Origin of the sequence: Allomuricauda sp. d1 (assembly GCF_039592695.1) — a bacterium.
Taxonomy (GTDB): Bacteria; Bacteroidota; Bacteroidia; order Flavobacteriales; family Flavobacteriaceae; genus Flagellimonas_A.
On record NZ_JBBUTK010000002.1, the window covers coordinates 1 to 57,671 of the forward strand.

The 57,671-nt window shown below is 43.4% G+C and carries 42 protein-coding genes and 1 tRNA gene (1 of these 43 running past the window's edge); 26 read left to right on the forward strand and 17 right to left on the reverse strand.

What is annotated here, in order from left to right; translation table 11 throughout:
- Positions 1-201 precede the first annotated feature (201 nt).
- From AAAH86_RS07010 to AAAH86_RS07065, 12 genes are all read left to right on the forward strand, one after another.
- The gene (locus tag AAAH86_RS07010) at positions 202-720 is read left to right on the forward strand and encodes a hypothetical protein (RefSeq protein ID WP_343486850.1); all 519 of its coding nucleotides are present in this window, start codon (positions 202-204) and stop codon (positions 718-720) included.
- Between the two features lie 148 nt (positions 721-868).
- Positions 869-1,438 (forward strand): hypothetical protein, encoded by a 570-nt coding sequence (locus tag AAAH86_RS07015; RefSeq protein ID WP_343486851.1) that lies wholly within the window; start codon positions 869-871, stop codon positions 1,436-1,438.
- A 161-nt stretch (positions 1,439-1,599) separates the two neighbouring features.
- Complete coding sequence (locus tag AAAH86_RS07020; protein ID WP_343486852.1) at positions 1,600-2,499, forward strand: Shedu anti-phage system protein SduA domain-containing protein; 900 nt, start codon at positions 1,600-1,602, stop codon at positions 2,497-2,499.
- A 133-nt stretch (positions 2,500-2,632) separates the two neighbouring features.
- On the forward strand, positions 2,633-3,553 hold the full coding sequence (locus AAAH86_RS07025; RefSeq protein ID WP_343486853.1) for a hypothetical protein: 921 nt from the start codon (positions 2,633-2,635) through the stop codon (positions 3,551-3,553).
- Positions 3,554-4,090: 537 nt separating this feature from the next.
- Complete coding sequence (locus tag AAAH86_RS07030) at positions 4,091-5,581, forward strand: DUF5018 domain-containing protein (protein ID WP_343486854.1); 1,491 nt, start codon at positions 4,091-4,093, stop codon at positions 5,579-5,581.
- A 51-nt stretch (positions 5,582-5,632) separates the two neighbouring features.
- Complete coding sequence (locus AAAH86_RS07035; RefSeq protein WP_343486856.1) at positions 5,633-7,219, forward strand: kelch repeat-containing protein; 1,587 nt, start codon at positions 5,633-5,635, stop codon at positions 7,217-7,219.
- 374 nt (positions 7,220-7,593) lie between these two features.
- A complete protein-coding gene (locus AAAH86_RS07040) occupies positions 7,594-7,989 on the forward strand; it encodes an XRE family transcriptional regulator (RefSeq protein ID WP_343486857.1) in 396 nt (131 codons plus the stop codon).
- 214 nt (positions 7,990-8,203) lie between these two features.
- Positions 8,204-8,443 (forward strand): type II toxin-antitoxin system ParD family antitoxin, encoded by a 240-nt coding sequence (locus AAAH86_RS07045; protein WP_343486858.1) that lies wholly within the window; start codon positions 8,204-8,206, stop codon positions 8,441-8,443.
- The gene (locus AAAH86_RS07050; RefSeq protein ID WP_343486859.1) at positions 8,436-8,723 is read left to right on the forward strand and encodes a type II toxin-antitoxin system RelE/ParE family toxin; all 288 of its coding nucleotides are present in this window, start codon (positions 8,436-8,438) and stop codon (positions 8,721-8,723) included. The genes AAAH86_RS07045 and AAAH86_RS07050 overlap by 8 nt, the downstream gene beginning before the upstream one ends.
- A gap of 114 nt (positions 8,724-8,837) precedes the next feature.
- The gene (gene dcm / locus AAAH86_RS07055) at positions 8,838-10,070 is read left to right on the forward strand and encodes a DNA (cytosine-5-)-methyltransferase (RefSeq protein ID WP_343486860.1); all 1,233 of its coding nucleotides are present in this window, start codon (positions 8,838-8,840) and stop codon (positions 10,068-10,070) included.
- Positions 10,070-10,684: a hypothetical protein gene (locus AAAH86_RS07060; RefSeq protein ID WP_343486861.1), complete on the forward strand. Its 615-nt coding sequence runs from the start codon at positions 10,070-10,072 to the stop codon at positions 10,682-10,684. The genes dcm and AAAH86_RS07060 overlap by 1 nt, the downstream gene beginning before the upstream one ends.
- Positions 10,685-10,754: 70 nt before the next feature.
- On the forward strand, positions 10,755-11,129 hold the full coding sequence (locus AAAH86_RS07065; RefSeq protein ID WP_343486862.1) for a hypothetical protein: 375 nt from the start codon (positions 10,755-10,757) through the stop codon (positions 11,127-11,129).
- On the opposite strand, the gene AAAH86_RS07070 is transcribed toward AAAH86_RS07065, so the two are convergent.
- Genes AAAH86_RS07070 through rpiB form a run of 3 tightly spaced genes read right to left on the reverse strand, consistent with a single transcriptional unit; the run spans position 11,119 to position 12,915 of the window.
- Positions 11,119-11,568: a GNAT family N-acetyltransferase gene (locus AAAH86_RS07070; protein WP_343486863.1), complete on the reverse strand. Its 450-nt coding sequence runs from the start codon at positions 11,566-11,568 to the stop codon at positions 11,119-11,121. The genes AAAH86_RS07065 and AAAH86_RS07070 overlap by 11 nt on opposite strands.
- On the reverse strand, positions 11,568-12,479 hold the full coding sequence (locus AAAH86_RS07075) for a cation diffusion facilitator family transporter (RefSeq protein WP_343486864.1): 912 nt from the start codon (positions 12,477-12,479) through the stop codon (positions 11,568-11,570). Before AAAH86_RS07075 ends, AAAH86_RS07070 begins: the two co-directional genes overlap by 1 nt.
- 4 nt (positions 12,480-12,483) lie before the next feature.
- On the reverse strand, positions 12,484-12,915 hold the full coding sequence (gene rpiB, locus AAAH86_RS07080; RefSeq protein WP_343486865.1) for a ribose 5-phosphate isomerase B: 432 nt from the start codon (positions 12,913-12,915) through the stop codon (positions 12,484-12,486).
- 630 nt (positions 12,916-13,545) lie between these two features.
- On the opposite strand from rpiB, the gene rnr reads away from it, so the two are divergent.
- The 3 genes from rnr to AAAH86_RS07095 are packed head-to-tail and all read left to right on the forward strand — an operon-like array spanning position 13,546 to position 17,133.
- On the forward strand, positions 13,546-15,735 hold the full coding sequence (gene rnr, locus AAAH86_RS07085) for a ribonuclease R (protein WP_343486866.1): 2,190 nt from the start codon (positions 13,546-13,548) through the stop codon (positions 15,733-15,735).
- Positions 15,736-15,784: 49 nt separating this feature from the next.
- Positions 15,785-16,468, forward strand: a complete 684-nt coding sequence (locus AAAH86_RS07090) for a head GIN domain-containing protein (RefSeq protein WP_343486867.1) — start codon at positions 15,785-15,787, stop codon at positions 16,466-16,468.
- A gap of 5 nt (positions 16,469-16,473) precedes the next feature.
- On the forward strand, positions 16,474-17,133 hold the full coding sequence (locus AAAH86_RS07095; RefSeq protein ID WP_343486868.1) for a LysE family transporter: 660 nt from the start codon (positions 16,474-16,476) through the stop codon (positions 17,131-17,133).
- Positions 17,134-17,167: 34 nt separating this feature from the next.
- On the opposite strand, the gene AAAH86_RS07100 is transcribed toward AAAH86_RS07095, so the two are convergent.
- The 6 genes from AAAH86_RS07100 to AAAH86_RS07125 all read right to left on the reverse strand — a co-directional run bounded on the left by AAAH86_RS07100 (position 17,168) and on the right by AAAH86_RS07125 (position 34,026).
- Positions 17,168-17,238 (reverse strand) — tRNA-Cys (locus tag AAAH86_RS07100).
- Between the two features lie 49 nt (positions 17,239-17,287).
- Positions 17,288-17,644, reverse strand: coding sequence for a dihydroneopterin aldolase (gene folB, locus AAAH86_RS07105; protein WP_343486869.1), 357 nt, complete (start codon positions 17,642-17,644; stop codon positions 17,288-17,290).
- A 44-nt stretch (positions 17,645-17,688) separates the two neighbouring features.
- Positions 17,689-18,639 carry a type IX secretion system membrane protein PorP/SprF gene (locus tag AAAH86_RS07110; protein ID WP_343486870.1) on the reverse strand — a complete coding sequence of 317 codons (951 nt, stop codon included), beginning with the start codon at positions 18,637-18,639 and terminating at the stop codon, positions 17,689-17,691.
- Positions 18,640-18,664: 25 nt separating this feature from the next.
- Positions 18,665-29,569 carry a T9SS type B sorting domain-containing protein gene (locus tag AAAH86_RS07115; protein WP_343486871.1) on the reverse strand — a complete coding sequence of 3,635 codons (10,905 nt, stop codon included), beginning with the start codon at positions 29,567-29,569 and terminating at the stop codon, positions 18,665-18,667.
- Positions 29,570-29,591: 22 nt separating this feature from the next.
- Positions 29,592-31,766 carry a PorP/SprF family type IX secretion system membrane protein gene (locus AAAH86_RS07120; RefSeq protein ID WP_343486872.1) on the reverse strand — a complete coding sequence of 725 codons (2,175 nt, stop codon included), beginning with the start codon at positions 31,764-31,766 and terminating at the stop codon, positions 29,592-29,594.
- A 7-nt stretch (positions 31,767-31,773) separates the two neighbouring features.
- The gene (locus AAAH86_RS07125) at positions 31,774-34,026 is read right to left on the reverse strand and encodes a gliding motility-associated C-terminal domain-containing protein (RefSeq protein WP_343486873.1); all 2,253 of its coding nucleotides are present in this window, start codon (positions 34,024-34,026) and stop codon (positions 31,774-31,776) included.
- 363 nt (positions 34,027-34,389) lie between these two features.
- Between AAAH86_RS07125 and AAAH86_RS07130 the strand changes: the two genes are divergently transcribed.
- A complete protein-coding gene (locus AAAH86_RS07130) occupies positions 34,390-36,075 on the forward strand; it encodes a glutamine--tRNA ligase/YqeY domain fusion protein (RefSeq protein WP_343486874.1) in 1,686 nt (561 codons plus the stop codon).
- A gap of 231 nt (positions 36,076-36,306) precedes the next feature.
- Here the strand turns inward: AAAH86_RS07130 and AAAH86_RS07135 are convergent, their stop codons facing one another.
- On the reverse strand, positions 36,307-37,239 hold the full coding sequence (locus tag AAAH86_RS07135; RefSeq protein ID WP_343486875.1) for an SPFH domain-containing protein: 933 nt from the start codon (positions 37,237-37,239) through the stop codon (positions 36,307-36,309).
- A 142-nt stretch (positions 37,240-37,381) separates the two neighbouring features.
- Here AAAH86_RS07135 and AAAH86_RS07140 point away from each other — a divergent pair, with 142 nt between their 5' ends.
- Positions 37,382-37,816: a DUF6326 family protein gene (locus AAAH86_RS07140; protein WP_343486876.1), complete on the forward strand. Its 435-nt coding sequence runs from the start codon at positions 37,382-37,384 to the stop codon at positions 37,814-37,816.
- 11 nt (positions 37,817-37,827) lie between these two features.
- Here AAAH86_RS07140 and gltX read toward each other — a convergent pair whose 3' ends face one another.
- The 3 genes from gltX to AAAH86_RS07155 form a co-directional block, all read right to left on the reverse strand.
- On the reverse strand, positions 37,828-39,333 hold the full coding sequence (gene gltX / locus AAAH86_RS07145) for a glutamate--tRNA ligase (protein WP_343486877.1): 1,506 nt from the start codon (positions 39,331-39,333) through the stop codon (positions 37,828-37,830).
- 72 nt (positions 39,334-39,405) lie between these two features.
- Positions 39,406-39,651 carry a hypothetical protein gene (locus AAAH86_RS07150; protein ID WP_343486878.1) on the reverse strand — a complete coding sequence of 82 codons (246 nt, stop codon included), beginning with the start codon at positions 39,649-39,651 and terminating at the stop codon, positions 39,406-39,408.
- A gap of 9 nt (positions 39,652-39,660) precedes the next feature.
- Entirely contained in the window at positions 39,661-40,734 is a 1,074-nt protein-coding gene (locus AAAH86_RS07155) for an alkane 1-monooxygenase (protein ID WP_343486879.1), read from the reverse strand.
- 65 nt (positions 40,735-40,799) lie between these two features.
- Between AAAH86_RS07155 and AAAH86_RS07160 the strand changes: the two genes are divergently transcribed.
- The 6 genes from AAAH86_RS07160 to AAAH86_RS07185 all read left to right on the forward strand — a co-directional run bounded on the left by AAAH86_RS07160 (position 40,800) and on the right by AAAH86_RS07185 (position 48,852).
- Positions 40,800-44,264: a hypothetical protein gene (locus AAAH86_RS07160; RefSeq protein WP_343486880.1), complete on the forward strand. Its 3,465-nt coding sequence runs from the start codon at positions 40,800-40,802 to the stop codon at positions 44,262-44,264.
- On the forward strand, positions 44,254-44,715 hold the full coding sequence (gene ybeY / locus AAAH86_RS07165; RefSeq protein ID WP_343486881.1) for an rRNA maturation RNase YbeY: 462 nt from the start codon (positions 44,254-44,256) through the stop codon (positions 44,713-44,715). The genes AAAH86_RS07160 and ybeY overlap by 11 nt, the downstream gene beginning before the upstream one ends.
- An 80-nt stretch (positions 44,716-44,795) precedes the next feature.
- Entirely contained in the window at positions 44,796-46,664 is a 1,869-nt protein-coding gene (gene mnmG, locus AAAH86_RS07170) for a tRNA uridine-5-carboxymethylaminomethyl(34) synthesis enzyme MnmG (protein WP_343486882.1), read from the forward strand.
- Positions 46,665-46,742: 78 nt separating this feature from the next.
- Positions 46,743-47,303: a hypothetical protein gene (locus AAAH86_RS07175; RefSeq protein WP_343486883.1), complete on the forward strand. Its 561-nt coding sequence runs from the start codon at positions 46,743-46,745 to the stop codon at positions 47,301-47,303.
- On the forward strand, positions 47,281-48,108 hold the full coding sequence (locus AAAH86_RS07180; RefSeq protein WP_343486884.1) for a class I SAM-dependent methyltransferase: 828 nt from the start codon (positions 47,281-47,283) through the stop codon (positions 48,106-48,108). Before AAAH86_RS07175 ends, AAAH86_RS07180 begins: the two co-directional genes overlap by 23 nt.
- 237 nt (positions 48,109-48,345) lie before the next feature.
- Entirely contained in the window at positions 48,346-48,852 is a 507-nt protein-coding gene (locus AAAH86_RS07185) for an OmpH family outer membrane protein (RefSeq protein WP_343486885.1), read from the forward strand.
- Between the two features lie 47 nt (positions 48,853-48,899).
- On the opposite strand, the gene AAAH86_RS07190 is transcribed toward AAAH86_RS07185, so the two are convergent.
- Both AAAH86_RS07190 and AAAH86_RS07195 read right to left on the reverse strand, forming a co-directional pair.
- Positions 48,900-49,298: a DoxX family protein gene (locus AAAH86_RS07190; RefSeq protein ID WP_343486886.1), complete on the reverse strand. Its 399-nt coding sequence runs from the start codon at positions 49,296-49,298 to the stop codon at positions 48,900-48,902.
- An 11-nt stretch (positions 49,299-49,309) separates the two neighbouring features.
- Entirely contained in the window at positions 49,310-50,458 is a 1,149-nt protein-coding gene (locus AAAH86_RS07195; RefSeq protein WP_343486887.1) for a DNA polymerase III subunit delta', read from the reverse strand.
- 131 nt (positions 50,459-50,589) lie between these two features.
- On the opposite strand from AAAH86_RS07195, the gene AAAH86_RS07200 reads away from it, so the two are divergent.
- The 3 genes from AAAH86_RS07200 (at position 50,590) to AAAH86_RS07210 (ending at position 55,074) form a co-directional block, all read left to right on the forward strand.
- Positions 50,590-51,777 carry a phosphoglycerate kinase gene (locus AAAH86_RS07200; RefSeq protein ID WP_343486888.1) on the forward strand — a complete coding sequence of 396 codons (1,188 nt, stop codon included), beginning with the start codon at positions 50,590-50,592 and terminating at the stop codon, positions 51,775-51,777.
- 576 nt (positions 51,778-52,353) lie between these two features.
- On the forward strand, positions 52,354-53,976 hold the full coding sequence (locus AAAH86_RS07205; protein WP_343486889.1) for a LysM peptidoglycan-binding domain-containing protein: 1,623 nt from the start codon (positions 52,354-52,356) through the stop codon (positions 53,974-53,976).
- 99 nt (positions 53,977-54,075) lie between these two features.
- Positions 54,076-55,074 (forward strand): DUF4837 family protein, encoded by a 999-nt coding sequence (locus tag AAAH86_RS07210; RefSeq protein ID WP_343486890.1) that lies wholly within the window; start codon positions 54,076-54,078, stop codon positions 55,072-55,074.
- 69 nt (positions 55,075-55,143) lie between these two features.
- On the opposite strand, the gene AAAH86_RS07215 is transcribed toward AAAH86_RS07210, so the two are convergent.
- A complete protein-coding gene (locus AAAH86_RS07215) occupies positions 55,144-55,314 on the reverse strand; it encodes a DUF6747 family protein (protein WP_343486891.1) in 171 nt (56 codons plus the stop codon).
- Positions 55,315-55,584: 270 nt separating this feature from the next.
- Positions 55,585-57,671: the 3' portion of an OmpA family protein gene (locus tag AAAH86_RS07220; RefSeq protein WP_343486892.1), read on the reverse strand. Its footprint extends 289 nt past the window's final position; 2,087 of the gene's 2,376 nt are visible here — the last part of the coding sequence; its start codon lies beyond the right edge, outside the window; it ends in the stop codon at positions 55,585-55,587.

A 57,671-nucleotide genomic window follows, 5' to 3' on the forward strand; every position in this document is an offset into this window, starting at 1 on the left:
CCGCTGGTGCGGACTCCTTGGCGAACAATGCCGCAGGGTAAACCCGATGCCCAATCCCAGCGGCATTGTTGAAAGGATTTTGCTATATTTCCATAAAATCCGCCGGACTTCACATAGCGCGGCGTTAGGCAACATATGAATCGAACAGTGGTTTTTTTGGGAATATGTTTTCTTATGTTGACTTCAAAAACAATTTGCCAAGTGACCTCAAATCAGTACGGAGTAGAAATCGACAAATTACTCCAGAATAAAAATCCAGATTACCACAACGGACTAAAAAACATTCTTTCAGACTACCAACAAGAACTAATCTCAAAGGGAATAATTCCAGATGGGACTTACCAAAGCTATGCTGGACTATTAAAACAAATATCCACAGAGGAAAAGCCCGAACTTTCAATTGCCTATGACCTAAAAGAATCTCTTGAAGGACTGGGAAACGGAATCAGTAAAATTATGCCCTCCATCGAAAGTAGTTTGATTGCAAAAAATTACCTGAACCCGGATAATTCAAAGGATTTCATCTTTAATCAAAAGATTTCGGAATTAGTTCAAAATGGACAGGAAATGGACCGCTCTATTTTTGCAAGAACCTTACTCGAAGTATATGACGAGAAGGACTTTGAACTGCCTCTCGTAAAACTAAAATTTTTCCGTTTTCTAGACCCAAAATCGGACTTTATCGTTTACTCGTATATCGGCCGACCAAATCCAAAATAAATACGTTGCCTAACAATGGCTATAATTCATTGCTAGATTCTAGCTAACTTGAAACCTCAAAACAAACAAAACGGCAGGATTTCATACGGACATTTCCCGTTGGGAAAGTCCGCAACGAAATCATAGCCGAGCCCGTTAGCAAATATTAATGAATTATCTTCCTTTCGAGAACATAGAAATCCAAACCAGTAAAACCAAAGAGGAAATACTAAGGCTTTTGGAAAATAATATTGAGCCCAACGAAACACTTGGCTTTATAATTAATAAAAGTTCAAATCAGGATTACGAGGGTATAATTGATAAGAGCTATTCTGAATTCAGAATACGCCGAATTTTAAAAAGTGGACGTAATTCTTTTATTCCAATTGTTTATGGAAAACTAAAAGAAAAGGGGAATGGTTTAACTGTAAGTTTAAAAATCAGATTACAAAAGGTTGTGGCAGGACTTTTTATTTTCATGAGCATTTTTGCACTTGGAATGGTTATAATTTCTTTTAATTCCAAGTCTGAATCCAAGGAAATTATTGAAAAGATTTATCAGGACCCAGATTTGAGACAAGAATTAAAAAACAATAAGGAATTACAACAAATCTACAATTCTGGAGGATTTGACTGGACAGCTCTCATCCTACTATTGTTCTTATACGCCATGACAATGTTTTTCTTTAATCGTGAAGCGGAAAAAGCCAAGGACGATTTGAAAAGAATGATAAATTAAAATAACATTTGCTAACAAGGTGTATAATTAATTGCGGGCGGAATTTCCACATGGAAATTCCTGCAATCAATTATCTTCGGTACGGGCGGACATATTCCGTTGGAAAAGTCCGCAAATAATCATACACAAGACCGTTGTACACAAGCTAAAAACTGAACGAAATGATAGAATATGGAACGCATTTCAAAAATGTAAAAAAGGAATTTAAAGAGCTTATTGAACTTCGAAAAAAATCGTCTAGTAGAGATGAAAAAGCTGTTCAAGAATTTATCGAAAAAAATCCATTTTGTATTTTATCTGCTTTGGGTGGTATTGATGCGAATTATGCATTTTTAGGTAATGTTGTTATTTCTCAACCACAATTAAAAAGTGCTGATGGCGATAGAGCACCAGATTTTTTAATTGTTTCAAGAAACTCTCTAAATCTATACTTTAACTTCATTGAGTTAGAAGACCCTTCAAAAAAAGTTTTTAAAGCTACTGAACAATGTCCTTCTTCTGATTTTATGCAAGCATATAACCAATTAAAGCAGTGGAGTTCTTTTTCAAAAAATGAAGTACAAAATTATTGTGCTGAATTACTTCGAACCCTATTTAAGGACAATTTCAACAATACACCTGAAAAGAAAATTCACTACAATCATATTCTTGTTTATGGATTTTCTGATGAAATAACGAAATTAGGAGAAAGGTATAATAATCTTTTGCAAGAGTACTTTAATGAATCTAATCTCAAACATTGTACATATAGCAGAATGATTAATGAACTACGATTTAACCAACCATTCTTTACTGTAAAAAAAGATGTGAAATCAAATAAATTTAAGGCTATTGGATGTACACCTTTCAGAAGTTACAAAATTGATGAATGGTCCGAATTTCATAATATAATTGACAAGGAAGTCGTAATAAATGAATCTGAATATTTTACAGAGGATGAAAAAAAGAAATTAATAAATGAAATCAGTGAACTCGACAACAAAACAGTTAAAGAAATAATTGATATAAATATTAATAGTCCAGGTATTACAATTACTAATTTTGGAGATTTGGACATTTAAAAGCCAGTGTACAACAATGGCTATAAGTAATTGCTGGTTCTCGCCTACTTCTGAAAATACTCACGGATATTCAGCGTAGTGTGTAATTGTAAAGTTAAGTGCGAACCTACGCAACTACTCATAGCCGGAGACGATGATGTCGAATACGCCTGCGGCGTACTTTTGCTGCACTGCTGGCGCAGTCACCGCACCAAAAGCGAGTCGACATCATCGCCGCGCTATGCCAGATTGCAAAGACCGCAGGATAAGGGACATTCTTGACAATATCGCCGCAACGGCTCAACTACTCGACATATCGGGACGCTATATGCAATCTGGTCGACTGATTTTATTCCCAATACCGCAAAATCCACAAGGAAACGTCCGCTGGTGCGGACTCCTTGGCGAACAATGCCGCAGGGTAAACCCGATGCCCAATCCCAGCGGCATTGTTGAAAGGATTTTGCTATATTTCCATAAAATCCGCCGGACTTCACATAGCGCGGCGTTACCTGCAAGCTATAAAATCGAAATGCACAAAATTCTATACGAAATTTTTGAACTGGAAAGTGCCGAAAAGTACAATCAGGCATTTTCTGAATATCAAAAACTGATTTCGGAAAACAAAGCGGATTTTGAAACTTGGAAATTTTATTTTTTCTTTTTGTGGTCAATGCTAGAAGATGTAAATGGAAAATTTACAAAGGATATTGACTTACGGACTGAATTAGAAACGGAATTGAATAGTGGACTGAAAAAATATTCGGACTTGGCTGAATTTAACTTTATTACAGGTTATGCAGTTTCAATATTTCCTTATGAATTTGGTGACTATGAGGAATTGGATAAAAAAGGACGTGAAATGCTTAAAAAAGCGTCGGAATTAGAACCAAATAATCCGATTTACAAAATGGTATATTTAGGTTCACAAGAACCAACTGAAATAAATCAAACGGAATATCAAAATGCTTGTGAAGAATCTGAATCCAAAGTTCGGGAGATATATAATGGAAATGGACTTTTGAATGAATATTTTAAACAAGTATTGGTAAGAAGAAAAAAAGCCAGCAGGTAACAATGGCTATAATTCAGCTTTCCCTTTGCACAAAACGAAAACCATAACTTTAAAAAACGGCTGGATTCCGAACTTGGAAAATCCTGACGGATTTGCCAAGCCGAAATCATAGCCGAGACCGATGATGTCGAATACGCCTGCGGCGTACTTTTGCTGCACTGCTGGCGCAGTCACCGCACCAAAAGCGAGTCGACATCATCGCCGCGCTATGCCAGATTGCAAAGACCGCAGGATAAGGGACATTCTTGACAATATCGCCGCAACGGCTCAACTACTCGACATATCGGGACGCTATATGCAATCTGGTCGACTGATTTTATTCCCAATACCGCAAAATCCACAAGGAAACGTCCGCTGGTGCGGACTCCTTGGCGAACAATGCCGCAGGGTAAACCCGATGCCCAATCCCAGCGGCATTGTTGAAAGGATTTTGCTATATTTCCATAAAATCCGCCGGACTTCACATAGCGCGGCGTTGTAAACAATTTTCAAAAAGTAACGAAACATAAAAATCAAACTATAACCACAAATCTATTTATGAAAAAAATTGTACTATTCTTTTTGTCTGTCTTTTTGATAGCTTGTTCCTCTTCATCAGATCAACCGTTGCGTACAGGAAATTCTATTACTCTTTTCCAACTTACCATTAATGGAGAATTGGTAAATGGCCAGATAAATCAGTCAAATAATTCTATCGTATTTAATGTGATTGATGCTAATCTGACATCTTTGACACCAACCATAACCATCTCAGAAGGAGCTACAATTAATCCCTCTCTCAATTCTTCCAGAAACTTCAATGAATCAGTTAGATATACGGTAACTGCAGAAAATGGAATAGAAAGGGAATATGTTGTCATTGTGAATAATACTATTCGTAGTAGTGAAAATTTTATTACCCTTTTTCAATTTAACGTAAATGGAGAAACGGTTAATGGGGAAATCGATCAAGAAAACAATACGGTTAGATTTGATTTAGTCGGGGCAGATGTATCTACTCTTGCTCCGACTGTAGAAATCTCCGAAGGCGCAAGCATAGCGCCGAACTCTGGAATTTCACAGGACTTTAGTGAAAGTGTTTTTTATACAGTTACAGCTGAGAACGGTGAAGAAAGAAGATATGAAATTAATGTAAGCAACAGACCCTTTAGTACTGGTAATGAAATTATTAGTTTTATAGTTACCATAAACGGCGAACCTATTGAGGCTCGAATAGATCAAGACATAAACGAAATTGCATTTGAAACTGGGTCTTTTAACATTTCTGCATTAGTTCCAGAAATTGAAATTTCTGAAAATGCAACGATAGCCCCAGCCTCAGGGGAAACAGTTGATTTTTCTGTTCCAGTGACTTACACAGTGACCGCCGAAAATGGAGTCAGTACGCAATACACTGTTGCAATCAACCAAGCATATAAGATAAATGCATTCACTTTGGTCGGTCCAAGGTTTGGAGCCCAACTGTTATTTACCAGAGCGGAAATGTTCATTGATTTAGACTTTCTAGATCCATTGGAACCTGAAGTGGAATTATTTCTCGATGACGGTTCTATGAGAGTAGACTTGCCAATTCTTGAAACCGCTTCTTTTGAAAATCAGAGGATTATTACAAACCGAGTCACAACCAAAATACCTAAAAGCGCAAGTACGAGCACAAATTATAGGATAGTGTATAAAAACAGTGATATATTAATAGAATCCGATTTTTTCATTGATGTTTTGGCAGAAAATTCGCCTGAAATTATTTCAGTCAACCAAGATTCCTACCGTGAAGGGGATACCCTTATCGTCACCGGTGAAAATTTGACCGATTTTATTGGGGTTCCTTCAAATGGCTCATTCTTCTTATTCAATCCCCAAGGAAATATTGATGTAGAACTTAATCCGGAGAGGACAGAATACCGCTTACTGATGGAAGGTTCTTTCTCGCGTTCTGCGTTTTTCCCTTTCGATGCAGTCACCAGAGACGTAATTTTTATGACTCCAGAAAGGAGATTGGGAGATCAAATTACAATCAATATTGATTAAAATTCTTATGTTCAGCATCTTAGTATAAACCTCACAAACCGACCAGAACGAATGACATTTTCTAAGAATGCAATCAGAATAAAATCCTTGTGTATTTTTCTTCTTATCATTTCTTGCTCTCGAAGTGATGATTCATCAAACAATGGTTCTTCAAATAACCCTCCAGATAATTTTGTGTTATTAGAAATAAGAAACAACGCATTAGATGTTTCACTTAACCCACAATTTTCTTGGGGGAGAGCAACAGATCCCGAGGGGGATTCTGTCACATATAGCTTTTTATTAGAGGTTGGTAATGGAACTCCAAACAATGTCTTGGCTTCCAGCTTACAAACCACGGATTTCACTGTTAATAACAGTTTAGAAATTAATACAACGTATTCGTGGCAAGTGATTGCATCAGACGGAAATGGGGGTACTACGAACAGCGAAGTGTTTTCATTTACTACAAGAGAAAATCAACCACCTGAGGATTTCAATTTACTAGAAGTCCCTAATAGTGAAATGAATGTTGTCTTAAATCCAACATTAATCTGGGACAATGCGATTGATCCAGATGGAGATACGATTACTTACGATTTATTATTGGATGTGGGCAATGAAAATCCCTCAACAATAATCGCGAATGACATACAACAAACAACATTCGAAATATCTGAAAATCTAGACCATAGTACTACGTATTTTTGGCAGGTAATTGCGCTAGACAATCAGGGCAATAGTACTTCAAGTGAAGTATTTTCTTTTACAACAAGATTGTTTCGTGAAACATTAGTGACAAGGGAGGCCCAATTTTCCACTCGCACGGAACATGGTTTAATTGAATTCAATGGGAAGCTATGGGTCATAGGTGGTTTTCATGCATCAAATGGAGCCGTAAACGGTGGGTTGTTGAATGACGTTTGGTCGAGTACCGATGGTGTAACTTGGACTGAAGAAGTGCCAAATAATTCAGCAGAGTCCTTTACCCCGAGAGCCGACCATACCACTATTGTCTTTGATAACAAAATTTGGGTAATAGGAGGTGGCGGAATAAATTCAAGGTTAAATGATGTATGGTCTTCTCCTGATGGTAAGAACTGGACTCAAAATATTGAAAACGCAGCATTTTCTGAGCGAATTGGGCATACCAGTGTGATTTTTAACAATAGAATATGGATAATTGGAGGAAGGGATGTATCATCGAATTATTTGAATGATATATGGTCTAGTTCGGACGGAATAACTTGGAATTTAGAGACCGGTGATGCAGCCTTCGCACCAAGAGGTTTCCATACAAATGTTGTATTTCATGACAAAATGTGGGTAATTGGAGGTTTTGATATAGTTAATGGCGATTTAAATGATGTTTGGTCTAGTTCTGATGGAGCGAATTGGTCATTGGAGACCATAAATGCAGATTTTCAACCAAGACGCGGACATTCTTCGGTTGTGTACAAAAATAGGATGTGGGTTATTGCTGGGGTCATAGGTAACGATATATGGTCCAGCAAAGATGGTATTATTTGGAAGCAGGAAACGGAAATAGTAGAATTTAGCCGTAGGGCAGAACAAGCCAATTCAGTGTTTGACGATAAACTATGGATAGTGGGCGGTTGGATGGGCAGTCTTGTAAACGACGTTTGGTTTTTCGATTAAAAAACTGTTTACAACACGGTGTATAATTAATTGCGGGCGGACATTTTCCGTTGGAAAAGTCCGCAACCAATCATACACATGACCGATGTCTCCGGCCCGAAAAACCAACTTTCGGAACATTTTTTGCTTTCCTAAAAGTAAATTATTGTTTACCTTTGGTTTTGGATTGAAAACAAAACTGAATGAAATGTTCCCAACTTTATCGAATTCTGACAAAAGACGGTTGGTATCCTGTTTCACAAAAAGGCTCGCACGTAAAAATGCGACACGAAACTAAAAAGGGAACTATCATCTTCCCGAACCACGGGAGTCAGGAAATGGGTAGAGGGTTGGAAAAGAAAATACTCAAGGACGCTGGAATTAAAAGATAAGTTATGGCAAGAAAGAAAAAAATAAATTTGACCGTTGAGAAAACCGATACTGGATTTTCCGCATTTTCGGAAGACTATCCAATCTTTACAACTGGAAAGTCCATTCCCGAATTGATAAACAATGCGTATGAGGCGACCGAATTTTACTTTGAGGAAGAAAAGGTAAAAGTCGAGCCGAACGACATAAAATTTGAAATTGATTTTAAGCAGTTCTTCAAATATTACAAAGTTCTAAACGCAAAGTTTCTTGCCGAAAAAATTGGGATGAACGCAACATTGCTGTCCCAATATGTGCAAGGACACAAAAAACCGTCTGCGAAACAGACCGAAAAAATTCTGAGCGGAATTCACCAAATCGGACAGGAATTGAGTGGAATAAATTTATTGCAAACCGCCTAGCCAAATGTAAAAAGCACTTGCTACAACAATGGCTATAAGTAATCGCTTGTTCTCGCCTACTTCTGAAAATCCTCGCGGATTTTCAGTTTGGTGTGTACTTGCAAAGTTAAGTGCTAACCCACGCAACGAAATCATAGCCGAGACCAATATGGCACAATATTGAAATTTGGAATTGATTCTGTTTTGGTGTATTTTTACACCAAAACATTGTACAATGGCCAGACAGAGCATTTCTTTCACGAAACCCAATGATGAGTGGTTGAAATCCCAAGTGGACAATCAAGAGTATTCCAGTAAAAGTGAATTGGTCAATGACCTTGTGCGACAGGCAAGAAAACAGCAAGCGAAAATTGACTGGATCAGGGCAAAATTGGAAAAAGCCGAAAAGAGTGGATTTACCAACGACGGAAAGGACGATGTTTTAAAACAGTCCAAAGCACTGCTCAATGGCTGATTACAGACTGAGCAACGAAGCTAAAAAAGACTTGATTCGGATTCACCAATACGGAATAGCAAAATTCGGACTTACCCAAGCGGACAAATATTTTGAAACCTTTTTTGAACATTTCGACATGATAGCCCAACGCCCATATTCATTTGAATCTGTTGATTATATAAAAAATGACTACAGACGCTGTGTTTGTGGAGTGGACAGCATCTTCTACAGAATAAATGGGGAATTTGTTGAGATTATGGCCATAATCGGGAGACAGGACTTGGACAATGTTCTCTAATCTTAACGGAAATAAAAATACTGTTGCCAACACGGTGTATAATTAATTGCGGGTGTATATAAGCCGCCCACAAGATCGTTACCGCCAATTTTATTTTCTCCCTATTTTTGCCCCATGTCAAAACTAAACGTCTGCGAGCTTTTTGCCGGGGTCGGCGGGTTTCGTCTCGGCCTTGAAAACACAGACCATTATCAAGTGGTTTGGAGCAACCAGTGGGAGCCCTCGACCAGGGCCCAGCATGCCTCATGGGTGTACGAAGCGCGCTTCGGGGGTCAAAATCATAGCAATCTTGACATCGAAACCATTGCTACAAACGAGATTCCTGATCACGACATTTTAGTGGGAGGCTTTCCCTGCCAAGACTATTCGGTTGCCACCACCCTAAAAAACTCAAAAGGGCTTATCGGCAAGAAAGGCGTGCTGTGGTGGAGCATCCACCGAATTCTGGAAGAAAAAAAGAACAAGCCCAAATATCTGTTTTTTGAGAACGTCGACCGGCTTTTAAAATCCCCCGCAACGCAAAGAGGGCGCGATTTTGCTGTGATGCTGAAAAGTCTTTCCGATTTGGGCTATGCCGTTGAATGGCGGGTCATCAATGCGGCCGATTACGGTATGCCGCAACGCCGAAGACGGGTTTTCTTTTTGGGCTATCACAAATCTACGGCCCTTTACGAATCGCTAAAAACCACCTCAGAAAGCGATTGGTTGATGGACAAGGGCTGTATTGCAAAAGCTTTTCCTGTGGAAACCCCATCAGAATCACCTGAACTTTTTGAATTGAAGCACGATTTGGTCTCCCTTTCAAAAAAATTCAACCTTGGCATGCCCTCTTCTCCTTTTTTGAACACTGGGCTTTGTGTTGATGGCAAAGTGTTCACAATGAAAACCACACCCGATTTCAGCGGTACAACAACATCTCTTGCCGATATTTTGCAAAATGGCGAGGTCACCGAAGATTTTTTTATCCCAAAAGAGGAACTCTCGAAATGGGCATATCTCAAAGGCGCCAAAAAAGAGCTGCGCACCAGCAAAACTGGATATTCCTATAATTATTCTGAGGGCAGCATGGTGTTTCCCGATGCCCTGAACAAACCTTCACGCACCATTATTACCGGTGAAGGGGGTAAATCGCCCTCTCGATTTAAGCATGTGGTACAAACCGAAAAAGGCTTGAGAAGACTGACCCCTGTTGAGTTGGAACGCTTGAACATGTTTCCTGACGACCATACCAAATTGGACGGCATCACCAACACTAAAAGGGCTTTTTTTATGGGCAATGCACTGGTGGTGGGCGTGGTCGAGAAAATCGGTGCGGCTTTGGCAGAGAAAATACACACGGTCGACTGATGGGGTTAAAAAGCTCGTTCCGTTCAGATTTGAAAAAAGAACAGCGCCTTTCTTTGCTTTTGGATGGATATTACGCCGCTCATTTGAAACATTACACCTTTGAGAGGGTCGTCGACAAAAAATCACAATTACAGGGCATTGATGTTCGGTTTACAGATAGGGAAACGAAAAAGGTTTTTAACATTGACGAGAAAGCCCAATTGGATTATCTGAATGAAGATTTGCCCACTTTTGCCTTCGAAATCTCGTATAAAAAAGAGGGTCGGCTAAAGGAAGGATGGCTTTTTGATACGACCAAAGAGACGGATTTCTATGCTTTGATAACGGGCATATTCACTGACGAACCACATCATCATGCCTATTGTAAGATTACCTTTGTCAATCGAGAAAAATTGATTGATTTTCTAAATGATAGGGGTCTAACCCACAACCTGCTTTTAAATCAGCTGACAACCCTCAATGAAAGCCACGGTAAGATTGCCATTGAACAACTCGATGAAAAGAGGGAAGGCTATCTGTTCCATTCCAAATCAAATAAAGCGGAGCAACCTTTGAACCTTGTTCTAAAACTCGATTGGCTCATTGAAAACCAAATTGCCAAACGTTTTGTCTGATTTCTGTTAAGTCGTTGTTAATCAGTTTTGCAGATTTTGATTTCTTCCATTTTTTCTTATTTTATAGGTTATGGTAAAAAAGGACAAAGAAGAAAACACAGCATTTTTAGAGAAATCGATCAACCATCTTGAGGCCATCGGATTTGAAAATATCAAAGCCGATCTAGATGGCTATGAAACCCCAAAATCGTATGTGCGAAAAGGAAGTGATTCTAAAATCACGCCCGATATCGTTGCAGTAAAAAACGGCCGAAAATACTTTTTTGATATCAGCTTAAAGTCAGAAAAACCAAGGTTATTGAAAACAAAGTGGTTGTTTTTGGATACCCTGAGCCGTATGAACTCAAACCGGTTTAGAATTATCACCACAAGGGGCCATTACCGCTTTACAGACACCATGCTTGAGGATATCAATCTGAGCAACAAAGAGCCCATCAAGATTTAGTTCGGTACACCATTTTAATGTGTGGTATTCCATCTTCTAAATATTCTGCACCCTTACTGACAAAGCCCAAATCATTATAAAATTTGGTCAGGTAGCATTGTGCGGAAAGCGCAATCGTGTCTTCCTGCATTTCGGTCGTGATGTAGCTTATCGCACTTTTCATCAAAGCCGATGCCAAGGCTTTTCCGCGATACTCTTTTTTTACCAAAACCCTGCCAATACTGGCATTTTCAAAATAGTCACCTTTTTTGAACACCCTGGCATAGGCAACCAATCTGTTCTTTTCTTTACCAAAAACATGATACGCCCTCATATCTTTTCTATCCACATCTTGATACGCACATTCTTGTTCAACAATAAAGACTTCGTTGCGCAACGCCAGGGCCCGGTAGAGCTCTTCTTTGGTAAGTTCGTCAAAGGTTTTGATCGTTATTTCCATTAATCTTGAACAATGATGTTTTTATCATCACATTTGCCAAACTCTGGCTGAATGTTGACGTGGTTGATGCCAAAGTCATGATACGCTTTTTCTTCGATAATGCTTAAAATTCTGTCAAACTCTGAAAGTTTGATGTCTTCTGTAAAATCGATATGGGCCTCAAGATGTGTTTCTTCTTCATTCAATTGCCAAATATGTACGTGGTGTACGTTTTTTACTTCCTCTATTTTGCAAATTTCAGTGACGATGTCTTTAACGATAATAGATTTTGGTGCAAAAAGCATAAGCACCTTTGTCGATTCTTTCAACAAATCATAGCCCATATAAATAAGGTACAGTGCAATGAGCAGGGTCAGCAACGAATCAATCCAGAAAATTTGAAAATACTTCATGAGCAGCCCCCCTACAAAAACAGCAATAGAGGCCATCATGTCGGTCAACAAGTGTAGGTACGCTGATTTCATGTTCATGTTGGTGTGTGCCTCTTTTTGAATCAAAAAGACACTGAAACCGTTTGCCATGATGGCCAAAACAGAAAGCCAAATCACCAAATTCGAATCAATTGTCTGAGGGTCAAAAAAGCGTTTAATAGCCTCAACGATTAAAAACACGGCAACAACAATCAAGGTCGCAGAGTTTATAAATGCAGCCATTATTTCCGACCTCTTATATCCAAATGTCTTATTGGCTGTAGCTTTTTTTTTGGTAAGTCGACTGGCAAGGTAGCTGATAATCAACGATATGACATCACTAAAGTTGTGAAGTGCATCTGAAAGCAGGGAAAGACTTCCTGATATGAATCCACCAATCACCTGGGCAACGGTAATCAATACATTTAAGAGTATTGCTATACCTAATTTCTTGCCTTTTGTGACACCATGGTAATGGTGATGATTATGGTGGTGCCCCATGGTATCAAACACATGGTATTTTCTCTACCCTTCGTTCATGCCTGCCGCCCTCAAATTTGGTGTTCAAGAATGTTTCTACCATATCGAGTGCCTGGGGCAGAGCAATGAACCTGGCCGGAAGGCTCAGAATATTGGCGTCATTGTGTTCTCGTGCCAATGCTGTGATTTCTTTGTTCCAACAAAGTGCGCCTCTTACTCCTTGGTGTTTGTTGATGGTCATTGACGCTCCGTTGCCGCTTCCACATACAACAATGCCAAAATCTACGGCACCTGACTCCAAATCATTGGCTACCGGATGCACAAAATCAGGATAGTCGACACTATCGGTGCCATCGGTGCCATGGTTGATGACTTCAATACCCTTGGATTTCAATAAACCCACAATGGCTAACTTATATTCTGTTCCTGCGTGATCGTTTCCAATGGATATTTTCATCTTTTTAAAATTTTACAGTTTGCTGAAACTGAAGAAACTAAAAATTTCCGCACATTTCAGGCCCTTGATTTTGTGTACTGCAAAGGTACAACACTTTTAAAAGTGTGCTGTTGAAAAATAAAACATTAAAATGTTCAATAATCTAAAAGTCAATCTTTTATGCGCCACTTCCTTTTGTTAAAAGCTTCTTGAAAATTCATAATGGTTTGATTTCTTTGTCTGGTTTTATTTGTGCAATACAAATTAATTATTCCGTTTTCTAAAAAATCCTTTAGAAAATACTATCAAATTATCCACTTTAAATTACAATAAATTAACATTGTACAACCATAAAATTTTCAATAGAATAATGTTGACATTACTTTTACATAATGGTTGATAAACATATCAAGAGTTTGATTTATAGCTTTTTTGTATTTTAAAAAATGTCAACAAATTTTTGAAGTTGTTCATGTCAAGAATAACATGAAAAAATTGTTCAACAAATTCACAAACCATAATCATCACCATTTTTAATATTTATAAAAAGAAAAAAGAATAACAAATAAATAGTTTGTGAATAAAAACTAGCTGCTTCTTTGATCACCCCAAATGTTTATTCTTTGTAATTTGCCGCAAATATTCCTTTGAATGTCGAAAAAGAAAAAGAGAGCACGAAGCCAGAAAAAAAATGAAATAACCAAAGGCATCTTCACCGTTTTAGAAAGCGACCCATCTAAAACATACAATTACAGGCAAATAGCGGCCAAACTCAATATAAACGATACTGCAGGTAGAAATCTTCTCATAAAAAGGTTGGGGCAACTCAAAGAGAAGAAGCGCATCATTGAGGTTTCTAAAGGAAGTTACCAAATCAAGCCCACAGAAAATAAGAGCTTGACTGGGCAGGTAGATTTGACCACAAGTGGCAATGCCTATATTTTGGTCAACAATAGGGAAGATGACATCTTCATACCAGAAAGAAGATTGAACGGTGCGTTTCACGGTGATATGGTCGAAATCTATGTTAGACCCAACCGAAACGGCAGACGTGCAGAAGGAGAAGTGGCCAAGGTGTTGGAGCGAAAGAAATCGGCTTACGTTGGCATATTTGAAAAACACAAAACCTTTGCTTTTGTTAGGCCAACAGACCCAAGGATGTACACCGATATTTTCATCCCTCTTGAAAAAACAGGAAAAGCCACGGACGGAGACAAGGTCTTGGTTGAATTGGGCGAATGGCCGAAAGATGCGGAGTCACCCTACGGAAAAGTGGTGAAAGTCTTGGGCAAGCCAGGCGAGCACAACACAGAGATACACTCCATTTTAGCAGAATATGGTTTGCCTTACGAGTTTCCTTATGAAGTCGAGCAATATGCGAACCAACTTGATACCTCTATCAAAGAAGAAGAAATCAAGAAACGGAGGGATATGCGTGACATACTCACGTTCACCATTGATCCAAAAGACGCCAAAGATTTTGATGATGCACTATCGTTTCAAAAATTGGAGAATGGCAATTACGAGATAGGGGTACATATCGCAGATGTTTCCCATTATGTTCAGCCCAGAACCATTTTGGAAGAAGAAGCATACCAAAGGGCCACATCTGTTTATTTGGTTGACAGGGTGGTTCCGATGCTGCCAGAGGTACTTTCAAATAATGCCTGTTCATTGCGGCCCAATGAAGAGAAATATACCTTTTCTGCCATCTTTGAAATGGATGATAATGCAAACCTTAAGAAACAATGGTTTGGCCGTACCGCAATCAACTCGAACGAACGTTTTGCCTATGAGGAAGCGCAACATATCATAGAAACGGAACAGCATACGATTCCGAAGGAAATATCCATCCGAAAAGGGGCGTATGAAGTCTCTGAAGCTGTAGTAGAGGCGATATTGACCTTTGACAAATTGGCAAAAATCATGCGTTCACGACGTATGGGCTCAGGCGCAATTTCTTTTGATAAAATAGAGGTAAAATTCAATTTAGATGAAGAAAACAACCCAACTGGTGTCTATTTTAAAGAAGCAAAAGCTGCCAACAAGTTAATTGAAGAGTTCATGTTGCTGGCCAACAAAAAAGTGGCGGAATATATAGGTCGGCAAAAACCCAAAAAGACATTTGTATATCGGGTCCATGATGAGCCCAATGAAGAAAAGTTAATGGCATTGAACGGGGTCATATCAAGGTTTGGCCATAGTGTCAATTTAAAGGATAGAAAAACGATCAGTACTTCATTAAACAAACTTTTGGAAGATGTCAAGGGGAAAAAAGAACAAAATTTAGTGGATACCCTGGCCATACGCACCATGAGCAAAGCGGCGTATACCACGGACAATATAGGACACTACGGGCTTGCCTTTGATTATTACACCCATTTTACCTCACCCATTCGAAGATATCCTGATGTCATGGTGCACCGATTGTTGCAACATTATCTTGATGGAGGAAAATCACAGAACGAAGCCGAATATGATGAAAAATGCAAACACGCATCAAATATGGAACTGCTTGCCGCCAGTGCTGAGCGCGATTCTGTAAAGTACATGCAAATCAAGTTCATGCAAGATCATAAAGATGAAGAATTCTTGGGCGTAATCTCCGGAGTGACAGAATGGGGCATCTATGTAGAGATTGTTGAAAACAAATGCGAGGGCATGGTACGCATTCGTGATATCAAAGACGACTATTATACGTTTGACGAAAGACAATACGCAATTGTAGGTGAAAGAACTGGCAATGTCTACCAATTGGGCGACGAAGTTGTTGTGATGGTCAAAGACACAGACCTGGTAAAGCGCCATTTAGATTTTTCGCTGATAGGCAAAAAAGCATAACATCGTATTGAAAATGCCTACCTTATATTTGTCAAATAGAGACGATGGCATGAGACACCTTCTTTCTTTTGGTATTTTTTGTTTGATTTTTTGTGCTGTTGGGGCACAAGAGGAAAGAATAACCCAAAACTTGGCCGATTTCAATGAAATAAAAGCATTTGATGGGCTTTCAATCAACCTTATCAAGTCTGATGAGAACAAAGCAGTGATCACTGGAGCAAACACTCGAAAGGTCGCCATAGTCAACAATTCTGGAGTATTAAAACTTCGGATGGAAATTGATAAGATTTTCAGCGGATACCGCACTTTTATTGATGTGCACTACACTGAAAAAATCAATGTTGTAGACGTGAATGAAGATGCCCGCATCACGTCAGAAAAGCCTTTTGTTCAAGATGTGTTGGAATTGAAGGCCCAAGAGGGGGGCGAGATACAGTTGAGTTGCCAAACGGAACAATTGTTGATTAAAGCTGTTTCAGGTGGCGAGATAGCCACAACAGGCTCTTCTGACAACCAAGATGTCATTATCAACACCGGCGGAAGCTATGACGGCAAACTGTTGAAAACAGAATTTACAACGGTTACCGTAAACGCGGGCGGTGAGGCCAGTATTTATGCCACTGATTATGTAAAAGCCAACGTGAAGGCGGGCGGAAAGGTTTTTGTCTATGGAAATCCAAAAAAAATGGATGAAAAAACGGTCTTTGGAGGAAAAATCGAACGAATTGAATAAATGTGATGATTGATGATGTTCAGGCGGCCATTCCACTAGGATTTGTACTCAGCATGATGATTGGCCCAGTTTTCTTCGTGCTGTTGGAAACAAGTGCGACCAAAGGTTTCAGGGCAGGTGTCTGTCTGAACATTGGCGTTATCTTGGCCGACATCCTTTTTTTGCTTATCGCATATTTCACCAGCTTTCAATTGCTTGAAAACCTGAGTAACCAACCTGGTCTGTATGTTTTTGGCGGAATGATTTTGCTGGTCTACGGTATTGTCATCTTTGTCAAAAAAGATGTCAAAAAGCCTGGGGTAAAGCCTTCAAAGGGCACCTTTCTCAATCTTATCGTAAAAGGGTTTTTATTGAATTTTATCAATGTCGGGGTGCTGGTGTTCTGGCTTGGTGTTTTGATTGTTGTTGGCCCCAGCTTGAACAACAATCCCAATCGCATCTTGACCTTTTTCACCACGGTGCTTTCCACATATTTTATTGTTGATCTTTTTAAAATTCTACTGGCCAAACAGCTGAAGAAAAAATTGACCAAAGAAAAGATACGGTTGGTAAAAAAAATACTCGGGCTAGTGCTTTTGGTCTGTGGTCTGGTTCTGATTATCAAGGGTTTTTTGCCCAGTGACAGGTTCAACATACAAGACGGCATAGAACGGATAAGCCACTAAAAAACCCTGACATTTTCGTCAGGGTTGTTCTTTGAGGCATCGAGCGGATTCGAACCGCTGTACAAGCTTTTGCAGAGCTGTGCCTAGCCACTCGGCCACGATGCCATCTGCGCTTACAAATGTACCACACTTTTTTAGCTTGCCAAAGAATGGTTCAGCGTTTTGCCTCTAAGATTACCGACACGCTTTCTACATCGCCCATAATAGGTGGATTCAATTTTGAAACGGAAACCTCTGCGCTGTCCACATCGTTGATTTCATCAAAAATTCTGTTCAAAACACGCTTTGCAACATGTTCCAAAAGGTTTGATTTTATCGACATTTCTTCTTTGACAATCCTGTTTAGATGAACGTAATCGACCGTTTCAGAAAGGCGGTCAGATTCGGCAGGCCCCGAAAGGTTGGCACTCACTTCGAGGTCTACCCGATAGTCACTACCGATGATGGCTTCTTCTTTTAAACACCCATGGTTGGCGTGCACACGAATGTTGTTCAGTCTTATTTTTCCCATTGGTCTTAAAACATGGGCAAAATTACGTCAAAGAAAGCAGAATTCTAGTAGGTACAACGGCAGTTGCTGATGCCCTGGAATAAATCCATTCCAACAGTGACCACATGGGTGCCCGTACTGTAACCCAAAATTTCATTCGTGATGACCTGATACGAATAGCCAAAATAGAAATTGCTCTTTTTAAGACCCGCAATCGGAGCTATGTACAAAGGCTCGCCCAATTGATCGTTCAAGAAACGGTAGGTCAGGCCCACATAATAGTAATCTTCAAAATCATGAAAACGAAACTTGGCATTCAAATCGGTTACCGAACGGCCGTCGCTCTCAAACCACTGGAAAAAAACAGATGGCTCAAGCTCTAGTTTGCTGTTCCTTTTCTTCATAAAGCTGTACCCCGTATAGAGATAGTAATTTCTCAAAGTGTTGGGCTCGAACACCGGATTGAACGTAGAAAGGTCTTTGTTCAAAATATTCGATGCATTGGCGCTGAAATAAAACTTTCCATAACGGTATAGGGCACCAAGATCAAAATTATGGTTCGTCGTGGCCCTGTCGTCCGTTACGTTGGGGTCGTTATTGTCCCTGAAATTCTCGATATCGATTCGAAACTGGTTGAAATTATACGAAATTCCGAAGGAAAGAAACTCATCCTCATAGCGATTCAAGGTCAGGTGATGGGCAAAAGAAACCCTTGCCCCCCGTTGTTTGGTCTCTCCATTACTATCATTGTAGAGTAGCATTCCCAGCCCCGAACGGTTACCAATCCTGGCATCGGCAGCCAGTGTTTGGGTGTCGGGCGCATCTTCGATGCCCACCCATTGGGTAAGGCCATTCAAACGCACTTTGATATGGTCACCGATACCCGCATAGGTCGGCGACATCAAAAAGGGATTATCGGCAATGTACTGCGACAATTGGGGTATCGTCAGCTCTTGCGCATTGGCACCGGTGTAGGCGAACAGGGCCAATAAAAAGATTTGGGCTTTTTTGAACATGTCGTTTAGGTTACGTTTTTGTTGATCATCTGTACAGGGTAAAATGTCCTACAAACTCCCGGTCATCTTGCTCTCCCTGCAATTTGATGACATACCAGTAATCACCGGTCGGAAGGTTGCTATTTTGATATATTCCATTCCATCCAGCGTCCCCGTAACGCATCCTATAGAGCTCTCTACCATAACGATCAAAAATGATCATTAGTACATTCGGGAATGCTTCTAAATTATCGGGAAGCCAGCGGTCATTCATGCCATCACCATCCGGAGTAAAGAAATTCGGAATCTCTATATCAATGAATTCCATAAATATTTCAGCTGACACTTCACATCCATTTTGGTCTATAACGGTCACGGTGTAGGTGTCTGTTCTATTGATGAAGAAGGTGTTGTCGGCACCATTGTCGACATCGCCAAAAATGAACGTGTATTCTTCAAGACCACCAGCGGCCACAGCGGTGATTTCATTGATGTTGTTCTGCTCCAGTATCAATGTCAAGGGTTCAAAGCCGGTGATTTCAAAATCAACGGTATTGATACAGCCGTTGGAATGTGCGATGGTCAAAAAGTGGCTTCCCGGCACCATGTTGGTGAAATCGGGCGTCAACTGCATATCGGCAGGATTCGTGGAATCCAATGCGTACATCACATCGGCCGACGCGGTATCATCTTCCAAAATAACCTCTATCCTATTTTCGGGAATATTGCCGTCACACTCATAGATTGGCGTGACCGTGGCATTCAAATTTACACCAGGCTCAACATCAACAATGATGTTGGTCTCACAATCATTGGCATCCCTCACAAAAATCACATACGTACCCGCTGCCAAATTGTCAAATTGTACTTGACCATTTACAAAATCGGCATCGGCATTTGAATTCAAGCTTGTTCGGTATGGCGCAACACCACCTGTTATGCCCAATGTTATGGAACCGTCGGCATCACCCGCACAGATTTCATGGGTCACGGTATCGGCAGTGACCGTTATGGGCGTCGCTGAACCAATGGTGTAATCCAACACTTCAAAACAACCATTTTGGTCTTGGGCGATTACGGTATAATTACCTGGGGACAAGTCAGTAAAGGTGTTTTCATCACTGAACTGGTCAAGGTTGGGCGATATGGCATATTGATAACCGCCTGCCCCACCGCTCAGCGTCACGGTGATATAACCATCTTCAGCACCCACACAGGTTTCATCTGCAAAGCCTTCCGAATAGGTCAACGGAGCAGGGTCGGCAATGACCACTTGCTGCGGAGGTGCGGTACAGTCACCGCTAAAAACGTTGATATAATACGTGCCTGCTGGGAGGTCGGCAAAAGTTCCGTTTGCCGAAGGCCCCGCGATACGGTCAGCGACATTCAACAAGGCCGGATCCAAATTATTGAGGTCTGCCAACGAGCCAGAATAATTTGTATAAAGTTCGAACATATAGTTGCCAAGACCACCATCGGCATCAGCGACGATCCGCGCCGTGCTTTCTCCATCACAATTGATTATTGCCGCTGTCGTATCCAGTGTCAACGACAATGGTATGATAGGATCTTCATCAATAATGTTGGAGGCTACTGCCACGCAGCCATTCACAGCATCCCTCACAAAATATTGATAGGTGCCCGCACCCAAAGTGCCACTGACAGGTAAATTCACACTATTACCGGCCATTGGGATAAATGTGATGTTGTCATCACTGTACTCGTACGTTCCACTACCGCCAGTTGCCGAAAGTTCAAATTCAACACCGTCTTCACAGGTCAAAGGATTGGTACGCACCAAAAAGGCTTCTACTTCTGTAGGATTAATGATTTCAACGATAGCGGTCTCATCGGCACAGCTGACATCATCAGATACCGTAATGCTGTAGAAACCAGTATTCAATCCGTTAAAAGTTGCGGCAGACTGCGGTGCCGAGGTCGACAACAGAGTTGTACCCGCCAAATCATCATAGCGGTTCAGACGATATTCATAAACAGGTGCCACAGGGTTTGTTCTTGGGGCAATCGAAGCGGTCACGCTGGCATCATTGCCGTTGTAGCAACTTAAAGCCGTGCTTGTAATCGAAGCAACGATATCGTCAGGCTGTATCAAAGTGATATTGTCTGTATGAACACACCCATACGCATCTGTAATGGTAATATCAAAAGTGCCCGCTGAAAGGCCATTGAACATAAACGCTTCAACATTGGTTTCCGTGTAGCTTTGTGCGGTGGTCGTATTGTCGAGTACGATGGTATAGGGTCCTTGACCTCCTTCTGGGTCGACCAAAATGACACCCTGGTCGTTCGAACAGGTCACATTCGCCTCCTCGCTCACCGCTGCTGTTATCGGTGCGTCGGGAGCGATGATAGTGATATTGTTCGAATCTTCTACACAGAAAGGCGCATCGGTCTGTGTAATTCTAATGTAATATACTCCCCCAGACAAATTGGTGATTGGCGGCAATACCGTACCTGTGTTTCCGGTGCCACTGAATCCTGCACCAGGCAAGGGATTGTCACTGCTATCGTAGACCTGATAGGAATAGTCACCCACATAATCGCTAATGGTGATAGAGAAACTTCCATCGTCTACCCCATTGTTCAAACATTCCTCATCGGTCAATTTGGTGGCCACCACATCCATTTCTTCAGGTTCGTCAACGGTATGCACCGTGTTGGTGACACAGCCCGTATCCAAGTTCGTGATGGAGATGCTGTAATTGCCCGCACTCAGACCGGTAAAGGTTTCCAAGTGGTTGGTCGAAGTTATGGTTTGAGGGCCATAAACCACATTGATTCCTGTGACCACATATTCGAGGTTTGGAGTGGCCGTACCGGGATTGACGGTAACACCCACTTCAATCTGTGCATCACTTCCTGGGTTACAGGTCACATCAACCGTGGTATTGATAACAGGGTCGCTGATTTCCACAAATGGGAGCACAGTAGCCGTTGTACTACCGACACAGCCATTGTCATCATACACATTGATCACATAGCTTCCGCCTGCTAAGTCCGTTTCGGTATAGGTTTGGTTGGGCCCGTCTTGAACAGGGCTTCCATCTCGAATAAATTCAAAACGAACAAAATTGTTTGAACCCCCCACAGCGCCCGCAAAGGTCAGTGTGGCATTATCCGGGTTATTCCCGACAGAACACCCATATTCAACAGGCGTAATAGTATTCACTACAATGGCATCAGGTTCGGTGATGATCTGGTCTTGAGTCGTTGTACAATGGTTAGCGGCAGTTGCCGTAATGGTATAATTGTTTCCTGCTGCCGAACCTTGTAACCCTGTGAATATTGCAGTCACATTCGTGCTTGAGGTAGGATTGATGGGCGTACCCAACGGAGCGCCATTCAAATGCGTAATTTGAAATGTGAACGGCCCTGTGCCATTATCCACGGCACTTATTGAAATAGAACCGTCATCAGATGTAATACAGGTTTCATTTGAAAAAGCATCAATGTTCAATGAGGGATATACCTCAGGCTCCACATTGACCGTAAAACTTCTTGGTGGGCATGAAGGCACATTGTTGTCGTAGACCAAAACTGTATAGCCGCCTACTTCACTGGCACCGTTCCACACAAACGGATTAAGCGTAAGATTGGTGCGTGCTTGGCTTGAACCCGCTGTTGGCCCGGTCACTTCAAAATCATAGTTGAAGGCACCCACCGCTGTCCCACCAGAACCATCAAAAACCTCGATGGTGATTTCAGCATTGCCCGCCACACCCGACTCACAGTCTTTAGCTGTCGTCAGCGCAGCATTCGCTTGTAGGGTAGGGTACACCTCAGTGGCCACAGGGTTTGTGTCCGTACAACCATTACTATCGATGATGGCGATGTTATAGCTGCCCACGGCCACATTGTTGAATACACCACCATTGTCAACATAGGTCGCGCCACCATCAATAGAGTACAGATAGGTGCCCGAACCACCACTGGCAATGACCGTGATGGAAAATGGCGTTGTACAGTTCGCTACGGTTATGCTATCAATGTTCGGATTTTGTGCGACAGTAATGGAAACAGTGCCCAAAGGATTGGTACAGCCATATTGGTCGGCCACGCTTACATCAACATTGAAGGGCGTTATAGTGGCATCTACTAGATTGGCGATCGGTATTTCAACAGGATTGTCCGTAGTGACGATAGGAGCTACAAAATTCGTACTGGTCAGTGTGTAGGTATACGTACCTCCACCGCCAAATACGGATTGTATTTCTACAAGTCCTGGGTTGTCACAGGTGATGTTTTGAAGAACATTTGGTGTGCCAGTGATAGGATTCAATTCTTCTACTCGAGCATTTTCGCTTCCTATGACACAGTTGTTTGGCGCTGCTCCTCGAATTTCAACAAAATAATCGCCCACGCCCAAACTTGCTGGAGTTGGCACAGTGAAAGAATCTCCAGAAGTGAAACCAGCTTCTGTGCCTGAGTCTACAAGCACAGGAGGTCCAAACGGAGCCACATCGTCTATTCTGAAGAAATCCCAATCAAATGTTCCGCCCAACTCCCCTGGAGTATCTTCTGTAACGGTATATGTAATTTGACCGTTGGTCTGTCCTGCACAAGTTGGTGTTACATCGGCCATGATCTGTACAGGTGGTGGCGCGAGGTCGTTCACGTTTTGTGAGCTCTGGCGCACACAGGGGCTTGAATCACGCACATAGAACACATAGGTTCTGCCTGGTACAAGGCCTGTAAAGATATGCCTGCCGTGACCAGCCGGCACCGTGTTTCCACCTGAATCGATGGTGGAACCCGCAAACCATGTTGCAGTAGCAGGATTAAAATTCACAGGGTCATCTGAGTATGCGTATTCATAGGGAGCAAGGCCTTCCGTACCTTGAACAGTGACTTGAAGATCATTACAGTCTACGATGATGGCTGAAATGCTGATATCCAAATCATCCAAAGGATAGGGTGTGGTGTATCTTGGCAAATCGGTTCTACACAATTGTGTCGCTCCAGAAACAGTTCTGATAGCCGGCTCAACCTCGGTGCCCGAAGCATAAGCTGCACCCACAAACGTGTCACTAGATTGCCATGTAGCACCTCCATCAGCACTGAACTCAAGAGTTCCAATGGTCAATGGATAATTGATGAATCTGAAACCGTATAAATTGGGGTTTGGATCACAATTCACAGGCGCAATCCCTTCGATATCTGCAGTCAGCTCATCTGGATTGCTAATAAAAGGACTATCCGTAACTGTACAGCCATCTGCGTCAGTAACGTTGACAGTGTAGTTGCCCGGCATCAAGTTGAAATAGGTTCGGTTGGTCACGGTGACATTCGTATCGGTTTGGTCGGAAGCACCACCATTGTCCAAATCAATGATTTGTATGGTATAAGGAGCTTCGCCAGAAGTGAGATCGACCTGTATGCTTCCCGTACCGTCGTGGCACTGGGGGTCAGTTGGTGTTGCCGTTATCGTAAGAGGAGTCGCAGGATTTACAGTGACGGTCTCCGTATATTCACAGAAAGGCGAGGCACCATTGTTGTCACGTACGTAGACGTCGTAATCACCATCGTTTCCGGTGGTCACAGCAAATGTGTTGGCAGCACCAAAATCTGCGGGTGTTACCGCTGTGCCGTTCGTGACAAAGGCATAAACAAGGGTTCCACTGCCACCTGTGGCGTTCACTGTTATAGAGCCATCGCCACAATTACTGATATCGACCACATCAACCGTTGCGGTTAATGCTGGATCCAGAATGATTGGCAATGAAGTTTCATCGCAGCCCAGCCCATCTCTTACCTCAATAGTGTAGCTGCCATTGGTCAGGTTTTGAAAGGTATAAGTGGTCGCCGTAGCTGGGGTCGGGGTAATCCATGCACCGCCGTTGATGCGGAATTGGTAATCACCGTTGCCGTCTGTGACGTTTACTTGAATGCTTCCATCGTTGTTACCGGAATAACAGGCTGTCTCAACCGTATTGAAAACAATGGTATTGTAATCTGCCACGGTCAAAGCAGTATCAATAGCATCCTCACAGGTATTGGCATCCCTTGTAATCACAAAATAGTCGCCTGCGGCAAGGCCAGTAAATACTGTATTGTTTCCGTTGGTGGCGAAATCATAAGCGCCGATGACATTGCCCAAGTTATCCTCCAACTGGTACACATAAGTGGGTGTGCCGCCCGAGGCACTTGCAGTAATGGTCGCCCCGCCATTGGTACAGGTCAAAGGAGTCGTGATGGCCGCACTGGCCACTACCGGCGTAGGCGCCGTTAAGGTTTCTTCCACAAAAGTGGTACAGCTAATATCATCTGCTTTTCTGATATCAATGCGATGTGTACCCGCACCAAAAATTGCTGTTGTCGTAAGAGGAGACATAGTCGAGTTTGTCCAGTTTGTGCCGCCATCGGTAGAGTAGTCGAACCCGGCCGCGGCATCGAAATTTTCGACCTCAAAAGTGATGGTGCCGTCAGAAAGCCCATTACAACTTGCATTGGTAAAATTAGTGACAGATGCTGAAAAAGTATTGCCCGCTACCACTGTAACCGGCGTTTCTACAAACTGTGAACAGACTTCGGGCTCTTGAAGTACCACAATATCATCAATGGCCACATCATTTCCATTATCATCACTTTCGTTGGTCACGATGACCAATTCTAGGCTGGTGTTTGGCCCTGGGTTCAATAATATTGGATAATTGTTCCAAAGATCGTTTCGTGGTATGGCATTGGTGTTGTCAGAAGCGACCAAAGCACCTGTGCCTGTATCGCGCAATTCAATTGTCAAATCAGGATCTACTTGCCCTGTATGGGTGCTGCGCAATAAGTTGATGGCCCAAAGTGAAACTTCAATGGGTCGATTGGGCACAATGTCATTGATGACTTGTCTGTAGATGGCTTGACCAGGCCCAGGAGATCCGATATTGATGACCAAATATCTGCCGTTGACAAGCCCTGTATGGTCTGTAGGGTTGACCCACGCACCGAAAGGCGCAACAATACTGCTAGTAACGGCATATTCTCCATCATTGATTTGTGGTGCGGGATTCAAACAAGTGTTGGTGCCATCTTGTGGTTCAAAACAATACCCTGTGGTGTTTGGGCTTGCAATTGTGGCCCCAGCTCCAAAATCTTCATTGAGCAATATGCTCGGGGTAGGCGGTGTGGTTGAAGTATAATAGGTTCTCACCGTATAGGTTCCTGGTGAAACATTGTTCCACACATTACTGGTTGGCGGGGCGTTCGGCACACCATCCAACTCATACGTATAATCATAGGTTGCTATATCAGGAGTGGCCGTAATGGTTCCTGTGCCGTCACAGTTATAGCTTACTTCAGGAGTAAGGGTTACCGTGGGTGGCATGGGGTCGTCATCAACGCTCACATCCATTGAAAAAGTACAGTCGTTATCGTCGCGAACAATCACGGTATAATCTCCTGGAGGAAGCACAGCAATACTGGAACCTCCATAGGTCGCTCCGCCATCAAAGCTATATTCGTAGGGAGCGGTTCCACCAGTTACATTGGTAACACGTACTTCTGCGCCGTTGGGGTCACAGGTGGCATCCCTGGAGATACCTGCTGAAGCGGTCAAGGGGAAAGGTTCGTTGACCGTATACAAAAACGAAACTTCGCAGCCTGAACTGTCTCGTACAACCACATTATAGTTGCCTGCGGTGCGGTTTACAAAAGAAGCGGTACCCACAAAAGTGGCTCCTCCATCAATACTATACGTATACGGCGCAATGCCACCAACCGCAACAATGTTGATTTCACCATCACTGCCGCCACTACAAGAAACGTCTACAGGGGTGGGTACGGATGCGGTCATTTGACCCAAATCGTTTATTGTTACTTCATTTGAAAGGGCATAGCAGTTGTTCGCATCGACAACGATAAAGACATAGTCACCGTCTTCATTGGGAATGTATTCATCACTGCCATCGCCATCATCATCCCTCCAGCCAAACAGGAAAAAGGGGTCTACTTGATAGGCATCTGCCGGAATGTTGTTTACAATGTCTTGCTCAGTCGGACTACCTCCGGGATGGTGCAAAATGACCCCATCCTTACTCCAAATGGCGAAAAGAAAATCAGGATTGCCCTGTCCGCCAGTACGTGTTAAATCGATTCTGCCCGCAGTACAACCAATGTCATCTATCGTAACAGCCGAAAGGTCAGGGTCGGGAATTCTTCCCACGGTAATATCCTGTGAGTCTGTGCAGCCATCTTGGGTGGTCACCTCTATGGTATAGTCTCCCGGATTTACCGTGAATGTGTGCGTGTTGTCGGGCTGCGCGGTCTCATCATCAATTAGTACGCCATCGCTTTGTCTACGCAGATAGTAGTTGTAATTCGGGTTGACATTGAGTACGTCGATTTCTATGGCGCCCAACGCATTACAGTTGGCCGGTGTGATATCAATATCCACCTGAAAATCACGGTCAAGAACACCAATGTTCTCAATCATAAACGTACAGCCATCAGTCACGCCCTGCTGGCGCATCTCAACACGATACGCCCCATTATTGGTAATGGTAAAGCTTGGCCCGTTATTGGCACTGTACGGCACTTCAATGGCACCAGTAGTTTCGTTGACCAACTGATACTCATAATTGGCCGGCATATTTGTCACCGTGATATTGCCTGGTGTCGTACAGAAAATATCTTCTGACGTATAGTTTGGGTCGAGGTTGTTCTTGAACACATTAAAATAAAACCTACTGAAACAGCCGTTGGCATAGTTGATGCTCAAACGGTACTGCCCAGCATCATCGGCCATAAAATCACTTCCGGTGGCGACGGTGTTCCAAGCACAGCCATTGTCGCGATTGGGGCAATTGGGTGTGGCCGCAGCACAGCTTGCCTCATCCAGTTGTTCCCAGACGATGCTATCTGCATCGGGAATATTGATCTGTACCAATTCGGTATCGTTCAAACCGCAGAGAAATATCTCGGGTAATTCTTCACCATCGTTTGGGCACACCAAAATTTGGCCATCGACGGTATTTGAGGTATCGTTGATCAATGTCGTTATGGGGTTGGTTTGGGTTGACCCGAACAAATCAACAATGATAACTTCTTGAAAGCCCTTACATGGGTCGGCCACATCTTTATCTACGATAAATGTGCCAGCTCTGTCAGCAACAAAAGTACTGGGATCACTGTCTGGATCGCCATCGGTTATCACGGTGTCACCCGCATCTATCAGCTGGTCTCCATTATTGTCAAAGTACCAAGTATACGAATCAAAACCATCTCCGGCATCCAATTCTACAGTGCTTCCGCACAGCAGTACGGTTCGGGTATAACTACAGTTTTCAAGGTCATCCAATAAAAAATTGGTTGCACCGGGAGTCACAAAGCCGCAATTATCAAAATCAGACACACTGGGGTCGTCAGTGATCACCGCAGAATTTAAAGCGCCTTGATAGGTCGAATAGGCAAGGTTTTCAATCAAATCACTACAAGCATCGACGAAATCAAAACAGTTTTCGGCAACCCTGACCCGCATTCGAATAGATGCGATAGGATCACCAATCTCAACAAGGTTGTCAGGAATGCTAAAAACTATTTCATTGGTTGCGCTGTCAAACGTATAAGTTACTCCGGGAGGCATGGTGATGTTGGTCTCGTCTAATGTGGTATTCACAGGCAACACATCGCGAATGGTATAATTGGTGGCATCGTCATTGCCCAAATTTGTAAACGAAAGCACATAGTCTAAAAGCTGGCCAAGGTTTACGCCTTGTCCGGTAATGTCGGTTCCCCCGATGTCTTCGACCCTTTTCTCAAGAACAATGTTTGGCTCGATGATTTCTACGGAGAATGCGGCAAGAAAAGCCCCATAACCGTCTCCTGTTGACGTAAATCGAAGTGTTGCGCCCGTCTCATCGTTGGGCAGCACCGTTTCGTTGGGATTGTTTAGGTTGAAAATATCCAAATCGGTGCCAAGAGTGTTTGTTCCATAAGGAGTACGGGTCGGTACTTGGTTGCCATTGTTGGTGATAGTGGAATTGAAAAAGTTATTGGCCGGATTGTTTCCCGTGGATAAATTGGTGAACGGATTCCCTGCATTTAAATCAGCACGGATAAAAAAGCGGTCATTTCTAATACCGCGGTCTCCTTCCAAAGCACCCACACCGATTCGTGCCCGTACGGGGAATGGCGCAGGTAATGTTCTAAATCCATCAACATCTACCTCAACATTTCCAACGGCCCCTGACATCCCCGCATAACCATCAAAAGTGGAAATAAACTTACCAGACTCATTGGGATTTTCATAGATAATGACCATGACCCAGCCCGCTGAGCTTGATCCGTTTCTACGGCCTTTTGTGGCGCGCACATTGGCCACGGTATATTCACCATTTGGGTTGGCATTGGAACGCACCAAATCGGTCACATTTTTGTAACAGATGTATGGTGAATCTTTAAAAGAGTTGTTGATGTTGCTGTAATCGTAGCCATCAAAAATAATATCGTCTTCTTGCCCAACGGGATCCGCCGCAGTATCTGCTGTTAAATCAACATAAGCTCCGCCAGGAACCATGAATTTGATGTTGAACCAGTCTTCAATTCTCGGCGTTCCGTCAAATGGCGCACCGCCATTGGTACTGCGCTCGTTTGGGTAGGTGGCGGCCCAATAAAGACCGGCATATCGCACCTGAGAACAAGAAGGGTCAGTAATGTTCAGCTCGGCACTACTGGAACTAAACGTAGTTGGGTCGCTATCGATGTCGATATACTCCATCCACAGTGAGTTGTTGTTCTGACTGCCGTTATAGGGCGTGTTGGCCTGCGCTGGATTTGTTTCTGTGGCTCGGTTAAGAATATTATTACCTACAAAAATGATGTCTCCCCTAATTTTGATGTTGTCACCATCAAGCCTTGGCACAAAGGGCACTGCCTCTTGACCATGGGCAATCAAGGTGAATAAGCAAGCAATGGCAAACGGCCACAAGTTCTTTATGGCCATCGTTTTAAAGCGGTTTTTCATTTTAGCTTATCTGGTTGGGTTTCACACGCATGATCCACATGGGGTCATCGTAGCTGTTGTTTAGTTTGGAGTAGTATGATACCAAAGCATTCGTCCAAGTGCCGTGCTTTTTGATATAAACATACCGGTAGTTATTTTCTGGATTGATGAAGTAACTGGCACTCAGGCCCTTTGCGTTCAATTCGCGTACAAAGCGGTTGGCGTTTTGTGGTTTTTCAAACACGTTGGCGATAATGTAGAAACCAGACCCAACACCGTCTATGTCAATCGTTTTAAAGGTTGGGCCGCCTTGGTTTTGTTGCTGGCCGCTTGTTTGGTTGGCGACTACGTTCTGCTGCAGTGTATCACCATATTTTGAATCTTGGACATCATTGCTGGCATATTGGGTACCATCATAATCACCGGTCACTTTCATGACCCAGGTGTCTCCTTGGTAAGCGCCACCCAACTTTGTTCTGTAAGCCGAAACAGCATCTTGTTTATTGTCAAAACTTTTGAGGTATACATAATTCAGCCCATTTCTGGGGTTGTGAAAATAGTCTGCCTCGATACCCTGTGCATCAAGACTTTCTATGAACTTGTTCATGTATTTAGTGCCCTTATATACATTGGCAATCAAATAGTGACCACTTTGAACATCAGGAATGGTGAATGTCTTGAAGTTTCTGACCGTCTTTTTATACCGAACGTTATCATTCTTTTCAGAGGTGGTTTTGGATGCCTCCTCCATAGCGACTTTAGAATTGGATACAGGTTCGTCAAGATTCTTTATAGCTGCCAATTTCTTGGTCGATTCAATATCTGTAGCCCCAAAAGAGGAGTTTTCAGCCACAGAGTTTTCCACATTATCAAGCCTGATGACTTTTTTGGAAGCCGTTGTGTTGGTCAAACCATGGTTTGATAGCGGGTCGGTTGTTCTATTCTTAATGATGTCGGCACTATCAACATTGGCGAAATACAATTGTCTTGCCTTTTCTTCCAATTCAGGTTGTTCACCTTGGGTCTCACGGCGCACCATGCGCATGACATTTTCAAACCTGCGCTCTAAATCGCTTTGACGGGTGCGTTCGATAGAGTCTTGGCGGAACAACAGCTCATCCAATATGGCATCATTTTCGGCCAATTTCTTTTCTAAATCAGCAATCCGCTGGTCTTTTTCAGTCAGTGAGAGTTCTTCAACAGGCACATCTTCATCCTCATTGTTGACCAATGCATCCTCAAAATCTTTTTCAAGCATGACGCGGTCTTCGGTCAGTGTTGGAGTAAATGAATAGGCCAACGATATTTCATGGGTCAGGCCCAGATTATCCAAATTATTGTCCAATCCCTTTTCAACCGTATATCCAAGGGATATTCGCTTGTTGAGGTTAAAACCAAGCCCCGCGGATGCTCCGAACAAATCATCATAACCCGCTTGCAGCCATCCCAGACGGGGCAAGTCCATAATGACACCGCCACCATAAGAGATATCCTCTTCTCCCACTTTTCTGACACGTGCCAAGGGCAACAACCGGCCCTGCTCAAAAATGCCGGAAGCGTTTTCAAACTGATGGGTATATTGTAAATGTGCCGAATAGGTCTTTTCGCTGAATTCAGTATTTGATTCACTCGATTTTAGGTTGTAATCAAAGAGGTTTTCTGCAAAACCGCCGAAATCAAACCTTCCAAAAGAAATGTTGAATCCTGGCTGGAACAAGATGAGGGTACTGTCATCCCTTCCCAGCAACGGATCGTTGGGATCCAAAAGATTGGCCCTGCCTTGGTCCAATCCACTGTTGTAATACGAAAAATTGGCACCGAAGGTAAAGTTGCTTTTTTCACCCAAGCGCACTCCATAGGCATAATTGGCGAGCACCCCAAAGTTGTTGAAGATGCCTTCACGTTGGGTATAGAGGCTGACCCCAACACCGCTTCTGTCCCCTATTCGACCACTATAGCTCAAAAAGTACGTCTGAAAGTTGTCGTCAAAAGATACCGATTGGTTTCTATGAAATAGATTGATATAAGACTTATCCTCCCGTACCGTTGAAAACGTTGGGTTGATCAAAAACCTGTTGAACTTCAACAGGTTCTGTGATGGAGCCCTATAGGTGATGGCAGGACTTTCTTCTTGGGCAACGGATTGCCCTAAAAAGAAAAGTGAGATAAGCAGTAATGGAAATACCTTTTTGTACATGGTTTGGTTATCGTATTACCGTGATGGTTCCTTGTTTGATGGTTTTATTTTCTTTTCTGATTTTATAGTAGAAAATCATATTCTGTTGTGCGAAAGCCGTTGATGACTGGGGCCAGTTATTTTGATAATTGGCCTGGTTGAGAATTTCCTGCCCTTTTTCATTGAAGACGGTTACCGTAACATCAGCCCTTCTCGAATAGGTGTTGGGCAATACCCACAGGTCATTGATGCCATCACCGTTGGCCGTAATCACATTGGGCACTTGAAAGTTATCGCGATATTCAACGGTCAAGGCGCGGCTAACTTGGCAATTGCCAATTGTGGCAATCAATAAATAGTTGCCTTCTTCGGTAAATGTTGCACTGTCTGTGCTGCTGATCAGGGCGTTGTTGGCATCATACCATTCGTAGTTTGCGGCACCACTGGCGGTTACCGTTTGTGATTCTCCCTCAGGGAAAATGATGGTCGTCTCACTATCCAACACCAATTGAGAAGCATCAAAATCGGTAATTTCAATAGTGTTCGAGGGTACAGGACAGCCGTCAACGGTAACCACAAGCTGGTATGAACCCGACTCGGTTACGGCTAGATCAGCGGTGGCAGCTCCAGTATTCTGGCCGTTACGCTGCCATTCAAATGTTTCACCCGATAAATCTCGAGCTGTGCTTATGGTCACGTTGTTGGTGCCCACGCACAGTACGGTTTCAGTGCTCGTTATAGCGACAGTTTCTGAAGTTCTGAGACGAACTTCCAATGTGTTGGATGTAGCATTAAAGCTATCCACAGTACCTTGTAGGGCAAAGCTTCCGTTGTCGGCATTGTCGGTAATGACCAATGTACTGCTGGTCTCCCCAGAAATATCTGAACCCCCTCTTGTCCATTGGTAAGAGAAAGCACCCAACATATCGCTGGTCACATCGGTCTTTGAACCATCAGAAGCAACGGCGTTGATGACAGACATCCCTAAAGTGACATCAGTAGAGGAACATGCAGTGTACGACGAGCTGTAATCGACCACCAGTTCAAAGGAAGCTGGAGCGACCACCGACGTAGTTTCTGAATCTTTGGGCGTTGCGGCACATGCGCCACCGCTTTCGGTGACACGGGCAAAGTAGGTGCCAATATCGTTCACCGTGATTGTGCTGTTGGTTTCCCCCGAAATTGGACTTCCATCTTTGTACCATTGATAGGTAGGTGTGGTTGCCGTTGTGGATACTGACAAATTTGTTGTTTGCGAAGGCAAGAGAACAATGGTGGCCGCATTGTCTCGGGTTACCGTAAAGTCACCAGCGTTGGTCATGGTCACGGCCGAAGAACGTTCTTGGCAAACTCCGGTTCCCGAAATTTCTACTTCGTAATCCCCTTCAAAGCCAGCAATTGAGGCGTCTACTACATAAGAGTCTCCTTCGAGGGTCGGGCCTGTTACTGGGTTTCCATCTTTGTACCAAGTATAATCCAAGCCCTGTCCGGTCACATTGGCCTGAAGGGTTACGGTCTCACCTGGACACAGATTTGTTTTTGCTGGGGGGTTGATGGCCACGCCTTGGCTTGACCCCGTGGTGATGTCAATGACATTTGAGAGCGTATTGGCAGAACCCGAACATGTTCCGTAGTCGATTTCTACAGAATACATGCCCGCCGTAGAAACCGTAAGACTTTCACTTTTTTCACTCAATATGGTGCCGCTTCGATACCAAATATACTGATAGGTATTTGCATTAGGTACGTTGTGTGGCTGCAAAACGATACTGTTCCCATCACAAAGGCTGATTTCGCCCCCAGGTGGAATGGTGCCGTTACCATCCTGGCTTATCAAGATGGGCAGTTTGTAATCAATGTAGTACATGCTGTAGGCATCTGAAGCAGGGCTTGTCACGGCCGGACTGGTGCTTCTGACCCGCATTCGGTAGCCACTGCCCCGAACATCAGTGGGTAGGGCAAAATTGAAATCAAAATCAAAAGTGGCGTTCATGTCAGAACGACGATCAAGCTCGACAGGGCTTGAAAAGTCTCCTGAAGCATCTGACAGCTCTAAAATGAATTCATTATCGCTGTTCACGATAGGGTTGGGGCTCCAAGTAAAGTTGACAAAATATTCGTTGAAAGTGTCTGAAGCACAGGCTTTGTCCCATGGATCGGAAGCTCCGATATTAGGGTTAGGGGCGGGTGTAGGTTTGTTCAAGTCTTGAGCGCTCACTTGGGCACCAAATAGGGCACAAGCAGCGACCAATAGAATACGTGTTAGCAAAATAGGTCTCATGGTTATAGCAGCTTTAGGCTCTGGGTGACTTTGGGGAATCATCCCAGACATTTTTCTTCGTTAGCTTTTTTCACTGCCCGTCTCGCGAGCTTTTTCCATACAGTATTCCAATAACAAATATGCTGTTATTGTCGCCGATACCGAATTTATTGTTGTGCGGCCCGATAAATCTGTTGTGAAACGCGCTTATTTGTATGAAGAAGCACTTCAAAACCCCTTAAAACCACCCTTTTTTGCTACTTTTGTGGCTTATTCGTGAGGCCCAAATTTCAAAATCTGTTGAAGCAGAACATTGAAATTTGACGGCCGAACGAACCCCGACTTATCGTCGGGGTCTTTGGTTAATATGATTCGTTTTAATGCATGGACACAGCTGAAAAATCATTGAATTTCATAGAGCACATCATTGAAGATGACCTTAGGGAGGGCTATTCCGAAGACGATTTACGTTTTCGGTTTCCACCCGAACCGAACGGATATCTGCATGTGGGGCATGCAAGCTCTATTTGCCTGAATTTCGGCCTTGGACTACGTTATGGAGCGCCCGTAAACCTTCGGTTTGATGATACGAATCCCACCAAGGAAGAACAAGAATATGTAGATGCCATCAAACGGGATGTCGAATGGCTTGGCTTCCGTTGGGAAAACGAATGTTACGCCTCTGATTACTTTCAGCAGCTCTATGATTGGGCCGTGCAGTTGATCAAGGATGGAAAAGCCTATGTCGATAGCCAAACCTCAGAGGAAATGGCCGAACAAAAGGGCACACCCACAGAACCTGGGGTGGCCAGCCCCTATCGAGACCGTTCAGTTGAGGAGAATTTGAGATTGTTTGAAGACATGAAAAACGGTGATTTTGGGGAAGGCGAGCACGTCTTGCGTGCCAAAATCGATATGGCCTCGCCAAACATGTTGATGCGCGATCCTATTTTGTATAGGGTATTGCATAAAGCGCACCATCGGACAAATACCGATTGGTGTATTTACCCGATGTACGATTGGGCGCACGGTCAGGGGGATTACATTGAACAGGTTTCACATTCACTCTGTACGTTGGAATTTTTGCCTCACCGTGAACTGTACGATTGGTGTTTAGACCAGTTGGTATCAGAAGATAAACTACGGCCAAAACAGCGCGAATTTGCCCGTAGAAACCTTAGCCACACCGTGGTGAGTAAGCGGAAACTATTGAAATTGGTTGAGGAGGGAGTGGTTTCAGGTTGGGATGATCCCCGCATGCCCACCATCTCTGGAATGCGCCGAAGGGGGTATACCCCAGAAGCCATCCGCAACTTTGCAGATACTATTGGCATTGCCAAGCGAGAGAATGTGGTGGATGTCTCGTTGTTGGAATTTCACGTCCGCGACCATTTGAACAAAATTGCACCCAGGGTAATGGCTGTGTTGGATCCGTTGAAAGTGGTCATTACCAATTATCCAGAAGGCGAGGAAGAATGGCTGGAGGCAGAGAACAACCCTGAAGATGAATCAGCAGGCTTCAGAAAAGTGCCATTTTCCCGTGAAATCTACATTGAAAAAGATGATTTTCGCGAAGAGGCCAACCGTAAGTTTTTCCGTTTGAAATTGGGTGGGGAAGTGCGATTAAAGAACGGATACATCATCAAAGCAGAAAGCTGTACCAAAGATGAAGAAGGAAACATCATTGAGGTTCAATGCACCTATGACCCCATGAGTAAAAGCGGCAGCGGTACCGAAGAAAGCCTTCGCAAGGTAAAGGGCACACTGCACTGGGTTTCTGTAAAGCACGCGATTGCCACTGAGGTACGCATGTATGACCGTTTGTTCAATGACCCGACACCAGATGCGCATAAAGACAAGGATTTTATGGAGTTTGTGAACCCTGATTCGCTGAACAAGGTCACGGGATATTTAGAACCCAGTCTAAAAGACGCTGTAATCGGTGATCGGGTTCAGTTTCAGCGACTGGGGTATTTCAATGTGGACACCGATTCAACTTCTGACAATTTGGTATTCAATCGTACCGTTCCCCTTCGGGATACTTGGGCCAAGTTGGAGCAAAAAAATTAGTTTGTCATCCTGAGCGCAGCCGAAGGGTTGTATTGTAAGATGCTTAAACAAGCTCAACATGGCCAGAAAGACTCAAAATATATTAATCGGTATTTTTTTAAGCCCTTAATTTAAACCCAATAGTTAAGCAATACTGCATCAAGAGAGATGTTGAAAACAGTTTTTAGAACGCTTCAAAACAAAAATCCCCCCATTAGTTGGGGGATTTTGCGTTAAAGTTGAAATGATTTCTCAGCTTTCATTGCCTTTCTTCGGGTTGGTCTTTTTCATCTGCTCGCCAATCATGTTGCTTGCCGTGAACGAAGCGACCATATCGTTGAGCATGTCACTACCTGCCTGTGGCGAGTTGGGCAACAGAATCAGATTGGTATTGGTTTCCTCCCCAATGGATTGCAATGTGTCATAATGCTGGGTAACAACAATCAGTGCAGAAGCCTCTTGTGAATTGATGCCCACTTTGTTCAGCACCTCTACGGACTCTTCCAATCCGCGGGCGATTTCACGTCGCTGGTCGGCAATACCCTGGCCCTGCAACCGCTTGCTTTCAGCTTCGGCCTTGGCTTTTTCTACAATGAGTATGCGGGCGGCATCCCCTTCAAATTGGGCAGCAATCTTTTCACGCTCCGAGGCGTTGATACGGTTCATGGCCGCCTTTACCTGTGCATCAGGGTCAATGTCGGTGACGAGCGTTTTGATGATGTCGTATCCGTAATCGGACATATATTCTTGCAGTTCGCGTTTTACAGCAATGGCGATATCATCCTTTTTGACAAACACATCGTCCAATTTCATTTTGGGCACTTCGGCACGAACGACATCAAAGACGAAAGATGTGATTTGGTCATGCGGATACTCCAATTTATAAAAGGCATCGTACACTTTTTCTCGAATCACCACAAATTGTACAGATACTTTGAGCTTTACAAAGACATCGTCCAACGTTTTGGTCTCGATGATGACATCCAATTGCTGAATTTTTAGTGTCAGCCTGCCTGCAATACGGTCTACCAACGGGATTTTCATCTGCAGTCCCGAATTACGAATGCTCTGAAAACGACCAAATCGTTCAACAACAACGGCAGTTTGTTGTTTGACAATAAAAAAGGAGGCGAACAGAATGATCAGCCCAAAAAAGAGTACTGGAATCAACAAAAAATTGCCCATAGCGATAGTGTTTTAGATGGAAACAGGAAAATACAAAAGTCTTGGATAAGATTAGTGCAGAAAACGAGAGATTTGTTACAAAACCTTAATTATTGTAACAAAAAAAGTTTCTTATAGTCTTATCTACAAACCAAATAATAATATGTCATCTAAATTCAACCAACTGAACAATCCCCAAGTAAATATCAAAACAAAGCTTGCCATGTATTGGACCTCACGGATGTTTCTCTATATCTACGCTGACTACTTTGGTCTGATGGTCCCCGGACATCTTGAGCGCATGATAGCGGTTGAAACTCCCGTGGGGCCAACCACACCGGGATTGCTCATTGTGTTTTCGGTATTGCTCATCATTCCAGCTTTGATGATTCTGGGTTCGGTAGTGTTGAAGCCGTCCATCAACAAATGGCTGAATATTGTGGTCGGTATATTTTATGCGATTATTTCCATTTTGATGATTGTTGGCGACATCAACAATGAATGGATGGCTTACTTTGTGTTGTACCAATTTGTTGAATTGGGGGTTTTTGCTTTGATTGTGGTGACCGCATGGAAGTGGCCAAAGGAGGTTCGCTGATTTTTGATAAATCAAGATAGTTTGTCCAAGGCGGTATCAATCCGCTGTAAATACTCCTCTTTGCCTAACAGTGCCATAATATCAAACAGATGCGGGCCTTTCATATCACCCACGATGACCAAGCGGAGTGGCGGCATGATTTTGCCGAAAGAAAGTTCCTTTTCGGCAATCCATTCCTTGACTTTGGCCTCAAGAGTAGTCGATGAAAATTCATCAATACCGTTCAGTACATCTGCTACTTGCTGCATGATGATAGGAGTGTCTTCCTTCCACTGTTTTTTGACCGCTTTTTCATTGTATTCGGTGGGGGCTACGAAGAAGTAATCGCCCAGCTCCCAAAAGTCATGTACAAAATCCGCTCGTTCTTTAACCAAGGAAACAACTTTTTCAACATAATCGTTTTCAAAAGAGGTTTCGACTGCGCTCAACCTGACATCCTCTTTAAACAAATTAGTCAACTCCCGATCAGATTTGCGCTGCAGCCACTGATGGTTATACCATTTGGTCTTTTCAGGGTCAAATCGGGCACCTGATTTGTTGACGCGCTCCAATGAAAACGTTTCTACCAGCTCTTCCAAAGAGAAAATTTCCTGTTCCGTACCGGGATTCCACCCCAAAAAGGCCAAAAAGTTAACCACAGCCTCTGGAAAATAACCTGCTTCCCGATACCCGATGGATTCCTCCCAATTCAGAGGAAATATGGGAAAACCACCCTTTTCGCCATCCCGCTTGCTCAATTTTCCTTTTCCTGTCGGTTTGAGAATCAAAGGCAAATGCGCAAAAACGGGTTTCTCCCACCCAAAGGCTTCGTACAACAAATTGTGGAGGGCTAAAGAAGGCAACCATTCTTCCCCGCGGATGACGTGGGTGATCTCCATCAAATGGTCATCCACGATATTGGCCAAATGGTAGGTGGGCATCCCATCACTTTTGAACAAAATTTTATCATCCAAAATGTTGGTGTCGATTTTAATTTCACGGCGTACGACATCATGAAGCATTAATTCTCGGTCTTGTGGTGACTTAAATCGAATGACGTAGTCTTCGCCTGCATCCATTTTGGCTTTTACTTCTTCCTTTGAAAGCGATAGTGAATTGGTCAATTTCAATCGATTGTGCCAATTGTAGATAAACGTCTTGCCCCTGGCTTCATGGTCCTTTCGGTGATGTTCCAAGGCTTCAGGGGCATCAAAGGCGTAGTAGGCATGTCCAGAGATGATCAATTCTTGGGCATATTGATGATAGAGATGTTTGCGCTCGCTTTGGCGGTAGGGGCCAAAGTCACCTTCTGCGTCTGGCCCTTCATCATAAGGGATGTTACACCACTCCAATGCTTCTTTGATATAGGCTTCGGCACCTTCTACATAGCGGTTTTGGTCGGTATCTTCAATGCGCAGCACAAAAGTACCACCATGCTTTTTGGCAAAAAGGTAATTGAAAAGCGCAGTGCGTACACCGCCGATATGCAATGGCCCGGTCGGACTGGGGGCAAAGCGAACCCTGACGTTTTTACTCATGGTTAAAATTTGAAAGGCAAAGATACAACACCCCCCTTACTCCCCCTCAAGGGGGAATGGCTTCTGAGGATTTTAATTAAATATCGCAACTATAAGCCTTCTGAAAAACTCTATAAATCCATAGAGAAAGATTAGGGCAAAAACGATAGTTCTCATATTATCTCTTAAATTTTCAACGAGAGAACCACTCAACCAAGGTTTCTTTCTCTCTTGTTTATGATTCCAATATCCTAACCAGACACCAAACGCACCCCATATCATAAAAATGACAAGCCATTTCGGATCATCCCAAGACCATTCGGTCAAAAATTCAATCATAAAGAGAAATTAAGCTCCAATAAGATTTGGCAAAATCGGCTTCATATCATCGGGCACCCTTGGGTTCATAATCGCAAACCATAATGGAGGAACCAAAGAAAGTATCATACTCGTCGGATAACCATAGGGCATTTGGGGCGAGATATCGTGATAGTCCAACACCTGATATTTTTTAGCGGATTTGTAGTGATGATCGCTGTGACGGGTGAGTTCATAAAGCACAATGCGACCGATAACATGGTTGCTGTTCCACGAATGGCACTCGCGAACACGTTCGTAACGCCCCGAAGGCAGCTTTTTGCGCATGAGCCCGTAATGTTCGATATAGTTGACGGTTTCCAGCAAGAGAAAGCCGACCACCCCAGCACCAAGGGCAAACCATAAGGCGGTCAATCCAAAAACAGAAAAGACTAGCGCCAAATAGCCAAATTGAAAGATGAGGTACCAGAACATATCGTTGTTTACCGAGAAAAAACCTTGATTCTCCTTTGCCAAGAGCTTTTTCTGAATGGCCCAAGCGTTGCGGTACTGTCGCATCACCGAAGTGAACCAAAACGAATATACCGATTGGTTGTATTTGGCGGTGGCTGGGTCTTCGGCGGTGGCGGCATGGGCATGGTGCCCAAAATTGTGTTCGATATAGAAGTGCATATAGAAAGAGGGCAGCAGCAACGCCTTGCCCAAAAAGCGCTCTAAAGTTTGTTGACGATGGCCGAGTTCATGCCCGACATTGATTCCATTAACGCCCAATACGATTCCCAGTGATAGGCAGAGTCCGATAAGTTCATACGTTTCGTAGCTGTGCGCAGTGACATCCCAAAGCAGATACCCAATACATCCGTAGACAATGGGAAGATTAAGATAGAGCATCCAATCAAAAAAGCGGCTCCGTTGTTTTTGCTCCCGTTCCCCAGCTTCGAGATTGCTCGAATCCTGCGGAAGCAATACTTCCAGCAAAGGAATCATTCCGAAGGCATAGATAACGGTGAAATAACTCCATCCCCCCTTGAAATAGATGCTGACCAACGCTGAAAGGGGTATGGTCAGCGCGGCGAGATATTTTAAATCTTTGAAATGACTCATTTTAACACAACTTTTTCAGGGGAACCCCCATTGATAGGGTATATTGGTACTAAAGATAACCGATTTTGGGCAGTTACGACAAGATTCTCGATAAGCTGAACCAGTTCATCAGCAAGTATTACCGCAAGTTGTTGGTAAAGGGACTGCTATTGTTCTTCGCGTTCGGGCTGCTGTTTTTCATGGCGGCACTGGCATTGGAATATTTTCTGTGGATGGGCTCCACGGCCCGTTTGCTCTTGTTGGTTTTGGTCATCGCTTTTGAGGGATGGTTGTTGTATCGTTTTATCCTCACGCCACTGTTTTACCTGTTTCGCATCAAAAGAGGCTTGACGAACAAGCAGGCGTCATTGCTCATCGGGAAGCATTTCTCGACAGTGGATGACAAACTATACAATCTGTTGGACTTGGCCGAGGATGATGCAAAATCCGAATTATTGCTGGCCAGCATCGAACAACGTTCCCAGCAATTGGATGACGTTCCCTTTGTGCAAGCGGTTGATTTTAAGGAGAATTTGAAATACGCCAAATATGCGGTGGTTCCCTTTGTGGTGATTGCCCTGATTGCCCTTTCCGGGAATTTGCAGACCTTTTTCGGTTCTGCGGAACGGGTCGTCAACTATGATTTGGCCTACGAGCCGCCAGCCCCGTTTACCTTTCAGCTGTTGACGGAAGATTTGACAGTGTTGGACAATCAGGCGTTGACACTTCGGGTCAATACACAGGGTAGGGTGCGCCCCGAAACTATTTCGGTGGTCATCAATGGCGAGCCCTTGTTGATGCAGGCAACGGCAAATGCTTTTGAGTACACTTTTGAGCCACCTGTCGACAATGCAGAATTTTATTTCACTGCCAATGGGTACGACTCCCGCATCTACAGTATGGGCAGCTTGGCAACACCGTCACTTGAGGATTTTATCATGACATTGGATTATCCCAATTACACGGAACGAAACACGGAAAACTTTAAGGGCACGGGCAATGCCGTGGTTCCCGAAGGCACACGGATCACTTGGAGCATCAAGGGAGATCACATCGGTCAAATCGATTTTCAGGGAAAAGACACTGTGCTTTCTTTCAAAAAGATGGAAGATAATTTTGAATTGAAGCAACGTCTTTTCAGAACCATGGAGTATGCCATTACAACCTCCAATCAAAATATAAAAGACCATGAGCAGCTGAGTTATTCGATTGCCGTGGTTCGCGATGCGCACCCGTCCATAAAGGCCAATCAGGTGTTGGATTCGCTGAACCCAAACCTGAGTTACTACACAGGGCAGGTGGCCGATGATTATCGAGTGAGCCAAGTTCGGTTGGTGTGGTATACGAAGGCCAATCCCAAGAACGAACAACGCCTTATACTTGAACGTCCGAACAGTAACGTGGCGCAGTTTTATTATACGTTCCCTTCGGGATTGGAATTAGAGGAAGGGCAAGATTATGAAATTTATTTTGAAGTGGTTGACAATGACGCGATCAGGGGCGGCAAGGTGACGAAAAGCCAAGTATTTGCTTCCCGAATTATGGATGATAGTGAACTGAAAGACAGGGAGTTGGATTTTCAACAATCTGTTTTGGACAAGTTTGGTAAATCTGTGGAAAAGCAAAAGGAGCAAGGCGAACAGTTGGAAAAAATCAACCAATTGCAGAAGCAGCAGAACAGCCTTGATTTTCAGGATAAGGCCCAAATCAAGGATTTCATCCAAAAGCAACAACAGCAAGAAAATTTGATGCAAAAATTCACCCAAGAGCTGAAAGAAAGTTTGAAAGGCGAGCTGGATGATGAGCAGAAAAAGCTGTTGCAAGAACGATTGGAGCGGCAAGAATTGGAGGCTAAAAAGAACGCAAAGTTGTTGGAAGAGCTGAACAAAATCGCGGACAAGATTGATAAGGAGGAGCTTAAGAAAAAATTGGAAGAGCTGGGCAAGAGCCAAAGCAGCAGTGAACGGAATCTGGAACAACTGTTGGAGCTGACGAAACGGTACTACGTGACGGAGAAGGCATCCCAACTTGCAAAAAAATTGGAAGAGTTGGCCAATGACCAAGAGGTACTTTCCGAAATCAAATTGGGGCAAAACTATTCCGACAAGGAGCAGAAGAAGTTGAATGAAAAGTACGAAGGCATCGATTCAGAATTGGAAGAGCTCAAAAATGATAATGCAGGGCTAAAAAAACCGCTTGAATTGGACATTGATAAACAAAAGCAGGAAGGGGTCAAACAAGACCAAAAAGACGCCTTGGAAGAAATCAACAAACAGCAGGGTGAGGAGCAATCCTCCGAGTCAGATGGACAGGAGCAGAGCGTCAACAAAGCACAACAGAAACAGAAGTCCGCCGCACAAAAGATGCGTGAGATGAGCAATAGCTTACAGCAAAGCTCCATGGGTGGCGGCGGTTCGACCATCACCGAAGACGCTGAGATGCTGCGCCAGATTTTGGATAATCTGGTGACCTTTTCCTTTAAGCAAGAAGCGTTGTTTGATAAGCTGCAAAGCTCGGACATCGACATCTCACAGTTTTCAAATACGGTTCGCAAGCAGAAAGAATTACGCGGACTTTTTGAGCATGTCGACGATAGTTTGTTCGCCTTGTCGTTGCGACAGGTAGAGATTGGTGAGTTTGTCAATGAACAGATTACAGAGGTCTATTACAACATCGACAAGTCATTGGAGAGTATCGCGGAGAACCAAATATACCAAGGCGCGTCTTACCAGCAATACGTGCTCAATGCCAGCAACAGCTTGGCCGACTTTCTGGCCAAGCTGTTGGATAATATGCAACAGAGCATGCAGCCTGGTCAGGGCCAAGGTCAGGGCAATTCCGATTTTCAATTACCCGATATTATACAGGGTCAGGGCGAGCTGCAACAGAAAATGAACCAAATGGGCCAAAAAGGGGAAAAAGGCCAGCAGGGTAAAGAAGGCCAACAAGGCGAAAAAGGTCAGGATGGAAAACAGGGCCAAGAGGGCCAAGAGGGTCAAGAAGGGCAAGATGGGAAGTCCGAAGGTGAAAATGGAAAAGGTGGTGAAGAAGGAAAGGATGGAGAAAGCGGAAAAGGAAAAGATGGCCAACAAGATGGCGAAGGAGGTTCCAGCAGTGGCGGTATGAGTGAGGCCGAATTGCAAGAAATCTATGAAATCTACAAACAACAGCAGCAAATCCGTGCCCAGTTGGAAAAGCAGTTAGAGGACATGATTCAAAACAGCGATAGGGAGTTGGCCAAAAAATTAGTCCGTCAGATGGAGAATTTCGAGAACGACCTGATTGAGAACGGCATCACCAAGCGTACACAGAACAAAATGAATGCCATTCAGCATCAACTGCTGAAACTGGAAAATGCCGCCATGGAGCAGGGGCAGAAACAAGAGCGTGAAAGTGAAACCAACAAAAAGAATTATAATGCACCCATAACCACAAAGCCTGAACTGCTTAAAAATCAGGCCTCTGAAATTGAGATTTTAAACAGGCAAGCCTTACCTTTGCGGCAAAATTACCAGGAGAAGGTAAAGCAGTATTTTAAGGATGGCAATTGATTTCAATTATGAGGTTGATTTTAGGCTCAATGACGAAAAAAAGTTTTCCGATTGGATAAGTAGGATTTTCAAAAAGGAGAACTCTAGTTTCGAAACCTTGGCCTACATTTTCTGTGATGATGAGTACCTCGCCGACATCAATTACCAATACCTGAACCACAACACTTTCACCGACATCATCACATTTGATTATTCGAAAGAGGGAATGATTTCTGGGGATATTTTTATCTCTGTGGATAGGGTTAGAGAGAATGCAAATTCTTATGAGGTTCTTTTCGAGAATGAACTTCAACGAGTGATGAGCCATGGGGTTTTACATCTTTTGGGATACAAGGATAAAACCGAAGCGGATAGGATAATCATGCGCAAGAAGGAAGACGAAATGATGACATTGTTCCACGTGGAACAATCAAATTCCCCCCTTGAGGGGGGCAAGGGGGGTGTTAAATAACACTTCGGTGTCATGCTGAGTTGTCACCCTGAGCGCAGTCGAAGCATAGGTATTACAGAGGAATTAGTTGATTAAAGAAAATGTTCGAAAAAGAATACGATATAATAGTTGTAGGAGGAGGCCACGCAGGTGCGGAGGCAACAGCAGCGGCAGCCAACATGGGCTCAAAAACCCTGTTGGTGACCATGAACTTGCAGACGATTGGGCAGATGTCTTGCAATCCTGCTATGGGCGGTATTGCGAAAGGGCAGATTGTGCGTGAGATTGATGCTTTAGGGGGCTACAGCGGAATCGTGACTGACAAGTCCGCCATTCAATTTAAGATGCTGAACAAGTCCAAAGGTCCTGCCATGTGGAGTCCACGTGCACAGAACGATCGCATGCGTTTTGCTGAAGAGTGGCGCTTGATGCTCGAGCAAACGCCGAACGCGGATTTTTACCAAGAGATGGTTTCAGGCTTGCTTGTAAAAGGTGACAAAGTAGTAGGTGTACGTACGTCATTGGGATTGGATATTCGCGCTAAAGCTGTTGTCTTGACCAATGGTACATTTCTGAATGGATTGATTCATATTGGCGAAAAACAATTTGGTGGGGGTCGTGCCGGCGAGCGGGCAGCAACGGGAATTACCGAACAATTGGTGGACTTTGGTTTTGATAGTGGTCGTATGAAAACAGGCACACCGCCACGAGTAGATGGCCGCTCATTGGATTATGAAAAAATGATTCCCCAGCCAGGGGATGAACATCCTGAGAAGTTTTCCTATCTCGATACGCCAATTTTAAAAACACAGCGTGATTGCCACATGACACATACCAGTGCCGAGGTGCATGATTTGCTTCGAGAAGGTTTTGACCGATCACCCATGTTCAATGGACGAATCAAAAGTATAGGCCCACGTTATTGCCCCTCGATAGAGGATAAAATCCATCGCTTCGCAGATAAGGATGCCCATCAAATTTTTGTGGAGCCCGAAGGATGGAATACGGTTGAGGTCTATGTCAATGGCTTCTCGACTTCGCTTCCCGAAGATGTACAATACAAAGCCTTGAAATCCGTAAAGGGATTTGAGAGCGTCAAATTCTTCAGGCCTGGTTACGCCATAGAATACGACTATTTTCCTCCTACACAATTAAAGCACACGCTGGAGACCAAGTTGGTCGATAATCTATATTTTGCCGGGCAGATCAACGGAACAACGGGGTACGAAGAAGCCGCTTCACAGGGATTGATGGCGGGCATCAACGCCCATTTGAAAATTAATGAAAAAGAACCTTTTATTTTGCAGCGGGATGAAGCATATATCGGTGTTTTGATTGATGATTTGATTACAAAGGGTACGGAAGAGCCGTATCGCATGTTTACATCCCGTGCAGAATACCGAACGTTATTACGGCAGGACAACGCAGATTTGCGATTGACGCCCAAAAGCCATGAATTGGGGTTGGCCTCAGACGAGCGGCTTCAGAAAATGAAAGAAAAGGCAAAAAAATCAGAGGAATTTGTTGATTTTTTTCGAAAAACAAGTTACAAAGCTGAAGAAATCAATCCCATCCTGGAAGAAGTAGGCTCAGCCAAGGTATTACAATCCGATAAAATGTTCAAGGTGTTCTCCCGCCCAAAAGTAACTATGGACCACATGCTACAATTGGATTCGGTTTCTGAGTATGTTTCTGAGCACAATTTAGGGACTGAGGTTTTGGAGCAAGCTGAGATTCAAGTAAAATATTCTGGCTATATCGAAAAGGAAAAAGCCAATGCTGATAAATTGCATCGGCTGGAAGATGTCAAAATCCCTCAAAACTTTGACTATTCCAAACTGAAATCCTTGTCGTATGAGGCAAGGGAAAAATTGCAGGAAATTCAACCTGTAACCATCGCACAGGCGTCCCGAATCAGTGGTGTTTCTCCCTCAGATATCAGTGTTTTGTTGGTTTTTTTAGGCAGGTAAATCACTAAATGTTCCACGTGGAACACAATTTGTTTTGGCTTGGTTTTTGAGAAGTTTTTTTGACGAAACCAAACCAAAATGAAAAGAGTTTTATTACTGTTTTTTGTAGGCACAACACTTTATTCCTGTATTCCGCTTAGCATAGCGCCCAACATCAAAGACTACAAAATCACCAAGGGGAAACGCTTTAAACGAGGGCTTCCAAAGAAAACGGTTTTCGTTTTTGAAGATCCCAAAGACGCTGAACATTTTTACAATTACGTCAATACCAAGTTCAACCTTCAAGATTATTATGTGGATGTTGAGGTGCCCTTTCAATTGGATGGTCACAACTATTTTTTCTCCTACTATGAAGTGGAGAAGAAGGACAAAACCCTAAACCTTTTTCCATTAATGGTTGACGCCACCGTCAATGCGGCACTGAACAATGAGGATTTTGAAACCTATCTCGCTTCCGAAGAAAACAGTATCCAAAGAGAGCACAGTTGGTATATTGCCATTGAGGTGTTTTCAGATGTGGAAAAGGATTGTCTTCATGAAAACTACGCCAATAGGGCGGCTATTTTAACGTATCTTCGAGACCTCAAAAAAGAGTACTTGTCCACCCACAATTACAATGAAGTCGTATTTAAAAACTAAGGATTTTTCGGTTAGCCAAGAGGTGTTCGAGCTGTTGTACGACGAAGAAAAAGAGTTGATGGTTACCCATCCGAAACCTAAAAATCTGGAAGCCTATTACGAAAGCGAAGCCTATATCTCGCACACAGACTCAAAACAAACGTTTCTTGAAAGTCTTTATCAAACCGTCAAAAAGGTCAACCTAAATCGAAAGGTAAAACTAGCAGAAGGCTATTGTAACGGAAACCGAAAGTTGTTGGATATCGGTTCGGGAACGGGAGATTTTTTAGCAGTTGCCAATAGGAAAGGATGGAATGTAGCTGGAGTGGAACCGAACCAAAAAGCAAGACAAAAATCCTCATCAAAGGGCATCGATGCCAGAAGCACATTGGATGAAATCGGAGACCAAAAATTTCAGGTCATCACACTTTGGCATGTGTTGGAACATCTGCCTGATTTGGAAACATCGATTACCCAAATAAATAAATTGCTGCATGACAACGGCACATTGATTGTTGCCGTGCCCAATTACAAATCGTGGGATGCCAACTACTACAAAGAGCATTGGGCCGCCTATGATGTTCCGAGACATCTTTGGCATTTTTCGAAAACAGCCATCGAAACCATTTTTTCGATGCAGGGCTTCAGATTGGTTAAAACGAAACCCATGTGGTTTGATGCGTTTTATGTTTCCATCTTATCTGAGAAATATCGGGAATCCAACTTTGTATTTGTCAAGGGGATTTTGTTCGGCCTATGGTCAAATATGAGGGCAATGGTTACTAAAGAGTGCTCTTCCCAAATTTACATCCTCCAAAAAGCGTAAAATCCATTTTAAAGACCGCTGTTGCAATTTTGTGATATGGGCCATGCCGTAGCACGGAAATGTGTCAGAAAAGCTGAAATTGACCCTTAGAAAACAACAAAAATCAATAGAACATAATTATTGCAACAATATTTTATCATAGTTTTTAGCTATTGGCAAAAATATTAGGATAATGTATACCAATAGTGGCTATTCAAATGCTTTGTCTATTTTTGCGCTGCAAAAAAAATGGATAAAATGAAAAAAATGATTTTTGGCGTGTTTACATTTCTCGCCATGGCATGCCAGCAAGACAAGATAGGATTTGTAGATAACGTCAAATTGATGGATGGCTACCAAGAAAAGATTGATGTTGAAGGCAAGTACAAATCCAAAGCGGATGTGTTGGGCAAAAAGCGAGACAGTATCTCACAGGCCTTTCAAATGGAAGTACAACAATTTCAAACCAAGGCCCAAACCATGTCGCAAAAAAAAGCACAAGAAGAATATGGCATGATTCAGCAAAGGGGCCAGTTCATGGGCCAACAACTGCAACAAGAAGAACAGCAACTACAGACCGAAGGACAAACCGAGATGGACAGTGTGGTGAGCAAGGTCAAAAAAGAAATTGAAGCGTATGGCAAAGCCAACGGCTACACCTATATTTTAGGTGGAGGTGAAGGTGGCAGTGTATTGTACGGCGCAGAGGCCAAAGACCTTACGGAAGAAATTCTAAATGTCTTGAACGACAAATACAAAAAATAACATACTGACTTACAATAATTTAGACCCTGGCCTAGTGCTAGGGTTTTTTATTGTAGCAAATACAAAAGAAACACGGCGGGCATTAAATAAATCACAATCGTCTTTGCCCCTTCATAGTCTTTGGCGACCCGTTGGCCCAACAACAGCATCAGTAGTGCGGCACATGAAATGAGCGCCCCATAAAAGGCAAAGGTTTTGTCGTCATGCAGCAATAGATGTATCAGACCGGCCACAGAGAATAACCCAGCAGCAAGCTCCATCAAAGTAATTGTGCCCAAAAGTAGGGTCACTTGATTTTTAAAGGGCGATTTTGAAAAATGGGTTGATAGCCATGAACGATTGCCCCTCCAATCCGTTACCTTATCAATACCGCTTTGAAGAAAAACGATGATCAAAAAAAGCAACAGAATCGTTTCGGCGGCATTGTCTTGAAAATGTAAGTGCATGGTCGTCAGTTTTAAGCAGCTTTGGCATGTAAGAGCCGTGTCAATTTTATAGAAAGGTCGGTGAAAATGATTTTTGAGTTTCCGTTACGTTCCACATGAAGCATGGCGGTTTCGATTTCATCCACAATGCGAAGAATATTGTTTTCGTGCACAAAGGGTGCAAACTTTTTTAGGTCAAATCCGTCAGAGTGCATTCGAAGAAAAACCAAATCTTCGGCGCCATAATTGAGCAACAAGGCCTGCCGCATGGCGGTCAAACAATAGTTGAGAAATTTCTTTTGGGCCTCACGCCCAGTTCGGGCGACTTCTTCGCTCCACAGCACCAATTCATGCACTGCCGCTTTATTTCCTTTGGCCTTAAAGGCACTGCGCACCCATTGCACGAACCATTTTTCAAAGATCAAATCTTCAGAATCTTGATTGAGCAGGTCGATAGCCTTGTTGAAATTACCATGTGCTTCGTGCGATATTTTGTATGCTTCCTCATACGCTACCCCCTTTTTTTGAAGGGCCTGCGCAATGATGTCATTGGGCAACGGATTGAAATGCAGTACCTGACAGCGAGAGCGTATGGTCTGTATGATTTGCTCCTCATCTTCGGCAATCAAGAGCAGCACGGTTTTTTCGGGTGGCTCCTCAATCAATTTCAACAATTTGTTCGAAGCACTGATGTTCATCTTTTCGGCCATCCAAAGAATCAGCACTTTGTAGCCACCTTCAAATGATTTTAAGGATAGTTTTTTGACAATATCATGCGCCTCATCGACCCCAATTTGCCCCTGTTTTTTTTCGATGCCCATCAAGCGGTACCAGTCGAACAAATTTCCATAGGGTTGCTCTTTCACAAATTGTCGCCAATCCCCCAAATAATGGTCGCTGACCGCATGCGATTTCACCTTGTCGGAATTCGCCACCGGAAAAGCGAAATGTAGGTCGGGATGGCTCAGCGAATTGCACTTCAGGGTACAATTTTGAAAAGCGGTCGCAACCTCCTTAACATCTTTGCAAAGCACGTACTGCGCATAGGCAATGGCCATGGGCAATGTTCCTGAGCCTTCTGGACCCACAAACAGTTGGGCATGCGCAATGCGCCCCGTATCTGCCGTGGTTTGTAGATGATTTTTGATATGGATGTGCCCCAAGACGGCATCAAAATGCATGGTTCAAAGATACATTTTTTAAGATGTGATGTACTTTACGGAGAAATAGGGGTTCAGCTACAAATTTGATTCGATGTAGTTTTTGACAAGACCTTGAATTGGTTACTTTTGAACACCTAACACGAGAATACATGAAGACCATAGATGATTTTAATTTTGAGGGAAAGAAAGCACTGATCCGTGTGGATTTCAATGTGCCGCTGGATGCTGATTTCAACGTAACCGATACCAGTCGAATCGATGCGGCAAAGCCGACCATTTTAAAAATTTTGGAAGATGGCGGAAGCTGTGTTTTGATGAGCCACTTGGGCAGACCAAAAGGAAAGGCAAACCCAGACATGTCACTCTCACATATCGTTGAAAAGGTATCAGAAATTATCGGGGTCGAAGTACATTTTGTAGAAGACTGTGTTGGAGAAAAAGTCGATGAAGCGGTGTCAGGCTTGCAAGAAGGCGAAGTGTTGTTGTTGGAGAATCTTCGTTTTCATGCCGAAGAAGAAGCAGGTGACAAAGCTTTTGCCGAAGCGCTTTCAAAAAATGGGGATATCTACGTGAACGATGCCTTTGGTACGGCCCACCGTGCCCACGCCTCTACAACGATTGTGGCAGATTTTTTTCCTGAAAAGAAATGCTTTGGCTATCTGTTGGCCAATGAAATCAAGGCCATCGAAAAAGTGATGCAAACAGGTGAGAAGCCCGTTACGGCCATTTTGGGGGGAGCCAAGGTATCCTCAAAAATCACCATTATCGAAAATATTTTGGATAAAATTGACCATCTTATCATCGGTGGCGGAATGACTTACACCTTTGTCAAGGCACAAGACGGTAAAGTAGGCGATTCTATCTGTGAGGATGATAAAATGGATTTGGCCTTGGAGATCCTCAAAAAAGCCGAAGCAAAAGGCGTTTCGGTACATCTTCCCGTAGATGTTATTGCTGCGGATGATTTTAGCAATGATGCCAATACCCAAATGGTTGCTGTCGATGAAATTCCCGATGGGTGGCAAGGATTGGATGCTGGCCCCCAGACCTTGGAAAACTTCAAAAAGGTCATCCTTGAATCAAAAACCATTCTATGGAACGGTCCTGTTGGGGTTTTCGAGATGGAAAACTTCTCAAAAGGCACCATTGCCATCGGCAATTTTGTGACCGAAGCTACTGAAAATGGTGCATTTTCATTGGTCGGTGGGGGTGACTCCGTAGCGGCGGTCAAACAATTCGGCTTTGAGGACAAGGTGAGTTATGTGTCCACAGGGGGCGGTGCCATGTTGGAAAGTTTGGAAGGAAAAACATTGCCAGGTATCGCTGCGATTATGTAGTTACTATTCTTTTACAAGAAAGTTTAGGGGGTTGTAACCAATATACCATTGGTTTTAACCCTTTTTTATTTTCCAGAAGTGAAAAAATTTTGGGTTTCATGTGACGAATGCAAATGTTAGGTGTCCTACACATAAAGCCCGTTATACCGTAGCCCCATAATCAGAAATGCATTCATTCAGGAACAAGGGATTGTTATTGGTAGGCGGGCTTTTTTCTATCAAGCCATAAACACAAAAAGGTATCGAAATCTTCTATCTTTTCCTCTAGTCTGCCTATGGCGGATGGATAGAAGATTTTTTTGATTATCCCTGCTTGCATCCGACGAGCGATTATAGAGCGAGAGGAATGCATTGGGAAAGAATCCAGAGAAATCCTGATAAAAATATCAAAAAGTAAAACGGGTTGTGTTGAATTGTTGCAATAATGCAGTCATTTCAACGTTATAAATTGGTAAAGGGGTTTTAACCGATAACATATTGGTTTTAACCCTTTTATTTTGTAAAAAATAATGAATGGGGTATTTTTTTATTCAGAAAAAAACAGCATCTTAGTTGGCCCCATTCCAAACAAACAAAATGAACACACTTCGTATCACCATTTCGATGCTATTCAGTATTGCCCTGTGCAGTCTTTATGGGCAAAAAGATTCCGTTCAAAATGCGGCCACCACAGCGATCAAGGTCTTGGACTCCCTTCCAAAAACGGAAACATCAATCCCGATAGCTACCAATAAAATTGATGGACAACAGGCGGCAAATCTCACCGATTCCATTACTGCGGGGGCATTCACGTTGATGGATAACGCAGCGGCACAGCGGTACGATAGCCTATGGTTGCAAGAGCTCCATAAAAACGCAGCCCTGTTCAACGCTATGTACACCGAAGTGCAAAATCCGGACCCAAACGCAGTGCTTCCAGAATTATCGACAGATACCTTAAAAGCACGTTTGCAACGCCTGAATAAAAAAACTCCCTTTAATATTGCCTACAATCCGTCATTGGAAAGTGTGATCAAATCCTTCCTGACCAGAAAAAGGGATTTGATGGAACGTATGTTGACCGCCAGCCAATTTTATTTTCCGCTCTTTGAACAAGAATTGGACAACCATGACATTCCTCTGGAAATGAAATATTTGGCCATCGTCGAATCTGCCTTGAACCCACGGGCTAGATCTAGGGTTGGTGCGAAGGGATTGTGGCAGTTCATGTATGCCACAGGAAAAATGTATGATTTGGATGTGAGCAGCTATGTCGACGAGCGCAGTGACCCCATTGCCTCGACCACGGCAGCCTGCAAGTATTTATCAAAGCTGTATTCCATTTTTGGGGACTGGGATCTGGCCCTCGCCGCGTATAATTCTGGCCCCGGAAATGTAAATAAGGCCATCAGAAGGTCAGGCGGGCAAACAAACTATTGGAACATCAGATCTTTTCTTCCACGTGAAACAGCAGGTTATGTGCCGGCATTTCAAGCCACCATGTATATTTTTGAGTATGCCCAAGAGCACGGTTTGAAAAGGGTTGTGGCCGAACGCCCCTACTTTGACACCGATACGGTGCATGTCAAAAACCTGATCACGTTTGACCAGATTGCTGAAGTCACCGGAATCAAGAAAGAAGAGCTTGAGGTTTTGAATCCATCCTACAAATTGGGTATCATCCCGAAAATTGAGGGCAAAACCTATATACTGCGACTGCCAAGATCGATGATGGGCAAGTTTGTAAACAATGAAGAACAGATTTATGCCTATGCTAAAAAGCAAATGGATGCCCAAGAGAAACCATTGCCTGAACTGGTCAAGGCCGAGAATAAAATCCGATATCGGGTGAGAAGCGGCGACTATCTGGGCAAGATTGCAGAGCGCTATGGTGTAGGGGTGAGCCAGATTAAACGTTGGAATGGATTGCGAAGCAACAATCTGCGCATCGGGCAACGGTTGACCATTTTCCCCAGAAAACCGTATGTGGCATCCTCGACCGCAAAACAAAAAGCGGCCAGCAAAACTTCGGCGGCGACCTCTGTGGCCTCAAATGCCAATGGCTCAAAGTACCATACCGTTCGTGAAGGGGATTCGCTTTGGACGATTTCAAGAAAATATCCAGGGGTATCCATCGAAAACCTTCGGGAATGGAACGGTCTCAGCAGTAACAATCTAAAACCGGGCACAAAGCTGAAATTGTGCAATTGTTCTTCTTAAACGGCAGCGTTTTCAAAAAAGGTTTCGCATATACTAAGTGAAAAGGGCATGACGCTCATTCATGTTCATTGGTTTTGATAATTTGATTATTTTAACCGTATGCAAAAACTTAGAACACTTTTTCTGGCCTGCCTTCTCGCGGGGGCCCTATCGTGCAAAGATTCAAAATCAGAAAAAAGCTATCTGCCCCCCTCGACGGGCGGTATAAACTCGTTGATGGTGGTCATGGACACCGAGCTATGGAACAGCAACGTCGGTGACAAGGTACGCGAACATTTCGCACAGCCCGCACTGGGCCTTTCACCAGAACAGGCCATATTCAATATCACACAAGTGCCGCCCCAAATTTTTCGGGGCTCCATGAGCCATTCAAGGTCGGTTCTTTTTGTTGAGGAAGACAGTATTTCAAGGGCGCATATTAAGCGCGATGTGTACGCCGAACCCCAACGCGTGGCCGTGGTCAAGGGCACAAGCCATGAAGAACTTATCTCAAATGTTGATTCATTGGCCCCTAAAGCCATAACAGCATTCAGGAAACTTGAAATTGAGGAGGCACAAAAACGATTTACACGCTCTTTGAACAAAGAAGATGCCCTGCAAGAAAAATTTGGCATCAAGTTGACCATACCTTCGGTATACAGTGTGGGCAAGCAAGAGGATAATTTTGTTTGGATGGACCGTCAGATTCAAAAAGGCACGATGAACATCTTAGTGTATGAAATGCCAGAGAACAGCTTTGCCAATGATTCCACATTTGTGTCGGATATTATTAGGATGCGGGATTCTATTGGAGAAAAATATATTCCGGGGCCAGATGTACCGGGCAAGCAGACGTATATGATGACCGAAAAAGCTTTCGCCCCCTATGTGTTTCCTGCTGAACTCAATGGGCTGAAAGCGGTTGAAGTAAAAGGAATATGGGAAATCAACGGATACCCCATGGCAGGCCCCTTCTTGACCTACATCATCAACGATAAGCAACACAATCGCAAATTGGTTTTAGAGGGTTTTACCTTTGCCCCTTCTACACAAAAGAGGGATTATATGTTTGAGCTTGAAGCCATCCTCAAAACGCTTCAGTTCACAGATGCACAATAAAAAAATAAGGGGTCAATTTTGACCCCTTATTTACAGTAAACATTCTAAAATTCCCACTATCAAATGTTATTAATCGAAGGCAAATCCTGTGGCAATTCGGTATACAAAAGCATACAACACCACAAAGAACAAAACAAAACAAAACCACGAAAACAGTTTGAAATAACGTTCTAGAATGATATGCCCTAAATTCTTAAAAGCTTCAAGATAAATCTCCTTTACAAGTAATATTCTTTTCATTTATTAATCTTTCACATTGAACATGATTCAAAGCTCCAAAAATTGGGTGTCGGGTCAAAAAGAATGCGATGAAGGGTTCAAAAAGCAGTGTCAAAAGAGTGAAGTATTGTAAGAAATCTATGAACGGAATTATATTCCCGTTAAAGAACTATCCGCTGAGATTATGCCCTTTCGGATAAGGTGTTCGCAACACTCGATGAAATGTTTTAAGCGGGGCAAAACAAAACCCCCCCTCGAGTAAGGGGGATTTGACATTGTGGTTTTTTGCAGTTACATTTTCACGATGATGAACTCTGATCGCCTGTTTTCTTGGTGGCGTTGCTTGCTGCAGCGCACCCCATCGGAACAATCGTTCAACGGCCGCTCTTCGCCGTAGCCTATGGCACTTTCGATCCTAGAGGCATCAATGCCCTGTGCAATCAGATAATCCCTCGTTGATTTGGCCCTTTTGTCAGAGAGATATTTGTTATAGGCTTTGGGGCCGATGGCATCTGTATGTGATTCAATTTTAATGACCATATCTTCATAAGTGGTCATGACCTCGACAAGTTTATCAAGCTCTTCTGATGCATCTCTTCTGATGTAAGATTGGTCAAAGTCAAAGTAGATTATATCGGTCTTGAGCTTCTTCACACCATCTTCGACCGCAATCATCTCTTTCATTCGTTTGAGTGCCATATCCGTGGTCACCAATTCATTGTCGCGCGTGGCGACGTGCTGTTCTTCTGCAAAGAACTCTTCTTGGGCGGCCTTTACAATATAATTGGTATTGCCCTCTAGGTCTTCAAAGAGAAAGGCACCATTCTCATCGGTGACAACCTCCATGAGCTTTCTGTTGTTTTTGTCCAATAGCACGACAAGCGCATTGGGCATGGTATCGCCGGTGACCAATTCTGTAACAATACCTGAAATGGCGTTGCGGTTTTCAACGGTTTCTTCAGGTACAAGACGCTTGAAAGAGTAGATGTCGTCATCGCCCTTACCACCTTTTCGGTTAGAGGCAAAATACCCTTCTTGAGTGTCTTCTTTTACGATATAAGAAAAGTCATCAAGTCGGCTGTTGATGGGCTGCCCCATATTTTTTGCCAGTTCAAAGCCATCTTCTGAGCGAACCGCTTCAAAAATATCCAGTCCTCCCAGACCAACATGGCCGTCAGAAGAAAAATAGAGTTTCTTGTCATTGATGAAAGGAAACATCTCCCTTCCCCTGGTATTGATTTCAGGGCCTAGATTGATGGGTTCTGAAAAACTACCGTCCTCATTGACCAAAACGTAGAAAATATCGGTTTTACCGATAGTGCCGGGCCTATCAGAGACAAAATAGAGTTTGTCGCCATCAGGGCTTAAGGCAGGGTGGCCCGTTGAATAATCATTGCCGTTGAATGGAAGTTCTTCGGGCTCAGACCATTCGCCGTCAACCATTCTTGAGCGGTAGATTTTGAGAAAGTTTATTTTTTTTGTGCCAAAGATCACTTTTTTGCCCTGTGTGTTGTTTCTGGTGAAGTACATGGTCTCACCATCAGGACTGAAGGTTACAGAGGCCTCATGATATTTGGAGTTTATTTTTTTGGAAAGCCGTTTAGATGCCCCTAAGTCTTGGCTTCTTTCGTTGATTTTTGAGACATAGAGATCGAGGTACGGTTGGTTGTTCCATTTATACCGCCTGGTATTTAAAAAACCAGAATCTTTGGCAGAGGCATATACCACTTTATCCTCTCCGTAATACATGGGTGAAAAATCAGAATATACTGAATTGATGGACAAGTTTTTAATCTCAGCTTGCTCTGAACCCTCAAGAATACCGTCTAAAATGGCCTCTCTTGTCTTTATGCCCGTAGAAGCATAGGGTTGCTCATCTTTGACCTTGCGCTTATAGAGGCGCATCATTCTTTTTGCCTTACCGTATTTGCTGGTGCCCTTAAGGGCATGGGCATATTTGAACAGGTTTTCGGCAGAGATCTCATCTTTATGGTTTTCATACAGGATTTCATACCAATGGTGGGCCTTTTCCATGTTCGAGTTGAAATAAAAGGCATCACCTGCTTTTTGCAAGATTTCTTTTGAAAAGGCAGATGGATTGTTCTTTAAGGCCAAATCGTAGTACTTGGCCGCTTCTGCATAACGCATGGTCTCAAAATGCTCGTTGGCCCTTTTCAACAGCTTTAGCTGACTTTTAGAGCCCTTGACACTCTCATTGGAAGCTATCTCTTGCACATCTTCTCCGGTCACGATCAATATCCACACATCGTCAGTGTATTTACCATCGAGGTCAGAATCATAATCCGCTACCGCATCGCTCCAATTTTCGTGGTGTTTGATACTGACATAGCTGTAGTTTTCATCGGGACTTTTGAAGT

Coding starts and splice junctions, on each gene's coding strand:
- AAAH86_RS07015 (WP_343486851.1), top strand. CDS start 869: ATGAATTATCTTCCTTTCGAGAACATAGAAATCCAAACCAGTAAAACC.
- AAAH86_RS07020 (WP_343486852.1), top strand. CDS start 1,600: ATGATAGAATATGGAACGCATTTCAAAAATGTAAAAAAGGAATTTAAA.
- AAAH86_RS07025 (WP_343486853.1), top strand. CDS start 2,633: ATGATGTCGAATACGCCTGCGGCGTACTTTTGCTGCACTGCTGGCGCA.
- AAAH86_RS07030 (WP_343486854.1), top strand. CDS start 4,091: ATGAAAAAAATTGTACTATTCTTTTTGTCTGTCTTTTTGATAGCTTGT.
- AAAH86_RS07035 (WP_343486856.1), top strand. CDS start 5,633: ATGACATTTTCTAAGAATGCAATCAGAATAAAATCCTTGTGTATTTTT.
- AAAH86_RS07040 (WP_343486857.1), top strand. CDS start 7,594: ATGGCAAGAAAGAAAAAAATAAATTTGACCGTTGAGAAAACCGATACT.
- AAAH86_RS07045 (WP_343486858.1), top strand. CDS start 8,204: ATGGCCAGACAGAGCATTTCTTTCACGAAACCCAATGATGAGTGGTTG.
- AAAH86_RS07050 (WP_343486859.1), top strand. CDS start 8,436: ATGGCTGATTACAGACTGAGCAACGAAGCTAAAAAAGACTTGATTCGG.
- dcm (WP_343486860.1), top strand. CDS start 8,838: ATGTCAAAACTAAACGTCTGCGAGCTTTTTGCCGGGGTCGGCGGGTTT.
- AAAH86_RS07060 (WP_343486861.1), top strand. CDS start 10,070: ATGGGGTTAAAAAGCTCGTTCCGTTCAGATTTGAAAAAAGAACAGCGC.
- AAAH86_RS07065 (WP_343486862.1), top strand. CDS start 10,755: ATGGTAAAAAAGGACAAAGAAGAAAACACAGCATTTTTAGAGAAATCG.
- AAAH86_RS07070 (WP_343486863.1), bottom strand. CDS start 11,568: ATGGAAATAACGATCAAAACCTTTGACGAACTTACCAAAGAAGAGCTC.
- AAAH86_RS07075 (WP_343486864.1), bottom strand. CDS start 12,479: ATGGGGCACCACCATAATCATCACCATTACCATGGTGTCACAAAAGGC.
- rpiB (WP_343486865.1), bottom strand. CDS start 12,915: ATGAAAATATCCATTGGAAACGATCACGCAGGAACAGAATATAAGTTA.
- rnr (WP_343486866.1), top strand. CDS start 13,546: ATGTCGAAAAAGAAAAAGAGAGCACGAAGCCAGAAAAAAAATGAAATA.
- AAAH86_RS07090 (WP_343486867.1), top strand. CDS start 15,785: ATGAGACACCTTCTTTCTTTTGGTATTTTTTGTTTGATTTTTTGTGCT.
- AAAH86_RS07095 (WP_343486868.1), top strand. CDS start 16,474: ATGATTGATGATGTTCAGGCGGCCATTCCACTAGGATTTGTACTCAGC.
- folB (WP_343486869.1), bottom strand. CDS start 17,644: ATGGGAAAAATAAGACTGAACAACATTCGTGTGCACGCCAACCATGGG.
- AAAH86_RS07110 (WP_343486870.1), bottom strand. CDS start 18,639: ATGTTCAAAAAAGCCCAAATCTTTTTATTGGCCCTGTTCGCCTACACC.
- AAAH86_RS07115 (WP_343486871.1), bottom strand. CDS start 29,569: ATGGCCATAAAGAACTTGTGGCCGTTTGCCATTGCTTGCTTATTCACC.
- AAAH86_RS07120 (WP_343486872.1), bottom strand. CDS start 31,766: ATGTACAAAAAGGTATTTCCATTACTGCTTATCTCACTTTTCTTTTTA.
- AAAH86_RS07125 (WP_343486873.1), bottom strand. CDS start 34,026: ATGAGACCTATTTTGCTAACACGTATTCTATTGGTCGCTGCTTGTGCC.
- AAAH86_RS07130 (WP_343486874.1), top strand. CDS start 34,390: ATGGACACAGCTGAAAAATCATTGAATTTCATAGAGCACATCATTGAA.
- AAAH86_RS07135 (WP_343486875.1), bottom strand. CDS start 37,239: ATGGGCAATTTTTTGTTGATTCCAGTACTCTTTTTTGGGCTGATCATT.
- AAAH86_RS07140 (WP_343486876.1), top strand. CDS start 37,382: ATGTCATCTAAATTCAACCAACTGAACAATCCCCAAGTAAATATCAAA.
- gltX (WP_343486877.1), bottom strand. CDS start 39,333: ATGAGTAAAAACGTCAGGGTTCGCTTTGCCCCCAGTCCGACCGGGCCA.
- AAAH86_RS07150 (WP_343486878.1), bottom strand. CDS start 39,651: ATGATTGAATTTTTGACCGAATGGTCTTGGGATGATCCGAAATGGCTT.
- AAAH86_RS07155 (WP_343486879.1), bottom strand. CDS start 40,734: ATGAGTCATTTCAAAGATTTAAAATATCTCGCCGCGCTGACCATACCC.
- ybeY (WP_343486881.1), top strand. CDS start 44,254: ATGGCAATTGATTTCAATTATGAGGTTGATTTTAGGCTCAATGACGAA.
- mnmG (WP_343486882.1), top strand. CDS start 44,796: ATGTTCGAAAAAGAATACGATATAATAGTTGTAGGAGGAGGCCACGCA.
- AAAH86_RS07175 (WP_343486883.1), top strand. CDS start 46,743: ATGAAAAGAGTTTTATTACTGTTTTTTGTAGGCACAACACTTTATTCC.
- AAAH86_RS07180 (WP_343486884.1), top strand. CDS start 47,281: ATGAAGTCGTATTTAAAAACTAAGGATTTTTCGGTTAGCCAAGAGGTG.
- AAAH86_RS07185 (WP_343486885.1), top strand. CDS start 48,346: ATGAAAAAAATGATTTTTGGCGTGTTTACATTTCTCGCCATGGCATGC.
- AAAH86_RS07190 (WP_343486886.1), bottom strand. CDS start 49,298: ATGCACTTACATTTTCAAGACAATGCCGCCGAAACGATTCTGTTGCTT.
- AAAH86_RS07195 (WP_343486887.1), bottom strand. CDS start 50,458: ATGCATTTTGATGCCGTCTTGGGGCACATCCATATCAAAAATCATCTA.
- AAAH86_RS07200 (WP_343486888.1), top strand. CDS start 50,590: ATGAAGACCATAGATGATTTTAATTTTGAGGGAAAGAAAGCACTGATC.
- AAAH86_RS07205 (WP_343486889.1), top strand. CDS start 52,354: ATGAACACACTTCGTATCACCATTTCGATGCTATTCAGTATTGCCCTG.
- AAAH86_RS07210 (WP_343486890.1), top strand. CDS start 54,076: ATGCAAAAACTTAGAACACTTTTTCTGGCCTGCCTTCTCGCGGGGGCC.
- AAAH86_RS07215 (WP_343486891.1), bottom strand. CDS start 55,314: ATGAAAAGAATATTACTTGTAAAGGAGATTTATCTTGAAGCTTTTAAG.